The sequence below is a fragment of the Arthrobacter sp. Soil764 genome, assembly GCF_001428075.1.
Taxonomy (GTDB): Bacteria; Actinomycetota; Actinomycetes; order Actinomycetales; family Micrococcaceae; genus Arthrobacter.
The window spans coordinates 1-56389 of record NZ_LMSI01000004.1; the positions used below are offsets into that span (position 1 = coordinate 1).

The following is a 56389-nucleotide window of genomic DNA, read 5'->3' on the forward strand; positions in this document are numbered from 1 at the left end:
AACGACACCGACCACCTCACCGCCTGGGAACACGCCGGCACCACCGGCACCAACAACCTGGCACAACTCTGCCCAAAACATCACCGCCTCAAACACGCACGGCCATGGATCCCCGACCCCGCCACCCACAACGGACCGCCCGGCTGGACCTCACCCACCGGCCGCCACTACAAACCCGAACACCCAGACCGGGAGCCAACCCATTGGCCGCGGGGGCTACTACCCGGGCAACGAAGCCTGCTGGAGGAAGCACTTCTGAAACGTCTCGCGCTTTAACCCTGCAATTTAGGGCTGGCCTGAAGCAGGAATTTCATAAACCCGCTGTGCTGTGCAAGGTCTCGGGGGCTTGTTCACAGGTCCAGATGGCTAAACGGCCTCGGGTGCTCCCCCGATGCGCCGACGAAGCGGGAGCCGTTGAGCTCGCTCTCCGGCAGCCAGAGCCCGTAGCCGGGGCACAACCCCCATGGCCAGCGGCGGCCCATGGCCGGGCGCCAGCAACCGTGGGCGCAGCTCCGCCAGGCGCGCAGCCGAGTCCTTTGACAGCTTCCAGTTCCACGTGGTGTACCGGGGCGGTCCGGACAGATCCGGCACCCCGAACAGGATTCCGCCGATCGAATTCAGGTTGACGGTCACAACAGCATCGCCGGTGATCATGACGCCGTCGCCGGGGCGCCAATAAGCTACATGCCCGGCGGTGTGGCCAGGGGTGGGGACGGCAGCCCACCCGGGCAGGCCAGGCACTTTCGCGTCCAGGGGAAGGCTCTGCACCACGTCGGTAATGTCGCCTGCCGCTTCGATCCGCCGGCGTGCCCGGGCCCGGAGGGACCACAGGAGCGGGGCGATGAACCACCGGTCAAGCGGCATTGAGAACTCAGGGATGTACCGCCCGGCAGCCATCGGCAGTTCGGCCTGGTGGACGAACACCGGGATATCCCACAGCCGCGCCAGGGTTCCGGCTGCGCCGGAGTGGTCCGGGTGGATGTGCGTCAGGAAGATGGCTGCGGGGCCGTGGCCGGATCCGAGGATTTTTTCCACAGCGGCGCGCACCGGTTCCGCGCTGCCCGCCCATCCGCAATCAACCATCACCCACGCGGGACCGGACCTCACCAAGTAGAGATTTGAGGCCATCGGCCCGGAACCTGTGGTCATGAGGATCACTCCGGAGGCAATCTCCCGTGGTTCTGAAATCCGCATCATTGCCCTCTCACACCACCGGGTGGCGAACCAGGGTGCGCAGCTTTTCCGGTGCACTGCGCCGGGGATCACCCAGGTAAATTTCGTGGTGGCGCCCCCGGACCTTTAATCCGGCTTCCGTGATGGCAGCGTCCAGTCGGGCAATTGTGGGACCTTCGTCGGCGTAGGGACCGATATGGAGCACTTGGGCACATCGGCCTTCTTCCCAACGTTCGAAGCGGACCAACGCCAAGCCCGGAAGGCCTTTGGAACGGGAGTCTTCCAAGGCCCGTTCCAGAAGGGCTTCGTCGATAGGTTCCGGCTGGAGCATCATGGCCTGCCACCGCCAGGACTCCCGTGGAATGCCTGAGAGTCCCGTAAAGCCAGCGGCCACACCTTCCAGACTTTCCGCATGATTCGGGTCCTCAAACCACCACAAGGCTTCCAGGGGCATCACTTTTGTCCCCTCGCCGGACTGCTTCTTGAGTCCGAAGTGCGCCGCGTAGCTGACGGTAAACAGCGCCTGGACCGCCTCCGCGAATGCCGGTCCGTCAGGATCCCCCTGACCCTGGACAAGGGCGAAGAGCAGCGGAGGGACGTCCACGAAGTCGACAGACCCCTTGCGTGTTTTATACAGAGCCGCAACGTCCTGCCGAACGTCACTCACCGTACACACTCCCTCCGGCTGCTTTGCAGGGAGCAGAATGGAACGCCCAACCGCGGGAATCCAACGCGGCCCTGCCAGCGCATTTGTGGCGCTGGCAGTCTCACTCCAATGGCCCTCGCCATGAAGTTAGTTTTCCCCGGCCCTGGAGCAGCCAGTAGGGCCGAATGTCCTTCTCTAGCCGTCTGCCCCGGGCAGGCACACTTCCACGAGTTCCCCGCTGACGCGGGTCTCGAAAACCGGCTGCCGGGAGGTGGCGGGACCGGCCTTCACTTCCCCCGTGCGCAGCGCGAAAGTGCTCCGGTGCCAGGGGCAAACAACGCAGGCCTCCCCGGCCACGTCCTTGATCTTGCCTTCATGCAGTGGCCCGGACAGGTGGCTGCAGACATCGGACAGCACGTTGACGGTGCCGCCTTCACGGTGGACCAGCAATGGAATCCCCGCCACCTCGCGCTTGTGGAGGCCGCCCTCCGGCAGCTCGGTCAGCGGTGCCAGCGGATGCCAGCCGGACGGAAAACGGTGCGGGATTTCCTCGCTGTGGTTGACGCCGGCGGCCTGCCGGTATGTGAGGTGTCCACCGAGGAAGCCACCGGCACTCACCGTTGCGAGCCCCAGATACGCCAGCACCTTGCCGCCGCCCTGGCCGCCCCGGGCCCGCTGGACCAGTGAGGCAATGTAGAGCCCGGTTGCCGTGACATTGGCCGCCGCATGCACCAGGCCCACCCTCTGCTGCTGCGGATGCAGCTGCGTCCAGTCGGTGAGTCCGGCCAGCGCAGAGGGAATAACACTTGCGGTACCCACACCGATCAACAGCCTGGCAGCTTTCTCGCCACCTGGAACGGCATCAAGGACGCCGGCTGACAGCCAGGCGCCGATGGGGACCTGCACTGCAAGGGGGTGCACCGGGTGGCCGATGGGAACGCCATGCAGGAGGTCACGGGCCCACTGTGGCTTGATGACCTTCTTGACGGCCTTGCGGACGCTTTTGGCCAGGGGGTCCAGCCATTCAGCTTCCTCAAGACGGGTGACAAGCTCAAGTGCAGGCAGCGGCTTCATGTGTGTCCCCTTACCCCGTTTCCAGATATCCAGTCGATGCCCGAGAGCATAGCCCTGGATCAGAAGGGGGAACAGTACTGGGCCGGAAGTCAGCAGGCCCCAGTTAGCGCAGGGGTGACCCCAGAACCGTGAACCGGTGGCCTCCCATCTCCCCGGACAGCAGCGGCATCGCCTCGGCGATCGCGGCCCTGGTGCTGTCCAGTTCCAGCGATGCCCGGTGGGCCTCCGCCGATTCCCACAGTTCGGAAACGAAAACGGTGTCCGGTATGTCATCGTTGATGCCAACCTCATAGAGGAGGCAGCCCGCTTCCTTCATTCCGGTCTTGGGTCGCAGCAGGATGGCCACGAGGGCGTCGCGCTGGCCAGGCTTGGTTCCAAGTATTCCCACATTGGCAAATGTCATAGGGACAGTCTGCAGTACCACTCGGACAACGGTACGGCGGGCAGCTGTACCTTCGCGGGCTCTTGAAATCAGTGCGCAAGTAGGGTAGGCCACCCCCTAGCGCAGCTTTGGACACGGGCGGAGGATTAAACGACCGGACCACCCCACAGCGAAGCGGAAGGGTCCGTAGTCGAAGCCGCCCGCATTTCCGGGCTGGCCGTTAAATGGGGCGGGCAGTGCCGCCATGCTGTATCAGTGAAAATGCTTATTATGTGACGGCTTCAGGCTGCCCGCAAAGGTGAATCGCACCCTTGAGGAGCAACAAAGAAAATGTCCAAATCTTCAGTAAACCGCTCAACCCGGGCAAAGGTCGCCCTGGTACCGGTTGTTTCAATGGGCCTGTTTGGGGCGTCTGTGGCAATGGCCGCACCGGCACAGGCAGAAACGAGCAGTTACGGCTGTACGGTCGACCCGCTTGATCCAGAGGACCTCCGCGGCGACAAAGTCGACTTCAGTATTAAGGTCGATTGCAACGGCGAAAAGACCGTCGAGATCCGCCAGTGGATCTATGAGGACGAACGAGGTCATCACCACGACGACCGCCTGGCGGAAAGGACGGTCAGCGTGGACTTTGACCGCCATGACGACGCAACGACTATTCACTGCTACGTGGATTTCGGCGACGACCATGGACGCCATGACTACGCGATGAATAAGCACGACGACTGTGAAGATCTCGAAATGGATGACCGCAAACATGACCGCAAGGTTGAAGAGGTCTACCAACTCGTCTCCTTCCGTGTTCAGAACCACGGCGGACACTGGTCCGACTGGACTGATTGGGAGAAGAGCGCCGTAGTGGAAGTAGACCATAACGGTAAGTAGGCCTTTTACGGTCCGCTCAATCCGCATAACCACTGGGGAGCCAGGGGCCGGAGCCCCTGGCCCCTTACTGGTCTTGCCGCGTCACTCCGCCGCGCCCAGGCTTCCAGCATGCACGACGGCGCCACTCGCCGTCGTGTCCTCCTTCAGCATCCAGCCCACGCGCTTGACCGTCCGCAGCATCACCGCGCTCTCCACGATCTCAATGCCGGGAACCTTCTGCTGCAGCGCCAGCTCCGCGGACATGACATCGGCCAGCGTGTGCAGCCACATGATGATCACGAAGTTGGTGGGCCCGGTGGTGGAGGCGCTGAGCCGGACATTGCTGATGGTGCGGATCCCGGCGGCAGCTGCCTCATGCTGCCCCGCCGGAACGTTGACGAACCACTGGCACGTCACCGGGAAGGACGAATACCGCTGGGCGATTTCGCAGCGGAACGACAGGATGCCGCTGGCCAGCACCCGGTTCAGCTGGCGCTGCACGGTTGCCGGATGACGGCCAAGGGCGCGGGCGATGTCGGCAGCCGTCGCGCGGCCGTCCCTGGCAAGGAACGGCAGCAGGTCGAGATGGCTTTGCGGAAGTTGCGCCGGCTGAACGGAGGCCGGACCAGCCGGGGCGGCAAGAGTCCGGAGCGTGGCCAGCTGGGAGCGGTTCAGGACATTCAGCCGCCAGTCGTCACCGCTGCTGTGCAGCCGGGTGCACAGGGCCACCTGGTATTTCGTGAGTCCCTCAACAGCCTTGAGCCTGGTGATGACCTTGTCGCTGAACTCCTCCAGCGACCGCGTGATGACTGTCAGCATCAGGTCGCGGTTGCTGGCCGCCTCCTCCACGGTGATGATCTCCGGAACAGCGGCCAGTTCCGCCGTGACACTGTCCCGCCGGTTCATCTCGCAGTCCACCGCCACGTATGCCAGGAGCATCTGCTTCGGGTCACCCGCAAGGTGTGCCGTCACCCACGCGGCGCCGCTGGCGGCAAGCCGCTCCCAGCGGGCCGCCAGCGTGGTGGCATGCACATCCAGCACCTTGGCAGCATCCGCCCATCCCAGGCGCGGCGCGGCCTGCAGGACCTGGATCAGGGCAAGATCGTCCTCGCTGAGCTCCATCAAACTTCCTTTGCTCATGCGTAGATCCTGCCGAAAGGCGGTCCCCAGTAAATAATTACTGCGCTTTCACAACATGTGAACTACGCCACTTCAGAATAGTCCACAAGCCCTGATGCCCATTTCCAAGGAGTGACACGTGCCCATAACCGACGACGCCAAGGACCTGCAGGAAGACCTCGCCAGGCTCCGCCATGACCTGCACCGGCAGCCCGAAATCGGCCTTCACCTCCCCCGCACCCAGGAGCGGGTCCTTCAGGCACTGGACGGGCTTCCTTACGAGATCACCCTGGGCAAGGACACGACGTCGGTCACTGCGGTCCTGCGCGGCGGGCACCCGGGTGCCGGAGAACAAAGGGATGCCGGCAGCAGCACGGCCCGCCCGGCCGTCCTGCTCCGCGCCGACATGGACGGGCTCCCCGTCCAGGAAAAAACCGGCGTGGACTTCACCTCCCAGGCTGACGGCGCCATGCACGCCTGCGGCCACGACCTGCACACCTCCATGCTCGCCGGCGCCGCCACCCTCCTGGCCGAGAAGAGGCACCTGCTGCACGGCGACGTCGTCCTTATGTTCCAGCCGGGCGAGGAAGGCTTCGACGGCGCAAGCTACATGCTGCGCGAGGGCGTCCTGGACGCCGCCGGTACCCGGGTCCAGGCAGCCTACGGCATGCACGTGTTCTCCTCGCTCGAGCCGCACGGCACCTTCTGCACCAAGTCCGGCGTCATGCTCAGCGCCTCCGACGGCCTGGAAGTCACGGTGCTTGGCGCCGGCGGCCACGGTTCGGCCCCGCACTCGGCGAAGGATCCCGTAACGGTGGCCGCGGAAATGGTGACGGCCCTGCAGGTGATGGTCACCCGGCAGTTCAACATGTTCGATCCCGTGGTCCTGTCCGTGGGTGTCCTCCACGCCGGCACCAAGCGGAACGTCATTCCGGAGTCGGCCCGCATCGAGGCCACCATCCGGACGTTCTCGGAAGCATCTCGCCTGAAGATGATGGAGGCCGTACCGCGGCTGCTCAAGGGAATCGCGGCCGCGCACGGGGTGGAGGTCGCCGTCGACTACCTGCAGGAATACCCCCTCACCATCACCAACGAGGACGAAACCCACACCGCCGAAAAGGTGATCACCGAGCTCTTCGGCGAGCGCCGCCTCTCGCGCTGGGCCACTCCCCTCAGCGGCTCGGAAGACTTCTCCCGGGTCCTCGAGGAGGTGCCCGGCACGTTTGTTGGGCTCAGCGCCGTCGCCCCGGGCGGAGATCCGGCAACCTCGCCGTTCAACCACTCACCGTACGCAACGTTCGACGACGGTGTGCTGGCTGACGGGGCCGCCCTCTATGCGGAACTCGCCATGTCCCGGCTGGCCGCACTTTCGCAGGCCTCCTAAGGCCTGCACCAGTTCCACCGGCATTCCCCCAGACCCAACCGACCAGGAAGAAAACCATGTCCGTTGCAGCAACCAAGGCACAGACTGGACGCATGTCCACCGCCAAGACCGTCATCGGTACCGGCATCGGCAACGCCGTTGAGTGGTACGACTGGGCAATCTACGCCACATTCACCCCCTTCATCGCCAGCCAGCTGTTCAGCAAGGCGGACCCCGCGTCAGCCGTCCTGTCCACCCTGGCGATCTTCGCCGTCGGCTTCGTGGCCCGGCCGTTTGGCGGGTTCCTCTTCGGTTGGATCGGCGACCGGGTGGGCCGGAAGACGTCGATGACCCTCGCCGTCGGCCTCGCCTCACTGGGCAGCCTGATGATCGGCGTCGCCCCCACCTTTGCCAGCGTCGGGGCGTTCGCTTCCCTGATGCTGCTGGTGGCCCGGCTGGTACAGGGCCTGGCGCACGGCGGTGAGCTGCCGTCGTCGCAAACGTACCTGTCCGAGATGGCTCCCAAGGAGCACCGCGGCTTCTGGGCGACCCTGATCTACACGTCAGGGACGGTGGGCATCCTCTTCGGCACCCTGCTGGGCGCCATCCTGAACATGAGCCTGAGCACCGAGGCAATGAACGCATGGGGCTGGCGGATCCCGTTCCTGATCGGCGCCGCCATGGGCCTGTATGCACTCATCATGCGCTCGCGGCTGCATGAAACCGAGGCCTTTGAAGGTGAAGCCACCTCCGAGCGGCGCGCCCCGATCTGGCCCCAGATCGTCCGCTACCGCAAGCAGGCGCTGCAGGTCATCGGCCTGACGGTGGGCCTCACGGTGATCTACTACATCTGGGGCGTGGTGGCACCGAGCTACGCCACCACTGCCCTGAAGATCGACCGCGGCGAGGCACTGTGGGCCGGCGTCGTAGCCAACATCGTGTTCATCGCCGCCCTGCCGGTGTGGGGCAAGCTCTCGGACCGGATCGGCCGCAAAAAGGTTCTCTGGGCCGGCGCCATCGGCTCCGCCGTCATGCACTTCCCCATGACGTGGCTGCTGAAGGATTCCGCCTGGCAGCTGGCGGTCAGCATGTCAGTGATGCTCGTGTTCATTGCCGCGAGCGCCGCCATCGTGCCGGCCGTATACGCCGAGCTGTTCCCGACGTCGATCCGCACCGTGGGCGTGGGTGTCCCGTACTCCATCTGCGTGGCCGTGTTCGGCGGTACCGCGCCCTACCTGCAGCAGTGGCTCGGGTCCTCGCTGGGCGCGCCGCAGGTGTTCAACATCTACGCCGTGCTGTTGCTGGCGGTCAGTGCGGCGTTCGTCTTCACTATCCCGGAGACCAAGGGCAAGGACCTGACACTCTAGCCGCCCCACTGGCAGAAGGTCCCCGGCGCAATTGAGCGCGCCGGGGACCTTTTGCGTTTATTACCGGGGGCTGCCACCGTCAGTGCGCGCCAATCTTCAGCGCCTGGCGAACAGCCGCTTCCGCCCCCTGCTTCCAGGGCTCGCCGTGGCCCGGCAGCAGCGTGGTGGCCCCCGTGGCGGCAATGGCCTCCAGCGATGCCAGCGCCTGCTTGGTGTCCTTGGTGGCGGCGGAGGCCACGATCTGCGGTCCGGCCTCACCCGTATAGGGATCCAGGGTCACCAGCGCGTCGCCGGTGAGGAGGACGCCCCGGTCCGGGAGATGGAGGACGCAGTGCCCATCGGTGTGACCGGGGGTATGGACGACGGCGGGACGGCCTGTCAGCGCGTCCGCCACCCCGGTGCCCAGCGGCCGCGTGTCGGAGATGCCTTTGACGGCCAGGGCACCTGCCACCGCCATGCTGCCGAGCCGCGGGAGGGATTTGGGATGCGTAAACGGGTACAGGAAGCGGTTGCGCTGCGGCTTGTAGCGGTAGGGGTGCGCTGCCAGCCTGGCGTCGCCTTGATGCACCAGCACCGGGATTCCCCACTGCCGGTGGGCCCGCAGCGCGAATCCCACGTGGTCGAAATGGCCGTGCGTGAGGACCAGGGCCTTGATGTCCTGCGGGCGCCGGTTCCGTTCCTCCTGGAGTTGCGTGAGCATGGACCACATGGTGGGCAGGCCGGCATCCACCAGGGTTACTCCGTGGCTGTCCTCGATCACGTAGCAGTTGACGTTGGCGTGGGTAATCAGGTGAACGCCGTCTGCGACGCTGGGGATGATCATGCCGGGGCTCCTTCAGGTGGGCGGCTGTTTGGTCACTGTCCCCCTGAAAGTACCCAGCAACAGGCAGACTGAAGCCGCGCGGGCGGACACCTGTCCTGACCCCTGTGCCCCACCCCGTGGTGCCGAGGGCTAGTTCCGGGGAGGCCCGATGGAATCGCGGCACACCAGCGGGCAGCGCAGAATGGTCGGGCGAACCGCCGTTTGGGGCAGGTCGGATTTTCCCTCGATGGCATCAATCAGATGCTCTGTGGCCCAGGCTCCCATGGCGTAGTGCGGCAGGGCTACGGTGGACAGGCCCGGATGGAGATTGGCGGCGATCAGTTCCTGGTCATCGAAACCGACGACTGAAAGGTCGGCGGGGATCTGGAGCCCCAACTCCGCGGCAGCGCGGTAAGCTCCCATCGCCATCCGGTCGTTGTAGCAGAACAGGCCGGTGGGCGGCTCCTCCCCCGCGAGGATCCGCAGCGCGGCCTCATAGCCGCCCTGCGCATCGGAGGCTGCGGACTCGACAGGTGCCGCGTCGCCGTCGAGCCCTGCTTCAGTCAGGGTGGCGCGGAAGGCCTGAAGCCGCAGGCGGGTTGAGGGCACCTCCGTGGTGTTGTTGATGAAACCGATCCGGGTGTGGCCGGCCTCAAGGAGCGCGCGCACGGCAACGCGGGCACCCCCAGCTTCGTCCGGGATGACGGCGATGATGTCACCGTCGGCCGCTACGGAGTCGACCAGGATGGAGGGCACGCTGCCGAGGTTTGGCGGCAGCTCAACGCTGCGGTGGTACATGGTGGCGTAGAGGATTCCGTCCACGCGGCGTTCCAGGAGGGCCTCGACGTCGGCCCGCCGGGATTCCAGGCTGGCCGAGCCGGAGGTGTTGATGACCATGAGGTTGTACCCGCGCGCCCTGGCGGCTTCATCCGCGCCGAGGATGATCCTGCCGGCGTGGGGTGTGGTGGCGATGTCCTCACTGAGCAGGCCCAGCACCCCTGTCCTCTGGGTGCGGAGGGCCTGGGCCAGGCGGTTGGGCCCATAACCCAACTGCTCCGCGGCGGACCGCACCTTGTTCCGGGTTTCCTGGCTGACCCTGGCGTAGGACACCTCGTTGAGGACGTGAGAAACGGTGGTGGCGGACACGCCGGCGGCCACGGCTACGTCCTTGATGCCAATATTCCTGTTGCTCATCTGTCTCGGACGTCCTTATGTTTTGGTGCTGCCGCAGGGGTTATCAGTAGGCTACTCGTTCCTGGTCCAGCCTTTGGCGCCGCCGGGCGCCACGCCGGGCACGATCCGGCAGCCGCAGAAACAGATTTCCCCGGTTGACGAGGCCTGGCGGGCCCGGCAGGTTCAGGCGGCGACCGGCAGCACCAGGAGGTACCCTGCGGGCAGGCTGCTGCTCCAGCGGCGCGGCTCGCGGACCACGAACTGCGTGGCCAGCTCCTCCGGCGTCAACAGGCTGTTGGGGACAGGCGACGGTCCCCCATTGTCCACTGCCGTACGGGTACAGCGGGTCCAGGACGTGGACGCCGGTCACGGCGAAGTCAGGGAACTGCCGGGGGTCGCCGAGGGATTCGAATCCGCTCATCACCCAGGCGTGCCGCCCGCTCCACATGACCAGCCCTACCGGCCGGCCCGTATCAGTGATGGCACGGGCAGCCGTCCGAACCGCCTCGCCATAGTCGGCAATGCTCACCACGCGGTAAGGCCCCATCCCCGATTCCGTCAACACCTGCGCCCAGCCGAACGGGTTTGCGCCGTTGAACGAATCAGAGGAGCGGGCGCGGGCCATCTCCCACAATTGACCCTGCTGGGTAGAGTCAGCCCAAGCGCCTCCGCCTGTGTCGTCGATGAGGTTGTGGGCCATCTGGATGCTCGCCGCCACGCACCAGTCGAAGGTGTACTGCGGAACGAAGTCCCCCTCCCGAAACAGGTTCAGGGCGAACGGCTGCGGCGCTGGGGCAGGGGCCGGGGCAGCAACAGGCGGAGGCGCCTGGGCAGGGGCCGGTGCCGGGGTTGGCGTAGTGGATTCGACGGGAGCCGCGGGCGCAGCCAGGACAGTACCCCCGGACGCGTCTTCAGGCGAACCAGCGGCAACCGATGCGGTGCTGGAAGCGGAGGCAGCCGGAGAGGTCGCGGCCTCCTGCAACCCTGCCACCGGAACGCAGGCGGTGAGGAATCCGGCCAGGGCGACGAGCCAGGCTACAAGACGCAGACGGGCACCGGTCATGATCGCTCGAGTCCATTCCTGTTGAGCTGGCTTACCTCATACCAGTCTCCTGCCCAGGGCTCCCCTTGACTACCCCACCCCGCGTTCCCTACACTTTTCATAAAGCAGAATCTAAATTCCACAAAGCGGAAACGGTGAGGAAGCCGGAAGCAAGGGAAGATAGATCAAAGCCCCTCCTCGGAAGGACCTACGATGACGTACACAGTGAACTGCTCCATCCTCCTCACGGAGCTTCCCCTGCTCGAGCGCCCCGCTGCCGCAAAGGCAGCAGGCTTTGACGCCGTCGAGTTCTGGTGGCCCTTCGAGACCTCGGTCCCGGCAGACAGCGAGATCACCAAGTTCGAGAACGCCATCACGGACGCCGGCGTGCAGCTCACGGGCCTGAACTTCAACGCCGGCAACATGCCCGGCGGCGACAGGGGCCTGGTCTCTTGGAAGGGCCGCTGCTCCGAGTTCAAGGACAACATCGACGTGGTGGCCGGCATCGGCGAGCGCCTGGGCTGCAAGGCCTTCAATGCCCTCTACGGCAACCGGCAGGACGAATTTACCCCCGAAGAGCAGGACGAACTGGCCGTCAAGAACCTGGCGGCGGCGGCAGAAGGCGTCGCCCGCATTGGCGGCACCGTCCTCCTGGAACCGGTCAGCGGCGCACCTAAGTACCCGCTCCTCACCGCCGACGACGCACTCAAGGTCATCGCCCGCGTCAAGGAGGAGACCGGCGTCGGCAACATCAAGCTCCTCGCCGACTTCTACCACCTGGCAGTCAATGGCGATGACGTCCCCGCCGTGATCGAAAAGCACGCAAGGGAATTCGGCCACATCCAGATCGCCGACAACCCCGGCCGCGGCGCCCCCGGCACCGGCACCCTCCCCCTCGGCGAATGGATCGCCCGCAGCCGCGAACTCGGCTACGAGGGCTACATCGGCCTCGAGTACAAGGAACCGCAGGAGACCGCCTTCAGCTGGGCCATCCGCGAACACGCCGCCCGCTGACCGCAGCAGCAGACCAGCAAGACCACACAGACTTTCAGGAAAGAGAACCATCATGAGCAACGTTGCAGTTATTGGACTCGGAATCATGGGCCTGCCCATGGCCATCAACCTGGTCAAGGCCGGCCACACCGTCACCGGTTTCAACCGCAGCCAGGACAAGATCGACAAGCTCGTCTCCGAAGGCGGTAAGGGCGCCTCGAGCATCGCTGACGCGGTGAAGGACGCCGACGTCGTCATCACCATGGTGCCGGACTCGCCCGATGTTGAGGGCGTGGTCAGCGGCAAGGATGGCGTCTTCGCCAACGCAAAGCAGGGCGCCCTCTGGATCGACGCCTCCAGCATCCGCCCCGACGTCGCTGTCCGCCTGGCGGCAGAGGCCAAGGAAGCAGGCATCCGCCCCCTCGACGCACCGGTCTCGGGTGGCGAACAGGGCGCCATCGACGCCGCCCTCTCCATCATGGTGGGCGGCGACAAGGCAGACTTCGACGCCGCCCAGGACGTCCTGAACGCCGTCGGCAAGACCATCGTCCACGTCGGCCCCTCGGGCTCCGGCCAGACCGTCAAGGCAGCCAACCAGCTGATCGTCGCAGTGAACATCGAGGTCCTCGGCGAGGCCATCGCCTTCCTCGAGGCCTACGGCGTGGACACCGACGCCGCCCTCAAGGTCCTCGGTGGCGGCCTGGCCGGCTCCAAGGTCCTGGACCAGAAGGGCCAGAAGATGCTGGACCGCAACTTCGACCCCGGCTTCCGCCTGGCCCTGCACCACAAGGACCTCGGCATCGTCACCTCCGCCGCCCGCGAAGCCAACGTCGCCATCCCCCTTGGCGCCGTCGTCGCGCAGCTCGTCGCCGCCACCGTCAACCAGGGCGACGGCGCACTGGACCACTCCGGACTCTTCAAGCAGGTCCTCCAGCTCTCCGGCCGCAAGTAACCCGGCAGCAGGCAAACCAGCCCCGCCATAACGGGGCACTTCGACACAGACACGCCGGCCGCCGTCGTCAATTACGACGGCGGCCACCCCCAAAGTGCCCCACGACGGTTCGTGGGGGTACTTCCGCACACCCAAAAACAGACTTTTCAAGCTTTCAAGGAGCACCCCATGAGCAAGATGCGTACCGTTGATGCAGCGGTGGCCATCCTGGAAAAGGAAGGCGCCACCGAGGCGTTCGGCCTGCCAGGCGCCGCCATCAACCCCTTTTACTCCGCAATGCGCGCCCACGGCGGCATCCGCCACACCCTGGCCCGCCACGTTGAAGGCGCCAGCCACATGGCCGACGGCTTCAGCCGCGCCAAGGACGGCAACATCGGCATCTGCATCGGCACCTCCGGGCCCGCCGGCACGGACATGATCACCGGCCTCTACGCGGCCTGGGCCGATTCCATCCCCATGCTCTGCATCACCGGCCAGGCACCCGTGGCCAAGCTGCACAAGGAAGACTTCCAGGCCGTGGACATCGAATCCATCGCCAAGCCGGTCACCAAGATGGCCATGACCATCCTGGAACCCGGCCAGGTTCCCGGCGCCTTCCAGAAGGCTTTCCAGCTGATGCGCTCCGGCCGCCCCGGCCCCGTGCTGCTGGACCTGCCCATCGACGTGCAGATGGCGGAAATCGAGTTCGACATCGACACCTACGAACCCCTGCCCGTCGAAAAGCCCAAGGCCTCCCGCAAGCAGCTGGAAAAGGCCCTGGACATGCTCCTCGCGGCCAAGCACCCGCTGATCGTGGCCGGCGGCGGCATCATCAACGCCGGCGCCTCCGCGCAGCTGGTTGAGCTGGCTGAGACCCTGAACGTTCCGGTGATCCCCACCCTGATGGGCTGGGGCACCATCCCGGACGACCACCAGCTGATGGCCGGCATGGTGGGCCTGCAGACCAGCCACCGCTACGGCAACGAGAACTACCTGCAGAGCGACTTCGTGATCGGCATCGGCAACCGCTGGGCCAACCGCCACACGGGCGGCCTGGAGACCTACACGGCCGGCCGGAAGTTCGTGCACATCGACATCGAGCCCACCCAGATCGGCCGCGTATTCTCACCGGATCTGGGCATCGCGTCCGACGCCGGTGCGGCGCTGGCAGGGCTGGTTGAACTCGCCAGGGAGCGCAAGGCGGCAGGGTCCCTGCCGGACTACAGCGCCTGGGTTGCCGAATGCGCCGACCGCAAGGCCTCCCTGCACCGCAAGACGCACTTCGAGAACATCCCCATCAAGCCGCAGCGCGTGTACGAGGAGATGAACAAGTCCTTCGGCCGCGACACCACCTATGTGTCCACCATCGGCCTGTCCCAGATCGCCGGCGCCCAGATGCTGCACGTGTTCGGTCCGCGCAAGTGGATCAACGCCGGCCAGGCAGGACCCCTGGGCTGGACCGCACCGGCCGCCCTCGGCGTGGCACGTTCCAACCCGGACCAGACCGTGGTGGCCCTCTCCGGTGACTACGACTTCCAGTTCATGATCGAGGAACTGGCCGTGGGCGCGCAGTTCAACCTGCCCTACATCCACGTGGTGGTGAACAACTCCTACCTGGGCCTGATCCGCCAGTCCCAGCGCGGCTTCAACATGGAGCAGAACGTGTCCCTGGCGTTCGAGAACATCAACAGCTCGCACCTGTCCGAGGACACCCGCGGCTATGGCGTGGACCACCTGAAGGTGGCCGAGGGCCTGGGCTGCAAGGCCGTTCGTGTCGAGGATCCCAACGACCTCGCCGCAGCGTTCGACAAGGCCAAGGCGCTGCTGGGCGAGTTCCAGGTCCCCGTGGTGGTGGAAGTGATCCTGGAGAAGGTCACCAACATCTCCATGGGCGTGGAGATCAACGCCGTGAACGAGTTCGAGGAACTGGCAGAGACCGCCGCGGACGCACCCACCGCCATCCTGGCCCTACAGGCGTAACCATGCGCGTGGTTATTGCCCCGGACAAGTTCAAGGGATCGCTCTCCGCCCCGGAGGTGTGCAGCCACTTGGAAAAGGGCCTGCAGCGCGGGGCGGGCGGGAACCTTGAGGTGGTCCGGATTCCGGTGGCCGACGGCGGCGAGGGCACCCTTGACGCCGCCGTCGGCTCCGGCTTCACCCGCCGCACGGCAACGGTCGCCGGCCCCACGGGCCAGCCCGTAGACGCGGACTTCGCCGTCCGTGGACACGAGGCCGTCATCGAGATGGCGACGGCGTCCGGGCTGGCACTGGTCCCGGGCGTGCACAACGGTGGCAGGCCCGGATCGACGGATGCCACGACGGCCACCAGCCTGGGCACCGGACAGCTCATCCGGGCCGCGCTGGACGCCGGCTGCCGCCGGATTATCCTCGGCGTAGGCGGCAGTGCCAATACCGACGGCGGCGCCGGGCTCCTGCAGGGGCTCGGCGCCAGGTTCCTGGACAGCAGGAACAACGAACTCCCACCGGGCGGGGCTGCGCTGGCAAACCTGCACGGCATCGATTTCACCGATTTCGAGCCCCGCCTGGTGGACACACGGTTTGTGCTGGCGTCCGACGTGGACAACCCGCTGCTGGGCGCCCAGGGCGCGGCAGCGGTCTTCGGTCCGCAAAAGGGCGCCGCACAACAGGACGTCGGCATGCTCGACGCCGCCCTGGCCAGGTTTGTCGAAGTCCTGGCCAGGGAAATCGGATTCCGCGCCGTCAAGGCTGCCGAGGCTCCCGGAGCCGGGGCAGCCGGCGGCGTGGGCTACGCCGCCATCGCCGTCCTGGCCGCAACGCGGCGGCCAGGCATCGACGTCGTCCTCGAATTCACGGGGCTGGCGGACCGGCTGGCGGGCGCCGACCTGGTGATCACCGGCGAAGGCAGCCTGGACGAGCAAAGCCTGCTGGGCAAGACCCCCATGGGTGTTGCCCGCGCCGCCGCTGCCCAGGGCGTTCCGGTCATCGCCGTCTGCGGCCGGACCACCCTGGACCACGGCCAGGCAGCAGCCGCCGGATTCGAGGACATTTATGCTTTGACGGCGCTGGAAAGCGATGTAAACAGGTGCATAGCAGAGGCAGGACCCCTGCTGGAGCAGCTGGGCACCCAGATCAGTGCGGAACTCGCGGCCACCGGGCCCGTTACCGCAAGTACCAAGGAGGACCTCCGTGTCTGAAGAACGTTTTGACCTGGTCATCCGGGGCCAGCGCATCCTCACCACCGCCGGCATCGCCCCGCGCGAAGTGGGCGTCCGCAACGGCAGGATCGTGGCCATCGAGCCGCTGGGCAACGGCCTGGCCGGTGCTGAAGTGATCGAGCTCGCCGACGACGAAATCCTGCTGCCCGGCCTGGTGGACACCCACGTCCACGTCAACGAGCCCGGCCGCACCGAGTGGGAAGGCTTCGCCTCCGCCACCCGGGCGGCAGCAGCTGGCGGCGTGACCACCATCATCGACATGCCGCTGAACTCCGTCCCACCCACCACTACCGTGGAAAACCTCAAGCTCAAGCGCGAGGTGGCAGAGGACCAGGCGTTCATCGACGTGGGATTCTGGGGCGGTGCCATTCCCGGCAACAAAGCCGACCTGCGCCCCCTGCACGACGAGGGCGTCTTCGGTTTCAAGTGCTTCCTCCTGCACTCAGGCGTGGACGAGTTCCCGCACCTGGACGCGGACGAGATGGAGGAGGACATGGCCGAGCTGAAGTCCTTCGATTCGCTCATGATCGTCCATGCGGAGGACTCGCACGCCATCGACCGCGCCCCGCACCCCGGCGGCGACCACTACCAGACCTTCCTGGCCTCCCGCCCACGCGGCGCCGAGAACAAGGCGATCGCCGAGGTCATCGAACGGGCCCGCTGGACCGGTGCGCGTGCGCACATCCTGCACCTGTCGTCGTCGGACGCGCTTCCCATGATCGCTTCCGCAAAGCGCGACGGCGTGAAGCTCACCGTGGAAACCTGCCCGCACTACCTCACGCTGATGGCCGAGGAAATCCCCGACGGCGCCACGGCCTACAAGTGCTGCCCTCCCATCCGCGAGGCCTCCAACCGGGAGCTGCTGTGGCAGGGCCTGCAGGACGGCACCATCGACTGCATCGTCTCGGACCACTCCCCCTCCACACTGGACCTGAAGGACCTGGAAAACGGCGACTTCGCCGTGGCCTGGGGCGGAGTCTCCTCGCTGCAGCTGGGCCTGTCCCTGATCTGGACCGAGGCCCGGCACCGCGGGATCCCGCTGGAGCAGGTGGTGTCCTGGATGGCGGAGAAGCCCGCCAACCTGGCCCGCCTCACCACCAAGGGGCAGCTGGCGCTGGGCTACGACGCGGACTTCGCCATTTTCGCGCCGGACGAGGCGTTCGTGGTGGACGTGTCAAAGCTCAAGCACAAGAACCCGATCACCCCGTACGACGGCAAAGCCCTGTCCGGCGTGGTGCGCAAGACCTTCCTCCGCGGTGCCGCAGTGGACGGCCAGACCCCTACGGGCAGGCTGATCCGCCGCGGCGGAATCTAGGGACGCGCCATGGCAGTGGAAGTCCACCATCCAAGGACGGCGTACCGTCCACGGCTGGCCCCGCCCAAAGCTGCCGCCCGCGGACTTGCCGTGTGGGTGGTCCCGGCCGAAGGAACCAGCCCGGAACTCCTGCGTCACGCCGCCCAAATGGTCCTGGCAAGGGCCCTCGAAACTGCTCCGGAGGCGGAAGTCCACTGGCCTGCCGCCGGAGCCCCCACGTCCGCCGCGGAAGGAGACGCAGCCGACTCCTCTCCGTCTCCTTCCGTGGCGGAGGCAGCCGGCCCGGCACTTTCAGAGGACGACGGCGGCACCCGGCTGCCGCCGTCGGCCGGCCCTGTCAGCCGGGTCGCCGTGGACCTCGCCGCCGACACCGTCCTGCTGGACGGCAGGCCGGTGGCCCTGACTGGCGTCGAATACAAAGTGCTGCGTTACCTGGTGACCCACCTGTCCAGGACGGTGGGCCGCGAGGAACTGCAGGAGTTCCTGGAGTCGCTGGATTTTCCCGGCGCCACCGCACGCTCCATCGACGTGTACGTGGGCAGGATCCGCAAAAAACTGGGCAACGCCCGCCATGCCGTGGCCACTGTCCGCGGCGGCGGATACCAGTTTGTGCCGGGCCCTCACGCGGCAGTTCGTGGACCGGCGGAATACTGCATATGACGCGCTGGTTTGTATCACTAAGCGCCAACCCGCTTCACTTGATGTTTGGCCATCACTGACCGAGTCTTACAAAGGAACGCCATGAGCCCCACCCTGACCACCAAGCTTCAGCCCGGCACCCCGGCTCCTGAATTCACCCTCCGGGACGCCCAGGGCCGGGAGACTTCCTTGGCCGATTTCCGCGGCAAGAGCGTCATTGTCTACTTCTACCCGAAGGCCGCCACCCCCGGCTGCACCACCGAGGCCTGCGACTTCCGCGACAGCCTGGCATCGCTCCAGGGCAAGGGCTACGAGGTTATCGGCGTCTCCCCGGACGCCCAGGAAGCCCTGGCCGGCTTCACCGGTGACTTCTCCCTGACCTTCCCGCTGCTCTCCGACCCCGACCACGCTGTTGCCCTGGCCTACGGCGCCTGGGGCGAAAAACTGGTCCACGGCGAAATCCATGAAGGCATTGTCCGCTCCACCGTTGTGGTGGACCCCGAAGGAAAAGTCACCCTGGCCCAGTACCAGGTGCAGGCCGACGGCCACGTCGCCCACCTCAAGGAAGCCCTGGGCGTCTAGGACGCCCCATCACCTTCCGCTCCATTTGACCGGACGCCCTGGCAATTCCTGCCGGGGCGTCCGGCCTTTAACCGGCTGCCTTCGCCTCTGCCGCCACCTGCGCATACGAATCCGATACGCGGCGGTAGACCGGCGTCAGGAAGGCCAGCAGGGCGGCCGCGATCATGATGATGCCGCCCACCAGGAAAACCAGGGCGATTCCCCGTGAGGTGCCCGCGCCCAGCAGCGGAGCCAGCCGTGCGGCGCCGTCCGCGGACCGGGCGTAGGGAATGATCCAAAACTGGGCAATGGGGGCGATCAGGAACGCCGTCACGGGCGCCGCGGCTGACTCGAATGCCATGGCGAAGCCAAATACCCGGCCCTGCCGCTCCAAGGGAACCACCCGCTGGATCACGGTTTGTTCGGCCGCCTCCACGAACGGGACCAGCACCAGGTAAAGCCAGATCCCCAGGATGTAAAGCCACGCCCACTCCCGCAGCGTGAACACCGCACCGATCACGCCCATGGCCGCCACCGCAGCCAGCAGGGTCCGCAGCGGGTTGGCGCCGAGCCCGAACTTGCCGATCAGGGCGCCGCCGATGATGAACCCGGTGGATCCCACCGCGAAGACGGCGCCCCACATCTCCACGGAGAACATTTCCAGCCCGTAGGGATCCATCAGCGCCATGTAGACGCCGCCGATGAAGTTGTTGAATGTGGAAAACAGGATCAGCGCGAACAGCCCCGAGATGGCCAGCACGGCTGCGAGGGAGCCCCGGAGGTCGAACCCGCCGCGTGCGTCGGTTGCAGCGGCCCGCACCTCCTCCGGCATCCTCAGGGTCAGCAGGTGGGCAAAGGCCACCGCCGTGAGCACCAGGGCGGTGGCAATGGTCCAGCCCATGCCCAGCAGGCCCACCGATAACCCGGACAGCAGGGAGGTGACGATGAACATCAGCCCCTGAACCATCCCCACCAGCCCGTTCGCGTTGGCGCGGCGCTCCGGTTCGATGAGGATGGTCACGGTGGTGGAGAGGGCAATGTTCCGCAGGTTCTCCACCACGGCGCCGATCAGGATGACCAGGGTGAAGACCCAGAACCACGGGCCCGCCAGGTCCAGCAGGGCCGTGGCCGGCGTCAGCAGGAACATCACCCCTGACAGCACGAACATCACCAGCGTGAAGCCGGCGGCAAAACGCATCACGGCCAGCTTGCGGTACCGGTCCACGAAGGTGCCGAAGCTGATGCTGGAGAGGGCAATCAGCAGCATGTAGGCGCCGCCCACCACGCCTGTGGCGATCACGTTGCGCGTCTCCAGGTACAGCCAGAACGTCAGGGCGAACCACAGATAGCTGGTGGTGATGTTGGCCAGGGCGGTGTTGACCAGGATGCCGGTGAAGGTCCGGGAGCGTTCGGCTGGACTGCGCAGGGAGGTGCCGCCGGTATCCGGACCCGCAGCAGCCTTCCCCGGTTCCTGCGGGGTCATGCGTCCCAGTGTAGTGAGGCGCCATAATCGCCAACAGGGGCGAAACTAAGCTGATGGGGAGGGCGTTCGCGCCAGCACACAGGGAAGGGACGGGCATGGACCACGGGACGGAAAAAGAGACCCCGGACGACAGAATGGACCCCCGCCTCCTGTTGCTGTTGGACTCGGTCTTTGGGACAGGCCCCGACGCAACCCTGGAACTCACCGTCGTGGTTGACGGTGCCGTCATGTCAGGGTCGGTGGTGTCGGAGCATTCGTGGACCCAGCGGCAGAATGACCAGGTGCGGATCGGCAGCTGGGCCATCGCCGGGGTTCTCGACTCGTGGGATTCCGGGGCGGATGCAGCCGATATCCGCACTGGAGGGCAGCCACGGTACATCCATTTCCTGGGGCCAGTCCTGCTTTCAGGAGGTGTCAGGGTGCCCCTCCAGGCAACCAGGGTTGATGTCCGCAAGGTCGCGGCCTGGTGCATTGGCCGGATGCCGGAAGACTAGGATGGCCGCATGGCCATTGAGGTGCACCCGGCGACAAACTTCGAGGACGTGAAGGCAGTGTTGGGGCCCAAGCGGCCTGATGCCACGGTCTGCTGGTGCCTGAGCTACCGGGTCCCTTCCAAACAGAACGTTGCCCTCCGGGGCGAAGAGCGCGGAGAACTGGTCCGGCAGCTGGTTGGCCAGGACCCACCGCCCGGAGTTTTGGCGTACGACGGCGGCGCACCAGTTGGGTGGGCAGCAGTCCATCCACGTGCGGACACAACCTTCGCCCGCAACAGAAGAATTCCCCATGTGGACGATCAGGACGTGTGGTCCGTGTGGTGCCTTCGCGTCCGCCCCGGCCACCGCGGCAAAGGCATCTCGCACCATCTCCTGGCCGGCGCGGTAGCTATGGCCCGCTCCCACGGGGCACGCGCCATCGAGGGCTATCCCGTGGACAACGCCGGCAGCAAGGTGGACCTCACCATGGCCTACGTGGGCACCCGGAAGCTGTTCGAGGACGCGGGCTTCACCAAGGCGGCGGACACCCAATCGGTGCTGAACGGCTTCCCGCGTGTACTCATGCGGCTGGAGCTGGCATGACCGGGGCCGTTTTGGAGGAGGTCCTCGCTGAGCTGTCCGCACTCGAGAACCCACAGGTGCGCGGGGCCAACCAAAAGCGCGGGGATGACCACGGCGTCAACCTCGCCCGGCTGCGGGAGACCGCCAGGCGTTTGAAGACCCAGCAGGAGCTTGCCCTGGATCTTTGGGCTACCGGCGATACGGCTGCCCGACTGCTGGCAGTGTTGATCTGCCGCCCCAAAGACTTTGGTCCGGACGAACTGGACACCATGCTCCGCGAGTCGGGCGCACCCAAACTGCAGGACTGGCTGGTGAACTATGTGGTCAAAAAGACCCCTCACGCCGAGGCACTGCGGCTCGCTTGGATGGCTGATCCCGACGAACGGGTTGCAAGTGCCGGGTGGGAGCTGACCGCCGACCGGGTAGCCAGGAAACCCGATGGACTGGATCTGCCGGGCCTCCTGGACACCATCGAAGCGCAGATGAAGAACGCTCCGGGCCGGCTGCAGTGGTCAATGAACACCACCCTCGCGCGGATCGGCATTGAACACCCGGATCTCCGGGTCCGGGCCCTGGACATCGGCGAGCGCCTGGGCGTCCTGAAGGACTACCCCACGCCGCCCAATTGCACGTCGCCGTACGCGCCCGCATGGATCAATGAGATGGTCAGCCGGCAGCAGCGGGCCTAGCGGGCAATACACCCAGGCCGGGACGTGATGGGCTGGTGGGAGGCTACTTCCGCCGCCAGTATTTGCCCCAGTCGACTTCCATGGCCCACAGCGCCAGAAGCAGCGCGTCCATGGTCATCAGCCCTGCCAAAAGGTACGCCCAACCCGCCAACAAACCCACCGCAATCTCCTGACTATCCCCAGCCAATCGATTGCTGCTAAGTGTGGCACCTAGAGCGCCGGGACGGAATGCCCTCCACCCGCAGTTTTGAAAAGCACGCCCAACCTGTGGTGTGCCTCGGTCTCCAGCTTGAGCCGGCGGGTCAGTTTCTCCACGTGCCGGGACATCTCCTCCCCCACCGGGAGCCGGTCGCCGGGCCAGCTGGACGCTTCCCGCGATTCCGCGAGCGCGTGCTCAAGTTCCCTGGCCGCTGCCCGTACTTTGCGTGAATGGAAGTAAAGGCGGAGCAATGCCTTGGCCTTGTCCGCGCCGTTCCTTTTCATGTGTTCCATTGGCTTCCCCGCCTTCCGCAAGCCGTGCAGCCCCCAAGCGGCCGCCGTCGTGCCGTCTTTTGTGGAAGCTGCTGCCTTCCTTCGAGTGTGACCGGCGTTCCTCAACGTCCCGGCAAGCAGATGCCAAGATTTCCGCAAGATCTGCTCCAGTGGCGTGCAGTCCTGGCGGAGATGGACAAACACAACGGTGCTGTCAGCGAAGTCACGGAAGCTGTGGAGCGCACGACATGCCCTGTGCGCATTAATACGGTAGAAGTAGAGCTATGGTCTCTCCCCCCGAAATCCGCCGTGCCGTGGTCATTGAAGATGACCCGGACATCCGAGGGCTGCTGGTCCGCGTCCTGGTCAAACAGGGCTTTGACGTCACCCAGGCCGGTGCGGGTTTGCCGGGCGTGGAGGAGGTCCGCCGCATCAAACCGGACCTGGTGACCCTGGACCTGAACCTGCCGGACCTTGACGGGCTCGAGGTGTGCAAGCTCCTGCGGGAATTCTCGGACGCATTCATCGTGATGCTCACCGCCCGTGCGGACGAACTCGACAAGCTGACCGGCCTGGACAACGGCGCGGACGAATACATCAGCAAGCCATTCAGCCCCCGGGAACTGCAGTCCCGCATCAATGCCCTGTTCCGGCGCCGCCCCTCAGCCGCAGCGGAATCCGCGTCCCGGGGCGAACTGGAACGCGCCACCGAAGTGCAGCAAAGCCTCCTGCCCAAGGAAGACATCCGGGTTGACGGTTACGACGTCGCCGGCCTTTTCCGCCCGTCCCGCAGTGTGGGCGGGGACTTCTACGACTGGTACCAGACGCCTGACGGGCTCCACCTCACCTTTGCCGATGCCATGGGCAAGGGCATGGGCGCGGCGCTGATCGCGGCAACAGTCCGGGCAGTGATGCGCTCCACCGGCCTGCGGCAGGACCTGGACTCCGGGTTCGCCGCGGCCAGCAAGGCGATCGCCGCGGACCTGGACTCCTCCAATTCCTTCGTCACCCTGTTCCACGCCCGCCTGAACGCGGCCTCCGGCAAGGTCAGCTATGTCGACGCCGGGCACGGCCTCGCGCTGCACGTCCAGCCAAGCGGCCCGGCAGACCGCCTCCCCTCCGCCGGACCGCCGGTTGGTGCCTGGCCGGGAACACAGTGGCCGCAGGCGGACCTGGAGCTTGCCCCCGGCGACTCGCTGGTGGTGGTCAGCGACGGCGTACTGGATGTTTTTGGGTCCGTGGAGGACTTCGCCGACGCTGTGCAGCAGGCAACCCAGTCCGCAGGTTCGGCGCAGGAAGCCAGCACGTCCATCCTTGCCCTCGCCCCCGCTGAGACCGCCGAAGACGACGTGACGGTGGTTGTGGTCCGGCGGCTGCCCGTGGAGGCAGCGGCGTGACCCGTTTCTGGACCCGGCTGGTGGTTGTCCTCACCGTCCTGACTGGCCTGAATTACATCGCGTGGCGCTGGATGGCGTCCCTGAACTGGGAGGCCTGGTGGATCGCCCTGCCCCTGGTGGTGGCGGAAACCTACAGCCTCATCGACGTCATGCTCTTCGGCATGACCGTGTGGAAACTGAAGATCCGCAAGGGCGCTCCCGCGCCGCCGCATGATGCAACGGTGGACGTCTTCATCACCACGTACAACGAAGACCTCGATATGGTCCTCACCACGGCACTCGCTGCCCAGAAGATCCGGCACCCGCACAGCACCTGGATCCTGGACGATGGCGCCCGGCCCGAGCTCAAGGCCCTGGCTGAACAGCATGGCCTGGGCTACGTGACCCGCAGCGGGGACTGGACCAAGGACCTTCCCCGCCACGCCAAGGCCGGCAACCTGAACAACGCCCTCATGGTCACCCACGGCGAGTTCCTGCTGATCCTGGACGCGGACCAGATCCCGGAGCCGGACATCCTGGAGAAGACACTGGGCTACTTCAACAACCGCCGGGTGGCCCTGGTCCAAACCCCCCAGTACTTCAGCAATGTCCCTGCCGATGATCCGCTCGGCAGCCAGGCGCCGCTGTTCTACGGCCCCATCCAGCAGGGCAAGGACGGCTGGAACGCCGCCTTCTTCTGCGGTTCCAACGCCATCCTGCGCCGCGAAGCCCTGATGCAGCTGGGCCTGGTGGGTTACGTCAAGGAAACCGAGAAGAGCATCCGCCGCGCCCTGGCCGCATCCCGGGCAGCCATCAAGCAGGCCCGCAAGTCAGCGGACATGGACTCGCCGCTGGTGGCGGAAGTCCTGGACGAGGTGGAGGCAGCCACCCGCGAAGCCCAGGAGGAAGTGGACGCCGGCAGGCCGCTCAGCGAGGTCACGTACCGGGTCCGCCGCAGGGTGGATGCCGCCGTGCAGACCCTGGTCCAGGCCGACGTCGCCGCCCTCCAGGCGGACCTCGAAGAGATCGCCGCCATGGAACTGGCCCACGTGGGCGAGTCCGGCGTCCCCGTGGTGGCTGACGACGCCGTCCAGCGTATGGCCGCCCGTGACTGGTCCCCGCTGGGCGCCCTGGAATCCGTCCAGGCCGTCCTCGATGCACTCACGGTGGAGCGAAACGACGAAGCCCAGCCGGTGATGCCGCTGGCCACCATTTCCGTCACCGAGGACATGGCTACCGCCATGCGCATGCACGCCATGGGCTGGGAGAGTGTCTACCACCACGAGATCCTGGCCTACGGCCTGGCGCCCGAGGACATCGCCACCATGCTCACCCAGCGCCTCCGCTGGGCGCAGGGCACCATCCAGGTGCTGCTCCGCGAAAACCCGCTGGTGCAGAAGGGCCTCAAGCTCGGCCAGCGCCTGATGTACTTGGCCACCATGTGGACCTACCTCAGCGGGTTCGCGGCGGTCATCTACTTCGCAGCCCCCATCATCTACCTGCTGCTGGGCATCCTGCCGGTCAGCAGCCTGAGCTGGGACTTCTTCATCCGCTTCATCCCGTTCATGGTGGTCAACCAGCTGCTGTTCGCCGTGGCCGGCCGCGGCATCCCCACCTGGCGCGGGCAGCAGTACAGCCTGGCGCTGTTCCCCACCTGGATCAAGGCATGCACGACGGCGGCCCGGAACGTGTGGTTCGGCCGTCCCCTGGGGTTTGCGGTCACCCCCAAGGCGCGCCAAAGTGGCGGACCCAGCTGGAGCCTCATCCGGCCCCAGATCGTGGTGTCCGTCCTGCTGGCCGTCGCCGCCGTCGTCGGAATCATCCGCCTGGCCACCGGCCTGGCGGAACCGCTGGGCACCCTGGTCAACGTTGTTTGGGTGGTCTTTGACCTGGTGGTCATGAGCATCCTGGTCCGCGCCGTGCTCTATAAGGGGTACGAACCGGCCGCAGAACCTGCAAACAGAGAGGAACTTTGATGGAGTTCAGTTACGAGGTCAAGGATTCGTACGCCGAGGTCAAGGCGGACGGGCGGCTCAACATGGTCTCCGCGCCCAAGCTGCGCGAATTCGTTACGGACGTCATTGCCGGCGGCTCCAACCGGATCGTGGTGAACCTGGAAAACACGGCGTTCATGGACTCCTCCGGGCTGGGCGCGCTGATCGGCTGCCTCAAGGCGGCCCGCCAGGCCGGCGGCGACCTCCGGATCGCCGCGGTGCAGCCCCAGGTGAACATGGTCTTAAAGCTGACCAGCATGGACAAGGTCCTCACGGCCTACGCCACGGCCGAAGAGGCTTTCAGCAATGACTGAGGTCCTGGCTGCGCGCAGCTTCCGGGGACCTGCTGCCGAGGACGCCATCGAGGCGGTCCACAACGGCCTGGACAGCCTCTGGCTGGACGTTCCGTTCGTCACCGACATGGACCAGATGACGTTTACCACCGCGGTCATCGAGTCCGCGTCCAACATCGTCCAGCACGCGCAGCCCGCCGGGGAACGGGAGGTGGAACTTGGAGTGGAAACCACCGTGCAGCCCGCACTGCTGCAGGCGAGGGTGAGCGCCTACTACGCCAAGCCGCCGTTCGGCCCCATGGAGCCGGCCACGCCGGGCGACGACGCCGAATCCGGACGGGGCCTGGCGCTGATCGAGGCGCTGGTCACCACGGTCACCTTCGAGCGCCAGGGCGCCACCAATACCTGGGTGTTGTCCAGGACGTCCTCCCAGGATTAGCACCCTCCTGGCTGGCTGCTGGTGGTTGTTAAGACCGACGTGACTGAAGCTGTCCCCTCACCGCTTGACACAGTCAGGGGGCTGCTCTTGAATATTACGTATGCTGAAATAACAGTTCCATGATGCGGAAGCTTGTTCGTGGAGTTCCATGAACGGGCGCCGGGCTTTCCGGCATCCGCATAGCCGTCACCATGGATGCCAGCATGACCATCGAGGAAGACGCCAGCATGAAGCTTGCCGAATTCAACGCCGCCGATTCCGCCGCGGCCCAAGCCATCCTCCGGCCCTGCATCGACGTCAGCCGCTGGGTTGAGGCGGTGGCAGCAGCACGGCCGTTCACCAGCCGTGACCAGCTGCTGGAGTTCGCCGCCCAGGCAGCAAATCCGTTCAGCCCTGCAGAGGTCGAAGCCGCCATGGCCCACCATCCCAGGATCGGGGAACGTCCGACGGCGGCCAGCACCGAGGCGTCGATGTCCCGTTCAGAGCAGGCGGGGGTGGACCCCGCCGACGCTGCGGCAGCTGACGCCCTGGCCCGGGGGAACCGCGAGTATGAGGAGAAGTTCGGCCGGGTCTTCCTGATCCGGGCCGCCGGACGGACCGCCCCGGAGATCCTGGAGGCCTTGAACCAGCGGCTCACCAACTCCCCCGGCGAAGAAGACACCATCGTGGCCCAGCAGCTGCGCGAAATCGCCGTACTCCGGCTTGAAGGACTGATCAGCGAATGAGCGTTTCCCATGTGACCACCCACATCCTTGACACCGGTGCCGGGCGCCCGGCGGCGGGAGTCGCCGTCGTCCTTTTGAAGAACGATGCCGGCACCTGGCGCGAGCTGGCAACGTCCAGCACGGATGCCGACGGCCGCGCGAAGGACCTGGGGCCGGAGCAGCTGGAACCCGGGCACTACAAGCTGAACTTCGCCACGGGCACCTACTACTCCGGGCTGGGGACGGCAACGTTCTTCCCGGAAGTGGACCTGGTCTTCGAAGTCACCGGCCCGGAGCACTACCACGTGCCCCTGCTCCTGAGCCCGTTCGCCTACTCCACCTACCGCGGCAGCTAGCGGGAATTCCGGGAGCCGCCGCGTCAAGGGCGTTAACCCAATGTCATGGCCGTCACAGTTCCCGGCATAGGATCAGGAAGTATGGCTTCGAATAGAGATCCTGAATCCGATACCGATGCCGAAGGCGGCCAGTCCGGCGGGGTGCAGTCAGTGGAGCGCGCCCTGACCGTCCTGGAAATCCTGGCCCGGGAAGGGCATGCCGGGGTGAGCGAGATCGCCGAGGAGATGGGGATCCACAAATCCACCGTTTCGCGGCTGATGGGGTCGCTGGTAAGCCGGGAGATGGTCCACCAGAACAGCGAGCGCGGAAAGTACCAGCTCGGATTTGGCATCCTGCGCCTGGCCAGCTCCATCCCCGGGCGGCTCAGCCTGGTCCACGAGGCACGGCCAGTCTTGGAAAGCCTCGCGGAGGAATTCAAGGAAACGGTCAACCTTGCCGTCCTGCGCTCCAACTACGCGGTGAACGTGGACCAGGCCATGGGCCCTTCCACGCTGGCCACCTACGACTGGGTGGGAAGCCTGACACCGCTGCACGCAACCTCCAGCGGGAAGGTCCTCCTGGCCGCGCTCAGCGCCGATGAGCGCGACCGCATCCTGAAGGAGACGGGGCTGGCTGCCCGCACAGCGCGCACCATCACCAGCCGCAAAGAACTCGACGCGCAGCTGCTCGAGGTAGCCGCCAAGGGGTACGCAGTGGTGCGCGAGGAGTTCGAGATCGGACTGAATGCCGTGGCCGTGCCCGTCTACAACCACCAAGGCACGGTAATTGGTGCCCTCAGCATCTCAGGCCCGGCCTTCCGATTCGAGCCGGAGCAGCTTCCGGGCCTGCTGGAATCACTCAAGGAAGCCGGGCTCAAAGTCAGCGCCAACATGGGCTACACCCACCGCTGAGACGGACGCCGGCAGCGCTCAAAGGTCCTCGTCGAGCCGGCTGGTGAGGATCCGATTGGCGTTGACCTGGAGGATGCCGAGCGACTCCTGGATCAGGGGTGAGGCGATGCTGCCCCTTCTCACCGCGGCGACAATGCGGCGCGTGGGTTTCGCCTTACCGGTGATGCGTAGCCGAACCACGTTTTCGGCACCATGCAAAGGCGCCAGCCGCGGCAGCAGCCCGACACCCAGCCCCGCACCCACGAATGCGATATGGGTTTCCCATTCAACGGCTTCATGGGCAATCCGCGGCGTCACCCCGACTGCCGTGAACGCCGCGGTGAAGAGGGAATGGTAGGTGGAACCTGCGGCCTCCGTGATCCAGGGTTCGGACGCCAGCTCTTCAAGCGTGGCTGTTTCCCGTGATGCCAGGGGATGGTCAGCGGGAATGATCACGTCCAGTGGATCATCGAGGAGAACTCTCTGCTCGAAACGCGGATCGTCCTCGCCATAGCTGCCGGACTGCATGGCAACAATGACTGCAAGGTCGATTCGTTCCGCAACCAACAAGTCGAAGCAGCGGGCCGGATCAGCCTCAAGAACCTGCACCTCCAGCAGGGGGCGTGTTGAGCGCAGGGTGGCGGCCAGCGGCGCGAGCAAGTGGGCGGCTGCAGAGGAGAACCCGCCGAGGCCAAAGTGGGATTGCACCTGTTCGCCGGCCTCCATGGCTGCGGCGCGAAGGCTCTCCCACTGGGCAATGAGGGGATCCGAGCCCGCCACGAGGAAGCGTCCCGTTGCGGTAAGCCGCACGCCCCGGCCGTCTTTCGTCAGCAGCTGCATTCCAAGCACGCGCTGGAGCTCCCGCAGTTGCGCGGAGACGGCAGAGGGAGAATACCCGGTGAGCTCCGCAGTAGCGCCGATGGTGCCGCACCGGGCGAACACGCGGAGTGTGGTGAGCCTCGCATCGATCATGCACCTATTCTGCATGGTTACCTTCAAAAACTCGCGCTTTTGTTGCAGCTCCTGTGACCCTAATCTCATCACTACAAGTTCTTCGCGATGCCGCGAGCACCCCGCGCCCTTCGTCAACTCGCAACACCCACTACCCATGCCTCCCGGGAGGAAACCCATGACTGCTTCTGTGAACGTGCCCCTCAATTCACGCGGAAAACTCGCGGCCTCATTGCCTGCTGAGCAGCTGGCAGAGATCACGGCCCTGTTTGAGTTCCGGCGCACCGGCTACTCCCTCGATGCCCCCTTCTACACCGATCGCACGATCTTCAATCTCGACATGGAGGCCATTTTCGGCCAGCATTGGATCTTTGCCGCCAGCACTGCCGAACTGCCGGAGCCGGGCGACTACGTCACCGTCGACTACGGGCCCTACTCCCTGATCGTGCTGCGCAATGACGACGGCGCCGTGAACGTCCTGCACAACGTGTGCCGCCACCGCGGCGCCCGCGTTCTTACCGAAGCTGCCGGGTCAACCGGAAACCTTGTCTGCGGCTACCACTCCTGGACCTACTCCCCGGAGGGCAACCTGATCCACGCCTCCGCGCCGGGGGAAACGAAGTTCGACAAGAGCTGCTTCGGCCTCAAGCGCGCCCACGGCCGCGAGGTCGCCGGACTGATCTTCGTCTGCATTGCAGATGAACCGCCAACTGACTTCGACGAAACCGCAAAGATCTTCGAGCCCTACCTGGCACCCCACGATCTCTCGAAGACAAAGATCGCCTACCAGCAGAACATCATCGAAGAGGGCAACTGGAAGCTCGTCATGGAGAACAACCGTGAGTGCTACCACTGCGACGGCCACCCTGAGCTCGCCTGCTCCCTCTTCCCCACTTGGGGCCTGACGGAGGGCCTGATCCCGGCGCACCTTGAGGAGGTGTGGGACCGTAACAAGCAAGCCGAGGCCTCACTCGAGGAGCGTTGCCGCCGCTACGGCCTTCCCTACGAGGTGGTGGAGCAGCTGGACACGCGCATCGCGGGAATCCGCATTTCACGGGAACCACTCGACGGAGAGGGTGAATCCTTCTCTGCCGACGGGCGGAGGCTTTCCAAGAAGCTGCTCGGCGACTTGCCCGACTTCCGCCTTGGCCGGTGCTCGATGCACCTGCAGCCCAACAGCTGGTTCCATTTCCTCGGCGACCATGTCATCACGTTCGGCGTCTTCCCCATCAACGAACACCAGAGCCTGGTACGCACCACGTGGCTGGTGGCTGACGACGCCGTGGAAGGCGTCGACTACGACCTGGAAAAGCTCACCTACACCTGGAAGCAGACGAACCTGCAGGACAAGGCGTTCGTGGAGCTCTGCCAGCAGGGTGCCGGCAGTCCCGCCTACGAGCCCGGGCCCTACATGAAGAGCGAATACCAGGTGGAGGCATTCATCAACTGGTACGTGCAGCGCGTGCAGGAGCACTTGGCATGATTGAACTCGTCACTGAAACGGCAATCCAGGAACCACAGCGAATCCGCGGTCTGGAGATGCCGTGGAACAGGGTGATGGGAAGCACCGAGACACCCGCCCGGGCAGCCCGCGCATTGGGGCCATGGCATCCGCAGGAGTTCATGGCCGAATGCGTCGAGACCGTTCCCGAGGCCGGTGCCATGATGACCTTCGTGTTCCGCCGCTGTGACGGTGCGCCCCTGGCATTCCGTGCGGGCCAGTACGTGAACGTTGCATTTCCGGTCAATGGCGAGGACCAGGAGCCGGTGGACCGCAGCTACTCGCTGTCCAGCTCACCCACCCAGCCCTGGACCTTCAGCATCACAGTCAAGTGCGACCCCACGGGACTGGTCTCGCCTTGGGTGCACGAGAACGTCAGGCCCGGCACCGTCCTTGAAATGCTGGGACCGGTGGGGGCCTTCCACCTGCCCGATGCCGACCGGCGGGCACGGTATCTCCTGCTTGCGGCCGGTGCAGGCATCACTCCCATCATGTCCATGGTGCGGACCATCCACTCCCTGCCCGGACACGCCGATGTTGTGGTGCTCTACCACGGCTCGGATGCCGGCGGCTTTGCCTTCCACCGGGAATTGGCCTATATCGCCTCCGTGGACTCCCGCGTCAAGGTCTACTACTCCCTGGGCGACCGCAGCCTGCCGGAGGGGTGGGAAGGGCTCAGGGGACGGCTGACGGCGGCCATGCTCGAGGAGGTGGCCCCCGATGCCAACGGCCGCCAAGTGTACGCATGTGGTCCCGAGGGCTACCTGAACACGGCCACCGAGCTCCTCGAAAAGGTGGGCGTCGATGACACTTCCATCTACATGGAGTTCTTCTCGGGAGACCGCCAGATGCTCCTTGAATACCAGGCGGAGGTGGCACTCGCAGCCGACGTCGCGGAGGAGATCGCCGAGGAGATCGCCGAGTCCGCCGAGGACTACTTTGAAAGCCAGCCCGCCGCGTTCGGGCTCTACGAGCCCGGTTACGACGCTGACGGGACGCTGCAGGCCTCAGGCATGCCGCTGGAAATCGCAACCTCCGAGGCGCCCGGCTCTGACACCTCCACCGACGGCCCGGCCGGCGAGCCGGAGGCCGGTTCCCCTGACGCGTCGAGCTTCGGAACGGTGGGAACAGGCAGCCTCACTATGTCCTTCATGCGCACCGGCATCAATGTCCGGATAGACCCCGCCGAGCGCATCCTCGAGGTGGCCCAGCGTGCGGGCGTCAGGATTGGCGCGAACTGCAAGGAAGGCATGTGCGGCTCCTGCAAGGTCGTCAAACTTTCAGGGGAGGTCGAGATGAACCACCAGGGCGGGATCCGGGCACGGGAAATCTCTGCAGGCAAGTTCCTGCCCTGCTGCTCCACGGCGCAGACGGACCTGGTGATCGATGCCTAGCCCCTGCTCCGAGCCACTGTCAAGGCGGAGCAGGACAGCCTTGAAATAGGGCTTAAGACTTCAGAAAAACCTTGACACGTGATTGTGGCGCAGGCCACTCTGTTGCTTATAGCGAGACGTGTTGATCTTTACGGAACAACCGACCGTGATGAAAGCACAGCTGGCCTTGCTTAGTGAATGCCAGGAAGCCCAGAACTTCCGCCCGGCTTGGGGACGCCGGAGTACAGCGCAGCCCATGAATTCAAACCAAAGGACTTGACATGGCTTTGAACAGCGACATCCGCCCGGATGCCCAACCCCACCTTGAGCTGGAGGAGCCCAACCTCGTTTCCGCACCGGAGAACTCTCCTTCCTCCCACGAACCACATGATGTGGAGGACACCCAGCAGATCATGCAGGAACTCCGCCAGACCAAGGCCGAACAGGCTGTGGCACAACGGCGGAACCGCAAGCTCACCCTCGACAAGGCCACCTTCGGCATCACAGGCATCCTGGCACTGGCCTTCGTGGCCTGGGGTTTCCTGGGACGGGACAGCCTGGCGGCCACGTCAACAGCCGCCCTCGGGTGGGTGATGGAATACACCGGCTGGCTCTTTATGGTCCTGGCCTCGCTGTTCGTTGTTTTCGTCCTCTGGCTGGCCCTGGGCAAGTGGGGCAACATTCCCCTCGGCAAGGACGGCGAGAAGCCCGAGTTCCGGACCGTGTCATGGATTGCCATGATGTTCGCGGCCGGCATGGGCATCGGCCTGATGTTCTACGGTGTGGCTGAGCCGCTTTACCACTACATTTCCCCGCCGCCGGGAACGGTGGACGGCCGGACGCCGGCAGCCATCCAGACGGCCATGGCAACCTCCATTTTCCACTGGACCCTGCACCCCTGGGCGATGTACGCCGTCGTGGGCATTGCCATGGCCTACGGCACCTACCGCCTGGGCCGCAGGCAGCTGATCTCCGCTGCCTTTACCTCACTCTTCGGGCTCCGGGCAGTGGAAGGCCCCGCCGGAAAGTTCATCAACATCCTTGCCATCTTCGCCACACTCTTCGGCACCGCCGCATCCCTGGGCCTCGGGGCCCTCCAGATCGGCAGCGGCCTGACCTCGAACGGCTGGGTCGGGGAAATCGGCACGCCGGTCCTGGTGGCCATCGTTGCCATCCTGACGGCGTGCTTTGTGGCTTCGGCCGTTTCCGGCATCAGCAAGGGCATCCAATGGCTGTCCAACATCAACATGGTGCTGGCCGTGGTCCTGGCACTCATCGTCTTCATTGCCGGGCCTACCCTGTTCATCCTCAACCTCATCCCTGCCGCCGTGGGGGACTACGCGAGGGACCTCGCGGAAATGTCCTCCCGCACCGAGGCGGTTGGTGACGAGGCCCTGCGCAAATGGATGTCCGGATGGACCATCTTCTACTGGGCCTGGTGGGTCTCCTGGACACCTTTCGTGGGAATGTTCATCGCCCGCATCAGCCGCGGCCGCACCATCCGCCAGTTCGTCACCGGCGTCCTGCTGGTTCCCAGCATCGTCAGCGTCATCTGGTTCGGCATCTTTGGCGGCACGGCCTTCCACATCCAGCAGGAAGCGGACAAGGCGGGAACGCCGGGAATGGTGACCACCACCAACGGGGTCCCGAGCATCGACTTCGACGGGGCACTGTTCGACCTGGTGAAGAACATGTCCATGCCCGCTTGGCTGACCGCGGCCGTCATCGTCCTGGCCATGGTGCTGGTGGCCATCTTCTTCATCACCGGAGCCGACTCCGCGTCGATCATTATGGCCTCCCTGAGCTCCAACGGCGCCGCCGATCCCAAGCGCGGCCTCGTCATCTTCTGGGGGCTCCTCACCGGCGCCGTGGCAGCGGTCATGCTGCTGGCCGGCGGCGACGAACCGTCCGAGGCGCTCTCCGGCCTGCAGCGGATCACCATCGTGGCGGCCCTGCCGTTCGTGCTGGTCATGCTGCTGCTGTGCTTCGCCCTGGTCAAGGACCTCCGCCGCGATCCGCTCTCCCTGCGGCGCCGCCTGGCCGACTCCGTGGTGGAGCGCGCCATCCGCACAGGCGTGGACCAGCACGGCGGCGCCCAGTTCGACCTCGTTACCAAACATCAATGTGATCAGCGCTGTCCCGACGACGGCCGCTGCGCGGCTTCCTCCGCTGACACCCAAGCCCACGCAAAGAACCAGGAGTAGACCATGACCACAGTCCTTGAGGGCCGCCCCACCGCTAACGCGACGGCGGAAGCAGGCGCCGTCGCCGGCGTCCGCAGCACCGACACGGCACAGTACGTCCTCACCCTTGCCTGCCCGGAGCGCCCCGGAATCGTCCGGGCCATCACCGCATTCCTCGCTGACCGCGGCTTCGACATCGTTGAACACCAGCAGTTCGACGACCACATGAGCGGCAAGCTATACCTGCGCACGGCCTTCACCCCAGGAGACAAGGAAGTTTCCCCGGAAGGACTCAGCGCTGAATTCGCCACCGTTGCCGACGAATTCGGCATGGAGTTCACCATCCACGACGGCCGCCCGCAGCGCGTGCTGGTGATGGTTTCAAAGTTCGGCCACTGCCTCAACGACCTGATCTTCCGCTGGCGCGCCGGCAGCCTGGGTGCGGAGATCGCCGTCGTGGTGTCCAACCACGAGGACCTCCGACCTATGGCGGAAGCCGCCGGCCTGCCGTTCATCCACGTCCCCGTCACTGCGGACACCAAGCCGCAGGCCGAGGCGCGCCTGCTGGAACTGGTCGAGGAGTACCAGGCAGACCTAGTGGTCCTGGCCCGCTACATGCAGGTACTCTCGGACGGCCTCAGCAAGACCCTCCGCGGCCGCGCCATCAACATCCACCATTCCTTCCTGCCGGGGTTCAAGGGCGCCAAGCCTTACCACCAGGCCTATGACCGCGGCGTGAAGCTCATCGGAGCCACCGCGCACTACGTCACCGCAGACCTTGACGAGGGCCCGATCATCGAACAGGAAGTGTTCCGGGTGGACCACAGCCTGGACCCGAATGCCCTGGTCACCGTCGGCAGGGACGCCGAATCCCAGGCACTGTCCCGCGCAGTCAAGTGGCACTGCCAGCACCGGGTCCTGCTCAACAACACCCGCACCGTCGTCTTCCGCTAACGCCAACGCCAACGCCAACGCCCGCCAAGCAAAACAGGAGAACAACACCCATGAGCGCATCACCACGCGTTGTCATTATCGGCGCCGGCATTGTCGGAACCAACCTTGCCGACGAACTCGCCACCCGGGGCTGGACCAACATCACGGTGGTGGAACAGGGCCCGCTGGAACTTGCCGGCGGCTCCACGTCGCACGCTCCGGGCCTGGTGTTCCAGAACAACCAGTCACGGACCATGACCGAATTTGCCACCTACACGGTCAACAAGTTCCTCTCCCTGAGCAAGGACGGCGAGTCCTGCTTCAACCAGGTGGGCGGCCTGGAACTGGCCACCACCCCCGAACGACTGGCCGATCTCCACCGCAAGATGGGCGTGATGACCTCCTGGGGAGTCGAAAGCCGGATCGTCGACGCCGACGAATGCGAAAAGATCTACCCCCTCCTGAACACCGGCAAGCTCACCGGCGGCCGCGAGGTCCTGGGCGGCCTGCTCATCCCCACCGACGGCCTGGCCCTGGCCGCCCGTGCGGTGCAGCTGCTGATCGAGCGCTCCAGCCAGGCCGGTGTGACCTACCAGGGCAACACCACCGTCACCGGGATTGCCCAGGAGGGCGGCAAGGTGACGGGTGTGGAAACGTCCGAGGGTTTGATCCCGGCAGACATCGTGGTCTCCTGTGCAGGCTTCTGGGGCCGTGAGCTCGGCAAGATGATTGGCCTGGAAGTACCGCTGCTGCCGCTGGCCCACCAGTACGCCATCAGCACCCCGCTGCCCGAACTTGAGGGCGTCAACGAGCTTCCCAAGGGTGCCAGCAAGCCCATCCTGCGCTACCAGGACAAGGACCTGTACTACCGCGAGTGGGGCGACCGCATCGGCATCGGCAGCTACGCCCACCGCCCCATGCCGGTGGACATGTCCGCCCTGCCGAAGGTCCCCGCAGAGGAAATGTCGGACCACCGCATGCCCTCCCGCCTGGAGTTCACCTTGGAAGACTTCCTCCCCGCCTGGGAGGACAGCCAGGACCTGCTGCCCGCGCTGCGCAGCTCGGAGATCCAGGACGGCTTCAACGGCATCTTCTCCTTCACCCCGGACGGCGGCCCGCTCATGGGTGAGGCACCGGACCTGGAAGGATTCTTCGTGGCCGAAGCCGTGTGGGTCACGCACTCTGCGGGTGTCGCGAAAGCCATGGCCGAGCTCCTCGTGGACGGCCAGCCGCAGACGGACCTGCACGGCTGCGAACTCACCCGCTTCGAGAAGGTCCAGACCTCGGACGCCTACGTCAGCGAGACCTCCCAGCAGAACTTCGTGGAGATCTACGACGTGATGCACCCGCTGCAGCCGCGCGAATCCCCGCGGGACCTGCGGGTGAGCCCGTTCAATGTCCGGCAGAAGGAGCTGGGCGCGTTCTTCCTGGAGTCCGCCGGCTGGGAGCGCCCGCACTGGTTCGAAGCCAACCGCGGCCTGCTTGAGGAGCTGCCGGCCGAGTGGCAGGCGCCGGAACGCGACTCCTGGTCCGCCCTGTTCTCCTCCCCCATTTCCGCAGCCGAGGCGTGGAAGACGCGTACCGCCGTCGGACTTTACGACATGACACCGCTGAAGCGGCTGTCCGTGGTGGGCCCGGGCGCGCAGGCTCTGCTGCACCGGCTCAGCACGGGCAACATTGCCAAGAAGCCCGGTGCCGTGACGTACTGCCTGCTGCTGGAGCACGACGGCGGCATCCGCAGCGACGTGACCGTCGCCCGGCTGGCGGAGGAGGACTTCCAGCTGGGCGTCAACAGCAACGTGGACTTCGACTACCTCCGGGTGGAGGCCCGGAAGCAGTCGGCTGCCGATCCGGCCCAGTGGGTGCACGTCTCCGACATCACGGGCAGCACCTGCTGCATCGGCCTGTGGGGCCCGCTGGCACGCGAAGTCATCGGCAAGCTCAGCTCGGACGATTTGACCAACGACGGCCTGAAGTACTTCCGGACCAAGGAAATCTCGGTTGGCGGCATCCCCGTCACGGCCATGCGGCTGTCCTACGTGGGCGAACTCGGCTGGGAGCTCTACACCACCGCCGAATACGGGCTCAAGCTCTGGGACCTGCTGTTCGAGGCAGGCCGGGAGTACGGCATCGTCGCGGCGGGCCGCGGGGCGTTCAACAGCATGCGCATCGAGAAGGGCTACCGGCTGTGGGGCACGGACATGACGTCCGAGCACCACCCGTACCAGGCCGGACTGGGCTTCTCGGTGGCCAAGGACAAGACCGGGTTCGTGGGGGCGGAAGCCCTGGCGGCCCTTCGGCAACAGCCCGCCGCCAAGACGCTGCGCTGCCTGACGGTCGACGACGGGACGTCCATGGTGCTGGGCAAGGAACCGGTGTACGTGGCCGGGGAAGCCGTGGGCTACGTGACCAGCGCGGCTTACGGCTACACCGTGCGCAAGCCGATCGCCTACGCCTGGCTGCCGTCCGCAGTGTCCGAAGGCGACGGCGTGGAGATCGAGTACTTCGGCAAGCGGGTGGCCGCCACTGTCACGGCCGAACCGCTGTTCGATCCGGCCATGGAGCGCATCCGCGGCTAGACCGGCCCCTGTGGTAAGGGGCAAGGGGTGGTTGGGCCTGCTTGAGACCGGCAGGCCCAACCACCCTTTTTCGTCCCCGCGAGATGGCATTTAGCGGCAGTGCCGCCGCGGAACATTGCCGCTAAATGCCATCTCGCGGAACGGAAAGGCCCCGCCTCCGAGCTGTTTGCAGCAGGGAGGCGGGGCCTTTTCGGCGCAGGTGGTAGTTACCCCGCCGGAGCTGGTTCCAGGGCCGCTGCGGGCTCTGCAGCCACCGCCGCTTCGGCCCGGTGCGGTTCGAAGCGGACGAACATCGCCTTGAAGCCGGGGGTATTGGACACGCGGGCCACGTTTTCCTTGTGGACCAGGGCGTTCGCTTCCGGGAAGTACGCCGCGGCGCAGCCCTTGGCAGTGGGGTAGGCCACCAGGCGGAACTTGTCGGCCCTGCGGTCCACGCCCTGGAAGGTGCTCACCACGTCCACCAGTTCGCGGTCCTGGAAGCCGGATTTCGCGAGGTCCTCGGGGTGGATGAGGATCACGCGGCGGCCGCCGGAGATGCCCCGGTATCGGTCATCCAGGCCATAGAACGTGGTGTTGTACTGGTCGTGGCTGCGGATGGTCTGCAGCACCAGGTGCCCCGGCGGCGGCGTGAGGTACTCCAGCGGGCTCACGGTGAACCGGCCGCGGCCGATGTCCGTCTTGAAGGAGCGTGTGTCGCGGGGCGGGTTGGGCAGCACGAACCCGTTCTTGGTCCGGACCCGCGTGTTGAAGTCCTCGAAGCCGGGCAGGACGCGGGCGATGTGGTCGCGGATCACGTCGTAGTCCTCGGCCATGGCCTTCCAGTCCACGGCGTGGTCCGGGCCGAACGTGGCTTCGGCCATCCGGGCCACGATCACGGGCTCGGCCAGCAGGTGATCGGAGACGGGGGTGAGCCGTCCCTGGGTGGAGTGGACCACGGACATGGAGTCCTCCACGGAGAGGAACTGCGCGCCCGTGGGGTGTTTGTCGTCCTTGTCGGTCCGGCCCAGGGTGGGCAGGATCAGCGAGGTGCGGCCGTGCACGATGTGCGAGCGGTTGGGCTTGGTGCTGATGTGCACGGTCAGCCCTATCCGCTGCATGCCCGCTTCCAGGGCTTCGGTGTCGGAGCAGGCCAGGGAAAAGTTGCCGCCCATCGAGACGAACACGTCCACCTCATCGCGTTCGAACGCCTCCATGGACTCCACCGCGTCGTAGCCGTGGTGCCGCGGCGAGGTGATTCCGAACTCGCTGTCCAGCGCTTCGAGGAGCCATTCCTTGGGCTTTTCCCAGATGCCCATGGTCCGGTCGCCCTGGACATTGGAGTGGCCGCGGACGGGGCAAGCCCCGGCGCCGGGCTTGCCGAAGTTGCCCTGCAGGAGCAGGACATTGACCATTTCCTTGATGGTGTCCACGGAGTGCGGCTGCTGCGTCACGCCCAGTGCCCAGCAGAAAATGCTGGCCTTGGATTTGATGAGCATCCCGGCCACGGCCTCGATCTGCGCACGGGCCAGGCCCGTGGCCTTTTCGGTTTCGTCCCAGTCCAGGGTGCGGCGGGCTTCGCGGTAGGCGTCGAACCCGTCGGTCTGCGCGGCGATGAAGGAATGGTCGACGACGGTCCCCGGGTTGGCTTCCTCGGCCTCCAGGAGCAGGTGGCCGAGGGCCTGGAACAGAGCCAGGTCGCCGCCCACCTTGATCTGCAGGTACTCATCGGCCAGGGGCGTGCCGCCGCCCACCACACCGGAGACGGTCTGCGGGTCCTTGAAGTTGAACAGGCCGGCCTCGGGCAGCGGGTTCACGGCCACCACCTTGCCGCCCTTGTCCTTGCATTCCTTCAACGCCGACAGCATGCGCGGGTGGTTGGTACCGGGGTTCTGCCCCACCACGAAGATCAGTTCGGCATCGTGGATGTCGTCCAGGGACACCGTGCCCTTGCCGATGCCGATGGTGGGGTTCAGGGCCGAACCGGAGGACTCGTGGCACATGTTGGAGCAGTCCGGCAGGTTGTTGGTGCCCAGGGACCGGGCGAACAACTGGTACAGGAACGCGGTCTCATTCGCGGTGCGGCCGGAGGTGTAAAAGACGCAGCGGTCAGGGGTGGTGGCCCGGATGTGTTCGCCGATCAGTTCGAACGCGTCTGCCCAGGAGATCGGCGAGTAGTGGGTCTCCCCCTCGCGGATGACCACCGGCTCGGACAGCCGGCCCTGGTTGCCCAGCCAGTACTCGGTCTTCTCCGACAGTTCCGCAATGGAGTGCTTGGCCCAGAACTCCGCGCCCACGGTCCGCAGGGTGTTCTCCTCGGCCACCGCCTTGGCGCCGTTCTCGCAGAATTCCGCTGTCTTGCGTTTCTTGTCCGATTCCGGCCAGGCGCAGCCCGGGCAGTCGAAGCCGCCGCGCTGGTTCAACCGGAGCAGCGAGTGCGCCGTGCGGGTAACCCCTGCCTGCGCCACCGCGCGTTCCAGGGCCACCATGACGGCCTTGACCCCGGCGGCTTCGGTCTTGGGCTTGTGGACTTCGAGGTTGTCCTCATTGATGTCCGCAACGGGGGCGGGCTGCTTTCCGAACTTCATTGTTCCAACTTCCTTACCGGCTTGCGCTGTTCGACCGCCAGTGAAAGGCGCGCCGGGTGTTCCCGGCGCGCCTTTCGCTGGCACTTCATTGACTTCCCGCTGGCTACTGGGAGACCTTTGCCAGCGTTTCCTGCTCAGCGGCGATGGTGGTGCTGTCACCGTGGCCGGTACGGACCACTGTTTCGGCAGGAAGCGTCAGCAGCCGTTCACGGATGGACTTCAGGATGGTGGGGTAGTCGCTGTAGGACCGGCCGGTGGCACCCGGGCCGCCGTTGAACAAGGTGTCCCCGGTGAAGACCGTCCCCTCGCTCTCCAGATAGAAGCAGGTGGACCCGGGCGAGTGGCCGGGCGTGTGGATGGCGCGCAGGTTCGCCCCGCCCACCTCGAACACGTCTCCATCGGCGTGGTACCGGTCCGGTGTGGCGTCAGGGTAGACCTGCTCCCACAGGACCAGGTCCTCCTGGTTCAGGTAGATCGGGGCGCCCAGCGCCTCTGCCACCTCGCGTGCGGCGCCGATGTGGTCGTTGTGCGCGTGGGTCAGCAGGATGGCCTTGACCTTCCGGCTGCGGACCTGGTTGATGATCGCGGCAGCGTCATGGGGGGCATCGATGATGACGCATTCCTCGTCATTGCCCACAATCCAGACGTTGTTGTCCACGTCCCAGGTGCCGCCGTCGAGCGAAAATGTGCCCGAGGTGACCAGGTTTTCAATGGTGACGCTCATGCTGACGCCCCAACCGGCTGGATCTCGACGACGGACCGCAGCACCTTGCCCTCGTGCATCTTGCCGAAGGCTTCCTCCACCTCGTCGATGCCGATGCGCTCGGACACGAACGCGTCCAGGTCCAGGTTGCCCTGCTTGTAGTGGGACACCAGCATGGGGAAGTCGCGGGACGGCAGGCAGTCGCCGTACCAGGAAGACTTCAGCGACCCGCCGCGGCCAAAGACGTCCAGCAGCGGCAGTTCAAGCGTCATCTCCGGCGTGGGGACGCCCACCAGGACCACGCGGCCGGCCAGGTCACGGGCATAGAAGGCCTGCTTGTAGGTTTCAGGACGGCCGACGGCGTCAATCACCACGTCTGCTCCGTGGCCTCCGGTGAGGGCGCGGATGGCTTCCACGGCGTCCTCCTGGCGGGAGTTCACGCCGTGGGTGGCACCGAGGGACTTGGCCATGTCGATCTTGTTGTCGTCGATGTCCACGGCGATGATCGTCGTCGCACCGGCCAGCCTGGCCCCGGCGATCGCCGCGATGCCCACGCCGCCGCAGCCGATCACTGCCACGGACTCACCACGCTTGACCTCGCCGGTGTTGATGGCGGCGCCGATGCCGGCCATGATGCCGCAGCCCAGCAGGCCCACAGCAGCAGCGTCAACCTCCGGGTCCACCTTGGTGCACTGGCCGGCGGCAACCAGCGTCTTCTCGGCGAACGCACCGATGCCCAGGGCCGGCGAAAGCTCCGTACCGTCCTCCAGGGTCATCTTCTGCGTGGCGTTGTGCGTATTGAAGCAGTACTGCGGCTGGCCTTTTGCACAGGCCCGGCACTCGCCGCAAACTGCCCGCCAGTTCAGGATGACCCGGTCACCGGGCGCCACCGAGGTGACATCGGGGCCAACAGCACTGACCACGCCCGTGGCCTCGTGTCCCAGCAGGTAGGGGAAGTCATCGCCGATGCCGCCCTGCTTGTAATGCAGGTCCGTGTGGCAGACACCGCAGGTGAGGATGTCCACCAGCGCCTCCCCCGGCCCCGGATCCGGCACCACGATGGTTTCCAGCGACACCGGGGCGTTCTTCTCTTTAACGACAACTGCCTGGACTTTGTGGACCATGGTTCTTGTGTTCCTTTCCTGGATCCGGCCGGATCCGGTGAATCGGCACCAAATGCCAATGTAGCTGACGGGCACTCGCGGGGAGCTGCTGTCACGATGCCCTCGCTCCAGATGATTGCGTAATGCACAACACGATGCGCATGGCGCCTACTGCCGAATATGGCAGGGCCCTCAATCCATGTCAATAGATATATCAGTCCCACAGCAGTTGTTGAACAGTTGTCGTCCGAGGTTTTTCGAGACGCTCCATTACTGCCGCCCCGTTGCCGCCACCCTCCCCGCCCGCATTACGTGCAGCAAATTGCGGGCAGTAGGCTGGATGGCATGGCTTTTGAAGACTCTCCCGCCGAGCGGCGCGAAGTGACCGTCCGCCGGGCACCCAAGTACGTTCCCTTCCTGATCCTGGGCGCGCTCGTGGGTGTTGCCGCAGCCGCGGTAGTGGCGTATGCGGTGCCGGGCGACGAGACCTTCGACCCGGGCGCGGTGTTCGGATTCTTCATGGTGATGTTTGCCGCAGGCGGCGCAATTTTGGGCGCCGCACTGGCGCTGGTCCTGGACCGCCGCAGCGTGAAGCGGCAGGAGAGAGCCGTGGTGGAGGCCGTTCCGGATTCCGAACCGGACACGGATCCCCAGGCTTAGCAAGTCACAAACCAGCGGCCGGAAAAGTCGTACCCCATATCGTGAGATAATCGACCAGTGGCACGCGGCGATGGAAAACTTTCCCATGATCTTCTCCCCGGCGAAAAAGGCCCGCAGGACGCTTGCGGCGTCTTCGGCGTCTGGGCCCCAGGCGAAGAAGTAGCAAAACTTACCTATTACGGGCTGTATGCACTGCAGCACCGCGGTCAGGAGTCGGCTGGCATAGCCACCAGCGACGGCAAGCGGATCAACGTCTACAAGGACATGGGCCTCGTGTCCCAGGTCTTCGACGAGACCACGCTGAACACCCTGACCGGGCACCTGGCCGTCGGCCACTGCCGCTACTCCACCACCGGCGCCAGCCACTGGGCCAACGCACAGCCCACCTTGGGCGCCACCGCCACCGGCACGGTCGCCCTGGCCCACAACGGCAACCTGACCAACACCGCCGAGCTCAACGCGATGATCCAGGAACGCAACGGCGGCCAGCTCACCGGCGAAATGAAGCAGGGCAACACCTCGGACACCGCCCTGGTCACCGCCCTGCTGGAGGGCGAGCCGGGCAAGACCCTGGAGGAAACCGCCACAGAGCTGCTGCCCAAGATCAAGGGTGGCTTCTGCTTCGTCTTCATGGATGAAGGAACGCTCTATGCGGCCCGTGACACCTATGGAATCCGCCCGCTGGTCCTGGGCCGGCTGGAGCGCGGCTGGGTTGTTGCTTCCGAGCAGTCGGCCCTGGCCACCGTGGGCGCCAGCTTCATCCGGGAGATCGAGCCGGGCGAGTTCATTGCCATCGACGAGGACGGCGTGCGGTCCAAGCGGTTCGCAGAGCCGACGCCGGCGGGTTGCGTCTTCGAGTACGTCTACCTTGCGCGCCCGGACGCCGCCATTGCAGGCCGCTCGGTCTACGAATCCCGCGTGGAGATGGGCCGCCAGCTGGCCCGCGAGAACACGCAGCAGGCGGACATCGTTATCCCCGTGCCGGAATCCGGCACCCCCGCGGCTGTTGGCTATGCCGAAGAATCCGGCATCCCGTTCGCGCACGGCTTCGTCAAGAACTCCTACGTGGGCCGTACCTTCATCCAGCCCTCGCAGACCCTGCGCCAGCTGGGCATCCGGCTCAAGCTCAACGCCCTTGAATCCGTGATCCGCGGCAAGCGCGTGGTGGTGGTGGATGATTCCATCGTCCGCGGCAACACCCAGCGCGCCATTGTGCGGATGCTCCGCGAAGCGGGCGCCGCGGCAGTGCACGTGAAGATTTCGTCCCCGCCCGTCCAGTGGCCCTGCTTCTATGGCATCGACTTCGCCTCCCGGGCAGAGCTGATTGCCAACGGCGCCACCATCGAGGAGATCTCCCAGGCCATCGGCGCGGACTCGCTGGCATACATCTCCGAGGACGGCATGATCGGTGCCACCCGGCAGCCGCGCGAGCGCCTCTGCACCGCCTGCTTCACCGGCAAGTACCCCATCAAGCTCCCCGATGCGGACAAGCTGGGCAAGAACCTGCTGGAACGCACGGACCTGGGCGGCCTGAAGCCTTCCCCGTCCGCGCTTCCCGGTGAAACCGCCGCCCTGGCCGTTGACGCCACCGAGGACCCCGCGGAGAAGCCCGGGGCCACCGGCTGCGACCCGGGCCCGGACTCCGAATTCGAGAACCTGCTGACCGAAGCCGACCTTGTGCCCGACGTACCCGCCGCCACCAGCGCCGACAAGAAAGAGTCCGTATGACTTCCGCTAGCCCCGCCGCAAAGAACTCCGGCATCACCTACGCTTCCGCAGGCGTTGACGTTGAAGCCGGGGACCGCGCCGTCGAGCTCATGAAGGATGCCGTCAAGGCAACCCACAACTCCTCGGTGATCGGCGGGGTGGGCGGCTTCGCCGGCCTCTACGACGTTTCCCGGCTGCTGACCTACAAGAGGCCGCTGCTGGCCACCTCCACGGACGGCGTGGGCACCAAGGTCGCCATTGCCCAGGCCATGGACATTCACGACACCATCGGATTCGACCTGGTGGGCATGGTGGTGGACGACATCGTGGTGGTGGGCGCCGAGCCGCTGTACATGACTGACTATATTGCCTGCGGCAAGGTGGTCCCGGAGCGCATCGCGGGCATTGTCCGCGGCATTGCCGCCGCCTGCTCCGTTGCCGGCACCGCCCTGGTGGGCGGCGAGACCGCCGAACACCCGGGCCTGCTGGGCGAGCACGAATACGACGTTGCCGGCGCAGCCACCGGCGTCGTCGAGGCCGATGCACTCCTGGGCCCGGACCGTGTCCGGGCCGGGGACGTGGTGATCGGCATGGCCTCATCCGGCCTGCACTCCAACGGCTACTCCCTGGTCCGGCGCGTCATCAACCACGCCGGCTGGGCCCTTGACCGGCAGGTATCCGAACTCGGCCGCACCCTGGGCGAGGAACTCCTCGAGCCCACCCGCGTCTACGCCGCCGACTGCCTTGACCTGGCCCGCACCTTCCCGGTCAGCGCCGGCGCGGCCGTTCACGGCTTCAGCCACGTCACCGGCGGCGGCCTGGCCGCGAACCTGGCCCGCGTCCTCCCCCAGGGCCTCGTGGCTACCGTGGACCGCGCCACCTGGGAACTGCCCGCCATCTTCAAGCTGGTGTCCGAGCTCGGCAACGTGCCCCTGGCGGACCTGGAGCGCACCCTGAACCTCGGCGTCGGAATGGTGGCCATCGTGTCCCCCGAAGCCGCTGACGCCGCAGTTTCCCGCCTGAACGACCGGGGCCTGCCGTCCTGGATCATGGGCACCGTCACCGAGGATTCAGACTCCATCCTCAAGTCCGGCCCGGATTACGTCCAGGGCGCCAAGGGCGTGGACGGCGGCGCAGTCCGCCTGGTCAACGCCTACGCCTAAGACCCTCCATCGAGTGCTCCGCACTTGTCGTTTTCACCCCTGATAACGACAAGTGCGTGGGCCCACGCCAGCAGGGTTCCCTGGCCGAGCTTACGAGGTTAGGGAGCCGGTGGGGAGCACTCGATGTGTTTAAGCCACTTGGATGAGGTTGAGGACTCCACCCTGGGGGTCCTCGATGGTGGCAAGTGATCCTGGAGCCGGGTGGTCATCCGGCTCCACCAGCACTTCGCCGCCTGCTGCCATGGCGGCCGCTGCCGCCGCCGCAATATCGGCCGCGCCAAAGTAGATCTGCCAGTCGGCTTCCTCGTCTTCGTCGGCAGGGACAATGCCTGCCACCTCACTGCCGCCGATGAGCAACGTGCTGTAGCTGCCGCCGTCGTGCTGTGGGTACTCGGTGACACCATGGCCGAAAAGCTGCTGGAAAAAGCCGATGGCGGCCTGCGGCTCGGGCGTGAAGAGCTCCGCCCAGGCCAGGGCGCCGGGCTCGTTGAAAAGATGGCTGCCGTAGTGGGTGCCTGCCTGCCAGATCCCCGTGGTCCCGCCGCCCGGAGGGGCCAGGAAGCCCAACACGCCAGTGTCGCCCACCTTCTCGGGCCCAAACTGTACGGTACCCCCGGAATGGCGGGCTTCATGAAGCAGGTCCGCGGCGTCCGGGACCGCAAAGTAGACGTTCCACTCGGCGGCAGTCCCGGCTTCCAGCTGCAAGGGACTTTGCGGCGCTATGGTGGCCACCAGTTGCCCGCGGACAAAGGCGTGCGCGTAGCTGCGGCCGTCCGGGGTGGGGAAGTCCTGGTAGGTCCAGCCAAAGAGCCGTCCGTAGAAGTCTTTGGCGGCAGCAACATCGGGGGTCTGCAGATCCGCCCAGCAGGGCTCGCCGCTGGCGTATGTGGTCCGAACAGTCATGCGGTCAGGTTACCAACCAATGCCGCAAACAACACGGAAAGCCCGCTGCCGTACCGGAAATCCGGCATGGCAGCGGGCTACGTGATGAAGGCGGTCACCCTATCCGGGTATCACGACTAGCCGATGCGACGGTGGTCTACCTCGTCGTCATCGTCATCCAAATCATCCGCGTACTTATCCACATAAGCCGAATAGTCCGGTTCGACCGGCTCATTCGAGTAACGGCTCGTTGAACGACTATTAGGGCCCGTCAGCTCACGCTGAAGTGCCGAGTAGTCAGTGTTCGGGGAGTAGTACTTAATGTCCCGAGCCTGCTTGGTAGCTTTTGCCTTTTGACGGCCGCGCCCCATGGCGTGACCCCCTTTTGTACTTGGACCGGAGGTGGTCACCTTGGCGATCGGTGAGGCCCCGGAATGTTTGGTCAATTTGTCGTACACCTAGATTACATGCTTTCGGCGGGCCCCGCTTGCCGCCTCGGGGTCCGAACGGCCGGGTGGGGTACCATGACGCACCTCCACCCGCGGGATTCCGGCATTTTTCTTCGGTAGAGTCACTTAAGAACTGCCGGTTTTATCTGGCCTTTGGCGAGCCGCGGAACCAAACACCAGGAGGATGCGCACCCGTGAACCACCAGGACATCCCGCCCAAACCCGCCTCGCCCCCTCAGACCGGAAGCGTGCCAAAGGTCCAGGGCGGTACCGGTCCGGCCCCCGCTCCAGAATCCATCACCTGGTCCCAACCCCGCCACGATCCCGCCCCCGAAAAACACGTCAACAGGAAGCCCGCTTTGTGGAAGGCGCTTCTCGTCGTCGTCATCCTCGCGGTGGCAGGTTCACTGGTATGGCTTGCCGTCTGGCTGAATTCCTCACCGGGCAGCGAGGCGGCAAAGAATGACCCGCTGGGCGTGCTGCAAACCGCCGTCACGCCGCCCGCCACTCCCGAGCCCCTTCCACGCGAGGGCGTTGCTCCCGCCGCCTACGCGGTCGGTGAGTGCTTCAAGGACTTCGATCCACAGGCCCTCACATCCACCGTGGTGCCGTGCGATACCGGCCACTCGGCGCAGCTCGTAGCCACCCTCCACTACCCGGACAGCGCCAAGTATCCAGGGGCCGAGCCGCTCAAGGCCAAAGCCCTGGAAGTCTGCCAGGCGGCAAAGCTCGGGCCGGCCGCCAAGCAGTTCCCGCTCAACTACCAGCGCAGCTTCCCCAGCAGCACCAGCTGGGGATCCGGCGACCGCCGGGTGGATTGCTACGTCGCGGCCGACACCGGCAATGTGATTAACGCAAGCGTGCTGCCCTGACGGTTCACCCGCCAGGGCAGCACGTCCCACATCACCACGCTGGCGGCTAATCCTTCCGCCGGACCGACAATCCGGAGCTGCGGGCGCCCGTCATTGTGTCCACGTTGCCCCCGGCCAGTTCGCCAAAGTCCGGCGCCGTATCGACCAGCACGGTGTCGCCGTCGCTGATCTCACCGGCGAGGATGGCCTTGGCCAGCCGGTCGCCGATCTCGCGCTGCACCAGGCGGCGCAGCGGCCGGGCGCCGTAGGCGGGGTCGTAGCCGGACAGCGCCAGCCACGCCTTGGCGCTGTCGGTGACATCGAGGGTGAGCCTCCGTTCGTGCAGCCGGCGCCCCAGTTCGGCCACATGCAGCTCCACGATGTGGGCCAGTTCCTCCACCGTGAGGGCGTCGAACAGCACCACTTCATCGAGCCGGTTGAGGAACTCCGGCTTGAAGGACGCGTTCACCGTGGCCATGACGGCGTTGCGCTTGGCCTCGGCATCCAGGGACTGGTCCACCAGGAACTGGCTGCCCAGGTTGGAGGTGAGCACCAGGATCACGTTGCGGAAATCCACGGTGCGGCCCTGCCCGTCGGTGAGGCGGCCGTCGTCGAGCACCTGCAGGAGGATGTCGAACACCTCGGGGTGCGCCTTCTCCACTTCGTCCAGCAGCACCACGGAGTAGGGACGACGGCGGACGGCCTCGGTCAGCTGCCCGCCTTCCTCGTAGCCGACGTAGCCCGGAGGTGCCCCCACGAGCCGGGCCACAGAATGCTTCTCGCCGTACTCGGACATGTCGATCCGCACCATGGCGCGTTCGTCGTCGAACAGGAAGTCCGCCAGGGCCTTGGCCAGCTCGGTCTTGCCCACACCGGTGGGGCCCAGGAACAGGAAGGAACCCGTGGGCCGGTTGGGGTCGCTGATGCCGGCCCGGGCACGCCGGACGGCGTCTGACACAGCAGCAACAGCCTTGCTTTGGCCGATGAGCCGCCTGCCGAGCTCCTCCTCCATGTGCAGCAGCTTCTGGCTTTCGCCCTGCAGCATGCGGCCGGCGGGGATGCCGGTCCAAGCGGAGATGACCTCGGCGATGTCCTCCGCCGTCACTTCCTCCGCCACCATCTGCGCGGACTTATCGGTGACGGCGGCTTCGGCTTCAGCCGCAGCGTTCAGCTCCCGTTCCAGCGCCGGGATTTCCCCGTAGAGGATGCGGGAGGCAGCCTCCAGGTCGCCCTCGCGCTGGGCTTTGTCCGCGGCAGAGCGCAGCTCATCCAGCTTGGCCTTCAGGTCACCCACCCGGTTCAGGCCGGCCTTTTCGGCCTCCCACCGGGCATTGAGCGCGGAGAGTTCCTCTTCCTTGTCCGCTTTGTCGGCCCGGAGCGCGGCCAGCCGTTCCACGGAGGCGGCATCGGTCTCGCCCTCCAGCGCGAGCTCTTCCATGGTCAGCCGGTCCACCTGGCGCCGCAGCTGGTCGATCTCCTCCGGGGCGGAGTCGATCTCCATGCGCAGCCGGGACGCGGCCTCGTCCACCAGGTCGATGGCCTTGTCCGGCAGTTGGCGGCCCGAGATGTAGCGGTTGGACAGGGTGGCGGCGGCCACCAGGGCGGAGTCCGCGATGGACACTTTGTGGTGCGCTTCGTAGCGCTCCTTGAGGCCGCGGAGGATGCCGATGGTGTCCTCGACGCTGGGCTCGCCCACGTACACCTGCTGGAAGCGGCGTTCCAGGGCTGCGTCCTTTTCGATGTTCTCGCGGTACTCGTCCAGCGTGGTGGCACCGATCAGGCGCAGCTCGCCGCGGGCCAGCATGGGCTTGAGCATGTTGCCGGCGTCCATGGAGGAGTCGCCGGTGGCGCCCGCCCCCACCACTGTGTGGATCTCATCGATGAAGGTGACGATCTGGCCCTCGGAGCCCTTGATTTCCTCCAGGACCGCCTTCAGCCGCTCTTCGAACTCGCCACGGTACTTGGCGCCGGCCACCATGGACCCAAGGTCCAGGGAGATGAGCGTCTTGCCGCGCAGGCTTTCCGGGACGTCGCCGGCCACCATCCGCTGGGCGAGGCCTTCCACGACTGCGGTCTTGCCCACGCCGGGTTCGCCGATGAGCACCGGATTGTTCTTGGTGCGCCGGGAGAGGACCTGGACCACGCGCCGGATTTCCGAGTCGCGGCCGATCACGGGGTCCAGTTTGCCTGCACGGGCCATGGCGGTGAGGTCGGTGCCGTACTTCTCGAGTGCCTGGAAGGTATTTTCGGGGTCGGGGCTGTCCACCTTACGGTCGCCGCGGACGCCCGGCAGGGCAGCGAGAAGCGCTTCGCGGGAGGCGCCGGCGTCGCGCAGCAGGCGGGCCGCGGCATCGTTGCCGGCCGAGAGACCCACCAGGAGCACTTCGGTGGAGACAAAGGAGTCGCCCAGGCGGTCCGCTTCCTCCTTGGCATGCTGGATGGCCTGCAGGGCGGGCCGGGACAGCTGCGCCTGCTGGCTTGAGCCGCCGGAGGTGGCGGGCAGTGCCTTGATGGCGCTGCTGGCCTGGACGCTGACGGCGTCCGGGTCCGCGCCGGTGGCGCGAAGCAGCGCGACGGCGACGCCCTCACGCTGGTCCATCAGCGCCTTGAGGAGGTGGGCCGGTTCCACCTGCGGGTTCCCGGCCGTCGAGGCGTTCATTGCCGCGGCGGAAAGAGCCTCCTGGCTCTTGGTGGTGAATTTGACGTCCAAAGAGAGCTCCTTTCGGGGGCTTGTTGACTAAGTTGAGTCTACTACGCTCAACTTTGGACGGCGAGGTCCAGTAGCCATGTTTGCCCAAGGCGAAATACCTGTCCAGAGCCGGAGGTCCCGCCGCCCTAGGTTCCGTATACGGAGACGGCAGCGGCCTTGACCACGAAGTGCACCGTCATGCCGGGGGCAAGGCCCAGGTCTGCGGAGGCGGCAGGGGTGATGTCCGCGGCCAGGCCGCCGGCGCGGACGCGGATCTGGTCGCCGTGCGGCTCGAGGTCGCTGATGGTGACGGCGAACGAGTTCCGGGGGCTGCCGTGCGCATCGTCCAGGAACACGGAGACGGCCGACGGCGGAAAGACGGCGACGCCGGGAGCGTCCGGCTTGGGCAGCGGGGCAGGGTCGCCGTCCGGGCCTGCTTCCGGGGTAAAGGATCCGTCATCATGGCCGGTAATTCTGAGTCCCGCACTGGTCCGCACCCCCGGCCCGTCCAGGGTGCCCGGAATGAAGTTCAGTCCTGCGAGCCCGGCGGCGAAAGAGCTGCGCGGGCGTTCCAGTACGGCGCGCGTGGGGCCTTCCTCTACGATCCGGCCGTCCTCCAGGATGACCACGCGGTCCGCGAGCATCAGTGCGTCCAGCACGTCGTGGGTGGCGATGATGGCCTGCCGTCCGGCAAGGACCCGCTTGAACAGGCGGCGCAGCAGCGGGGCGGAGTGGATGTCCAGGGCCGCCAGCGGCTCGTCGAGCAGGAGGAGTGCGGGGTCGGCCGCGAGCGCCCGGGCCACGGCCACCCGCTGGGCCTGGCCTCCGGAGAGCTGCGCGGGACGCCGCGCGGCCAGGTCCCCGGCTTCGACCTCAGCCAGCCACCGCCGGGCCTTCTCCTCCGCCGCCCTTTTGGAAACGCCGGCGCTGCGGGGGCCGAAGGAGACATTGTCCAGGGCTGTGAGGTGGGGGAAGAGCAGGGGTTCCTGGGCGAGCAGGGCGGTCCCGCGGTGGTGCGGCGCTGCCCACGTGCGCTTTCCGTCGTCGAGGTCGAAAAGCGTCCTGCCATTGAGTTCAGCCCGGCCGCTGTCAGGCCGCAACAATCCCGCGATGCCGGTCAGCAGGGTTGACTTGCCGGCGCCATTGGGCCCCATGACCGCCACGGTTTCGCCCGGCCGGACTGTGAGGACCACGTCGAAGCCACGCCGGGCCACCACTGCCTGGAAGGACAACGTCACCGGACGTCCCCTCCTGCCGGGGCCGGCGCCGTCGTCCGTCTTCCTGATCCGGCACGGCCCGCTGGCGGGCGCCGGTACGCAAGCGCAACCACCGCCACGGCCACGGCCACCAGGACCAGGGACAGGGCGACGGCGGCGTCCGGGTCCGTTTCGCGCTGCAGGTAGATTTCCAGCGGCAGGGTCCGGGTCACCCCCTGCAGGCTGCCCGCGAAGGTCAGCGTAGCGCCGAACTCGCCCAGGCTCCGGGCGAAGGACAGGACCGCGCCGGACGCCAGCCCGGGCAGGACCAGCGGAAGGGTGACACGCCGGAACACCGTGCCGGGCCGGGCGCCCAGCGTCGCGGCCACGGCCTCGTACCGTGAGCCTGAGGTCCGCAGTGCCCCCTCAAGGCTCACCACCAGGAACGGCAGCGCAACGAACGTCTGCGCCAGGACCACCGCCGTGGTGGAGAACGCGATCTGCAGGCCGAGCACATTCAGTGTCTGCCCCAGCAGCCCCTGCCGGCCGAACGTATAAAGCAGCGCGATACCGCCCACCACCGGGGGAAGTACCAGCGGCAAAAGCACCAGCGAGCGCAGCAGCCCCTGCAGGCGGAAGGTGTCCCGTGCAAGGACCAGGGCCAGCGGGACGCCCAGCACGATGCACAGCAGGGTGCTCGCCGCCGAGGTCCGCAGGCTCAGCCCCAGCGCCGTCAACGACGACGCGGAGGTCACGAGGGGAAGGAATTGTGCCCAATCCACGCGGAGCACCATAGCCAAAAGCGGAAGCACGACGACGACGGCGGCCAGGACGGCCAGCGCCCGGACCCAGGCGGGGATGCCTGAGTAGGCCGGACTTGGGGTGCGCAGGTGGACCGGCAGCGGGCCGGCTTGCTGGCGGGTCATGTGCCGCTTCCTTGACCGGCACCCGGCGGGCCGAATCCCGCAGCCGCGAGAACCTCTTGCCCTTCCGGGCCGGTCACCAGATCCAGGAAGGCCCCGGCCGTGGCCTTGTTCCGGCTGCCGGCAACCCCGGTGATGGGGTAGGTGTTCACCCCACTTGCCGACTCCGGGAACTGGATGCCGGCCACCTTGGACCCGGCGGCCTTGATGTCCGTGCCGTAGACCAGGCCGGCGTCGGCCTCGCCGGAAGTGACCTTGCCCAGGACGTCGGTGACCGCGTTTTCCTCACTGACGGGACGCAGCGCGACTTCGGCCGCCTCCGCCGCCTTGGCCGTGGCTGCCCCGCAGGGCACCTGCCTGGCACAGGTGACGAGTTTGACGCCTGGCCGGGCCAGGTCCTTCAGCGCGGTGATCCCGGCCGGGTTGCCGGGCGGCACTGCGATGGCAAGGGTATTGGTGGCGAAGTTCCGGGGCGTGCCGTCCGTGAGACCGTCGTCCTGCAGCTTCTGCATGGTGTCCGTGTCCGCTGCGGCGAAGACGTCCGCGGGGGCTCCCTGGCTGATCTGGCTGGCCAGGTCCGAGGACCCGGCGAAGCTCAGGGTAACCGCCGTGCCCGGATTTTCCGCCTCGAAAGTGTGGGCGAGCTGGGTGAAGGTGGCCTTGAGGGAGGCGGCCGCGAAGACGGTGATGGTGCCGCCTGGCTTGGCGCCGGAGCCTGCTCCCGGAGCGCTGCCGGTTGCCGCGCAGCCGGAGAGGACGGCCAGCAGCAGCAGCGCGGCCGCCAGCAGGATGGGCCGCCGGATCATGCGGTGGCCGGTCCCTTCGGGGACTCGATAATGACCGTTGTTGCCTTGACCACGGCGGTGGCCACCGAGCCCGGCTCCAGGCCCAGCTCGCGCACGGCTTCGCTGCTCATCAGCGAGACCACCCGGAACGGCCCGCACTGCAGTTCCACCTGTGCCATGACCTTGTCCATGATGACGTTGGTGACCAGGCCCATGAACCTGTTCCGCGCCGAGCTGCTGCCGCTCCTGGGGTCGTCGGGAAGCTGGGTCAGCTTCTGCGCATGCGTTGCCAGCTCCAGGCCGTCCACGGCGAGCCGTCCGGACTCGTCCCGGAGGGGTGTCAGTGTTCCATGCTCCGTCCAGCGCCGGACGGTATCGTCGCTTACGCCCAGGAAACGGGCAGCTTCGGAAACGCGGATAAGGGCCATACAGTGATTCTAATCCGCAATTGCGGCAATACGCCTAGCTTCAGCAGGTATTTGAGGATTGCGGCTGGCTGCGCCGTTTCCGGCCTGGGCGCCAGAGGCAGCACTAGACTCCTTCCATGGCCATCTACATCGACCCGCCGCTGTGGCCTGCACACGGAACACACTTCTCCCACCTGGTCTCGGACACGTCCCTCGACGAGCTGCATGCATTCGCCGCCGCCTCCGGGATCCCGGAGCGGGCGTTCGACGGCGACCATTACGACGTGCCGGAACGCCGGATCGAGGAGCTGGTGGCGGCAGGCGCGGTTCCAGTGGAGGGCAGGGTGCTGGTCCGCAAACTCATTGCCAGCGGGCTGCGGATCCCTGCACGGCGGCGGAACAAGTCGCTGAAGGTCCCGCTGCTGACCCGGTGGGAAGCCGTCATGCCCGGCCATGACGCCCTGTTCCTGGATCTTCTGGACCGCTGGAGCGAACCGCACCGCCATTACCACGGCTGCACGCACCTGTTATCGGTGCTGGAGGCGCTGGACCTGCTCACCGAACCGGGCGAGGCACCCCGGACAGTGCTGCTGGCGGCGTGGTTCCACGATGCCGTGTACCGCGGCGCTGCCGGCCAGGACGAGGAGGAGTCTGCCCGGCTGGCGGAAAGCCGGCTGGCCGGAACCGGACTGCCGGAAGATGAGGTGGCGGAAGTGGCGCGGCTTGTCCGTCTTACGTCGGACCACCGGCCGGAGCCAGGGGATGACGACGGCGCCCTCCTCTGCGACGCGGACCTTTCGGTCCTGGGCGGCGATCCGGAGGAGTACGCCCGCTACCTCGCCGCCGTCCGGAAAGACTACGCGCACATCGGTGACGCCGACTTCTCAGCCGGCAGGGCCGCCGTCGTGCGCCATCTGCTGGAACTGGACCCGCTCTTCCACCACCCGCGGGCCCGGGAACTGTGGCAGGACGCCGCGAACCGAAACCTGGAAGGCGAACTGGCGTGAACGCAACCGGCTCCAGCACACGGCACACGCACTCCGCCAATGCCGTGCACCGGCAGCTCCCTTTCACGGTCAGGCTGGACTGGGGGCTGGAGGGAGCCAGGACCGTGGCATCAGGCGCCGACATGGCGGTGGTGGTGGACGTCCTTTCCTTCGGCACCTGCGTCAGCGTGGCGCTGGACCGGGGCGCTGAAGTCTTCCCCTATCCCTGGCGGGACACCGGCGCCGAAGGCTTCGCCGCCCATCACCAGGCGCAGCTGGCCGGCCCCCGCGGCGGCGGCGGCCTGAGCCTCTCCCCCGCCAGCTTCCGCGCTGCAGAGTCACTGGAAAGAGTGGTCCTGCCCTCCCCCAATGGATCGGAACTGTGCCACGCGCTCGGCGCGGACGTGCCGCTGGTGGCCGCCGTGTGCCTTCGGAACGCAGCAGCCACTGCCGACTGGGTGGCGGCGAACCTTCCGGCGGACGCGGTGCTGGCGGTGGTTGCCGCCGGTGAACGCTGGCCGGACGGCACATTGCGCCCTGCCGTGGAGGACCAGATCGGCGCGGGGGCTTTCATTGCCGGACTGGCGGCCGCCGGCAGGGGCGGTTACGAAGCTGAGGATGGCAGGCACGGCTACGCGCCGGAGGCCGTGGCCGCCATGGCGGTGTTTGAATCCGCGGAACCGCGGCTGCGCGAAATGCTGCAGCAGTGTTCCAGCGGCCGTGAACTGTCCGGCGCCGGCTATGCAGAGGATGTGGACATTGCCGCTGAACTGGACCAAAGCGATTCGGTGGCCATCCTGCGGAACGGGGCGTTCCGGCCGCTTTGAGGGCGGCACCCCTGCACGGGTTTACGGATTGCGGAACCGGATGCAAAACTGCACGGATGAGCCTGCGCATCCAAGCCCTCGCCATTGATTCCACCGACCCCCGGGTTCCTGCAGCCTTCTGGGAAAAGGCGCTCGGCTGGCGCCGCACCCATGAGGAGGACGACGAGATTGTGCTGGAACCGCCGGCAGGCAGCGCCGAAGACGGGGTGCTGCCCGACCTGCTGTTCCTCAAAGTCCCGGAGCGGAAGGAACTGAAGAACCGCCTTCACCTGGACCTCCGCCCCGAAGACCAGGACGCCGAGGTGGCCCGGCTGGAAGAACTGGGCGCCAGCCAGGTTTCAGTGGGACAGGGCGCAGCGGCAACCTGGGTTGTCATGGCTGACCCTGACGGCAACGAGTTCTGTGTGCTGCGCGCCCTCCGGCCGGACGAATCTGCCTAGCGGTAGCTGCTGACCGGGTAGTTGCTCACGAACGGCGTATTGGTGGGCACGATCTGCTTGCCCAGCGGCATGAGGGACACCGGGATGAGCTTCAGGTTGGCGATGGCCAGCGGGATCCCGATGATGGTCACGGCCATGGCGAACGCGGTGACCACGTGTCCGA

Annotated in this window: 54 protein-coding genes and 1 pseudogene (1 of these 55 cut by a window edge); 33 read left to right on the forward strand and 22 right to left on the reverse strand. The window is 66.3% G+C overall.

What is annotated here, in order from left to right; translation table 11 throughout:
- A partial coding sequence (locus tag ASG86_RS20920) for an HNH endonuclease signature motif containing protein (protein WP_235565092.1) occupies positions 1–276 on the forward strand: 276 nt, incomplete at its 5' end.
- Positions 277–366: 90 nt separating this feature from the next.
- Here the strand turns inward: ASG86_RS20920 and ASG86_RS04220 are convergent.
- The 4 genes from ASG86_RS04220 to ASG86_RS04235 all read right to left on the reverse strand — a co-directional run bounded on the left by ASG86_RS04220 (position 367) and on the right by ASG86_RS04235 (position 3296).
- Positions 367–1149 carry an MBL fold metallo-hydrolase gene (locus tag ASG86_RS04220; RefSeq protein WP_235565093.1) on the reverse strand — a complete coding sequence of 261 codons (783 nt, stop codon included), beginning with the start codon at positions 1147–1149 and terminating at the stop codon, positions 367–369.
- A gap of 55 nt (positions 1150–1204) precedes the next feature.
- Complete coding sequence (locus tag ASG86_RS04225; RefSeq protein ID WP_056330723.1) at positions 1205–1840, reverse strand: GyrI-like domain-containing protein; 636 nt, start codon at positions 1838–1840, stop codon at positions 1205–1207.
- Between the two features lie 174 nt (positions 1841–2014).
- On the reverse strand, positions 2015–2893 hold the full coding sequence (locus tag ASG86_RS04230) for a Rieske 2Fe-2S domain-containing protein (RefSeq protein ID WP_056330726.1): 879 nt from the start codon (positions 2891–2893) through the stop codon (positions 2015–2017).
- Between the two features lie 103 nt (positions 2894–2996).
- The gene (locus tag ASG86_RS04235) at positions 2997–3296 is read right to left on the reverse strand and encodes a putative quinol monooxygenase (RefSeq protein ID WP_056330729.1); all 300 of its coding nucleotides are present in this window, start codon (positions 3294–3296) and stop codon (positions 2997–2999) included.
- 309 nt (positions 3297–3605) lie between these two features.
- Here ASG86_RS04235 and ASG86_RS20440 point away from each other — a divergent pair, with 309 nt between their 5' ends.
- Complete coding sequence (locus ASG86_RS20440; RefSeq protein WP_156386120.1) at positions 3606–4160, forward strand: hypothetical protein; 555 nt, start codon at positions 3606–3608, stop codon at positions 4158–4160.
- 81 nt (positions 4161–4241) lie between these two features.
- On the opposite strand, the gene ASG86_RS04245 is transcribed toward ASG86_RS20440, so the two are convergent.
- Positions 4242–5261, reverse strand: coding sequence for an Lrp/AsnC family transcriptional regulator (locus ASG86_RS04245; RefSeq protein ID WP_082566666.1), 1020 nt, complete (start codon positions 5259–5261; stop codon positions 4242–4244).
- 136 nt (positions 5262–5397) lie between these two features.
- On the opposite strand from ASG86_RS04245, the gene ASG86_RS04250 reads away from it, so the two are divergent.
- Both ASG86_RS04250 and ASG86_RS04255 read left to right on the forward strand, forming a co-directional pair.
- Positions 5398–6642 (forward strand): M20 metallopeptidase family protein, encoded by a 1245-nt coding sequence (locus ASG86_RS04250; RefSeq protein WP_056330736.1) that lies wholly within the window; start codon positions 5398–5400, stop codon positions 6640–6642.
- Between the two features lie 56 nt (positions 6643–6698).
- On the forward strand, positions 6699–7988 hold the full coding sequence (locus ASG86_RS04255) for an MFS transporter (protein ID WP_056330738.1): 1290 nt from the start codon (positions 6699–6701) through the stop codon (positions 7986–7988).
- 79 nt (positions 7989–8067) lie between these two features.
- Here ASG86_RS04255 and ASG86_RS04260 read toward each other — a convergent pair whose 3' ends face one another.
- The 3 genes from ASG86_RS04260 to ASG86_RS04270 form a co-directional block, all read right to left on the reverse strand.
- A complete protein-coding gene (locus ASG86_RS04260) occupies positions 8068–8811 on the reverse strand; it encodes an MBL fold metallo-hydrolase (protein ID WP_056330741.1) in 744 nt (247 codons plus the stop codon).
- Between the two features lie 129 nt (positions 8812–8940).
- Complete coding sequence (locus tag ASG86_RS04265; protein ID WP_056330742.1) at positions 8941–9984, reverse strand: LacI family DNA-binding transcriptional regulator; 1044 nt, start codon at positions 9982–9984, stop codon at positions 8941–8943.
- Positions 9985–10027: 43 nt separating this feature from the next.
- Positions 10028–11026, reverse strand: a complete 999-nt coding sequence (locus ASG86_RS04270; protein WP_327019812.1) for a hypothetical protein — start codon at positions 11024–11026, stop codon at positions 10028–10030.
- A 192-nt stretch (positions 11027–11218) separates the two neighbouring features.
- Between ASG86_RS04270 and ASG86_RS04275 the strand changes: the two genes are divergently transcribed.
- From ASG86_RS04275 to bcp, 7 genes and pseudogenes are all read left to right on the forward strand, one after another.
- Positions 11219–12019 (forward strand): hydroxypyruvate isomerase family protein, encoded by an 801-nt coding sequence (locus ASG86_RS04275; RefSeq protein ID WP_056330745.1) that lies wholly within the window; start codon positions 11219–11221, stop codon positions 12017–12019.
- Positions 12020–12050: 31 nt separating this feature from the next.
- Positions 12051–12950: pseudogene (locus tag ASG86_RS04280) on the forward strand (2-hydroxy-3-oxopropionate reductase); the annotation flags it as partial.
- 168 nt (positions 12951–13118) lie between these two features.
- Positions 13119–14909, forward strand: coding sequence for a glyoxylate carboligase (gcl, locus tag ASG86_RS04285; protein WP_056330750.1), 1791 nt, complete (start codon positions 13119–13121; stop codon positions 14907–14909).
- A gap of 2 nt (positions 14910–14911) precedes the next feature.
- The gene (locus tag ASG86_RS04290) at positions 14912–16105 is read left to right on the forward strand and encodes a glycerate kinase (RefSeq protein WP_056330753.1); all 1194 of its coding nucleotides are present in this window, start codon (positions 14912–14914) and stop codon (positions 16103–16105) included.
- Positions 16098–17441 carry an allantoinase AllB gene (gene allB / locus ASG86_RS04295; RefSeq protein WP_056330758.1) on the forward strand — a complete coding sequence of 448 codons (1344 nt, stop codon included), beginning with the start codon at positions 16098–16100 and terminating at the stop codon, positions 17439–17441. The genes ASG86_RS04290 and allB overlap by 8 nt, the downstream gene beginning before the upstream one ends.
- A 9-nt stretch (positions 17442–17450) precedes the next feature.
- Positions 17451–18101, forward strand: coding sequence for a winged helix-turn-helix domain-containing protein (locus ASG86_RS04300; protein WP_056330761.1), 651 nt, complete (start codon positions 17451–17453; stop codon positions 18099–18101).
- Positions 18102–18182: 81 nt separating this feature from the next.
- Positions 18183–18662, forward strand: a complete 480-nt coding sequence (gene bcp, locus ASG86_RS04305) for a thioredoxin-dependent thiol peroxidase (protein ID WP_056330764.1) — start codon at positions 18183–18185, stop codon at positions 18660–18662.
- 67 nt (positions 18663–18729) lie between these two features.
- Here bcp and ASG86_RS04310 read toward each other — a convergent pair whose 3' ends face one another.
- The gene (locus ASG86_RS04310) at positions 18730–20124 is read right to left on the reverse strand and encodes an MFS transporter (protein ID WP_056330766.1); all 1395 of its coding nucleotides are present in this window, start codon (positions 20122–20124) and stop codon (positions 18730–18732) included.
- Between the two features lie 95 nt (positions 20125–20219).
- Here ASG86_RS04310 and ASG86_RS04315 point away from each other — a divergent pair, with 95 nt between their 5' ends.
- Genes ASG86_RS04315 through ASG86_RS04325 form a run of 3 tightly spaced genes read left to right on the forward strand, consistent with a single transcriptional unit; the run spans position 20220 to position 21868 of the window.
- Entirely contained in the window at positions 20220–20618 is a 399-nt protein-coding gene (locus ASG86_RS04315) for a hypothetical protein (protein WP_056330769.1), read from the forward strand.
- A gap of 9 nt (positions 20619–20627) precedes the next feature.
- Positions 20628–21200 carry a GNAT family N-acetyltransferase gene (locus ASG86_RS04320; RefSeq protein ID WP_056330771.1) on the forward strand — a complete coding sequence of 191 codons (573 nt, stop codon included), beginning with the start codon at positions 20628–20630 and terminating at the stop codon, positions 21198–21200.
- On the forward strand, positions 21197–21868 hold the full coding sequence (locus tag ASG86_RS04325) for a DNA alkylation repair protein (protein WP_056330774.1): 672 nt from the start codon (positions 21197–21199) through the stop codon (positions 21866–21868). Before ASG86_RS04320 ends, ASG86_RS04325 begins: the two co-directional genes overlap by 4 nt.
- Before the next feature lie 210 nt (positions 21869–22078).
- Here the strand turns inward: ASG86_RS04325 and ASG86_RS04330 are convergent, their stop codons facing one another.
- Positions 22079–22360 (reverse strand): hypothetical protein, encoded by a 282-nt coding sequence (locus tag ASG86_RS04330; protein ID WP_235565094.1) that lies wholly within the window; start codon positions 22358–22360, stop codon positions 22079–22081.
- Between the two features lie 263 nt (positions 22361–22623).
- Between ASG86_RS04330 and ASG86_RS04335 the strand changes: the two genes are divergently transcribed.
- The 7 genes from ASG86_RS04335 (at position 22624) to ASG86_RS04365 (ending at position 28392) form a co-directional block, all read left to right on the forward strand.
- Positions 22624–23736, forward strand: coding sequence for a PP2C family protein-serine/threonine phosphatase (locus tag ASG86_RS04335; RefSeq protein ID WP_056330780.1), 1113 nt, complete (start codon positions 22624–22626; stop codon positions 23734–23736).
- The gene (locus tag ASG86_RS04340) at positions 23733–25691 is read left to right on the forward strand and encodes a glycosyltransferase family 2 protein (RefSeq protein ID WP_056330783.1); all 1959 of its coding nucleotides are present in this window, start codon (positions 23733–23735) and stop codon (positions 25689–25691) included. Before ASG86_RS04335 ends, ASG86_RS04340 begins: the two co-directional genes overlap by 4 nt.
- Positions 25691–26023 carry an STAS domain-containing protein gene (locus ASG86_RS04345; RefSeq protein WP_056330786.1) on the forward strand — a complete coding sequence of 111 codons (333 nt, stop codon included), beginning with the start codon at positions 25691–25693 and terminating at the stop codon, positions 26021–26023. The genes ASG86_RS04340 and ASG86_RS04345 overlap by 1 nt, the downstream gene beginning before the upstream one ends.
- Complete coding sequence (locus ASG86_RS04350; protein ID WP_056330788.1) at positions 26016–26441, forward strand: ATP-binding protein; 426 nt, start codon at positions 26016–26018, stop codon at positions 26439–26441. Before ASG86_RS04345 ends, ASG86_RS04350 begins: the two co-directional genes overlap by 8 nt.
- Positions 26442–26668: 227 nt before the next feature.
- Entirely contained in the window at positions 26669–27166 is a 498-nt protein-coding gene (gene uraD, locus ASG86_RS04355) for a 2-oxo-4-hydroxy-4-carboxy-5-ureidoimidazoline decarboxylase (RefSeq protein ID WP_056331045.1), read from the forward strand.
- A complete protein-coding gene (uraH, locus tag ASG86_RS04360) occupies positions 27163–27501 on the forward strand; it encodes a hydroxyisourate hydrolase (protein ID WP_056330791.1) in 339 nt (112 codons plus the stop codon). The genes uraD and uraH overlap by 4 nt, the downstream gene beginning before the upstream one ends.
- A gap of 81 nt (positions 27502–27582) precedes the next feature.
- On the forward strand, positions 27583–28392 hold the full coding sequence (locus tag ASG86_RS04365) for an IclR family transcriptional regulator (RefSeq protein WP_056330794.1): 810 nt from the start codon (positions 27583–27585) through the stop codon (positions 28390–28392).
- Positions 28393–28410: 18 nt separating this feature from the next.
- Here the strand turns inward: ASG86_RS04365 and ASG86_RS04370 are convergent, their stop codons facing one another.
- Positions 28411–29343 (reverse strand): LysR family transcriptional regulator, encoded by a 933-nt coding sequence (locus tag ASG86_RS04370; RefSeq protein ID WP_056330796.1) that lies wholly within the window; start codon positions 29341–29343, stop codon positions 28411–28413.
- Positions 29344–29500: 157 nt separating this feature from the next.
- Between ASG86_RS04370 and ASG86_RS04375 the strand changes: the two genes are divergently transcribed.
- From ASG86_RS04375 to ASG86_RS04395, 5 genes are all read left to right on the forward strand, one after another.
- On the forward strand, positions 29501–30805 hold the full coding sequence (locus tag ASG86_RS04375; protein WP_056330799.1) for an aromatic ring-hydroxylating oxygenase subunit alpha: 1305 nt from the start codon (positions 29501–29503) through the stop codon (positions 30803–30805).
- A complete protein-coding gene (locus tag ASG86_RS04380) occupies positions 30802–32217 on the forward strand; it encodes a ferredoxin reductase (protein ID WP_056330802.1) in 1416 nt (471 codons plus the stop codon). The genes ASG86_RS04375 and ASG86_RS04380 overlap by 4 nt, the downstream gene beginning before the upstream one ends.
- Positions 32218–32477: 260 nt before the next feature.
- Complete coding sequence (locus ASG86_RS04385; RefSeq protein WP_056330805.1) at positions 32478–34400, forward strand: BCCT family transporter; 1923 nt, start codon at positions 32478–32480, stop codon at positions 34398–34400.
- A 3-nt stretch (positions 34401–34403) separates the two neighbouring features.
- Positions 34404–35333, forward strand: a complete 930-nt coding sequence (gene purU / locus ASG86_RS04390) for a formyltetrahydrofolate deformylase (RefSeq protein ID WP_082566667.1) — start codon at positions 34404–34406, stop codon at positions 35331–35333.
- Between the two features lie 50 nt (positions 35334–35383).
- Complete coding sequence (locus ASG86_RS04395; protein ID WP_056330808.1) at positions 35384–37891, forward strand: GcvT family protein; 2508 nt, start codon at positions 35384–35386, stop codon at positions 37889–37891.
- 206 nt (positions 37892–38097) lie between these two features.
- Here ASG86_RS04395 and ASG86_RS04400 read toward each other — a convergent pair whose 3' ends face one another.
- The 3 genes from ASG86_RS04400 to ASG86_RS04410 form a co-directional block, all read right to left on the reverse strand.
- The gene (locus ASG86_RS04400) at positions 38098–40455 is read right to left on the reverse strand and encodes an FdhF/YdeP family oxidoreductase (RefSeq protein WP_056330811.1); all 2358 of its coding nucleotides are present in this window, start codon (positions 40453–40455) and stop codon (positions 38098–38100) included.
- Positions 40456–40558: 103 nt separating this feature from the next.
- Positions 40559–41179, reverse strand: a complete 621-nt coding sequence (locus ASG86_RS04405) for an MBL fold metallo-hydrolase (RefSeq protein ID WP_056330813.1) — start codon at positions 41177–41179, stop codon at positions 40559–40561.
- Positions 41176–42282, reverse strand: coding sequence for an S-(hydroxymethyl)mycothiol dehydrogenase (locus ASG86_RS04410; protein ID WP_056330815.1), 1107 nt, complete (start codon positions 42280–42282; stop codon positions 41176–41178). The genes ASG86_RS04405 and ASG86_RS04410 overlap by 4 nt, the downstream gene beginning before the upstream one ends.
- 324 nt (positions 42283–42606) lie before the next feature.
- Between ASG86_RS04410 and ASG86_RS04415 the strand changes: the two genes are divergently transcribed.
- The 3 genes from ASG86_RS04415 to purM are packed head-to-tail and all read left to right on the forward strand — an operon-like array spanning position 42607 to position 45791.
- Positions 42607–42921: a hypothetical protein gene (locus ASG86_RS04415; protein ID WP_056330816.1), complete on the forward strand. Its 315-nt coding sequence runs from the start codon at positions 42607–42609 to the stop codon at positions 42919–42921.
- Positions 42922–42978: 57 nt separating this feature from the next.
- Positions 42979–44649 carry an amidophosphoribosyltransferase gene (gene purF, locus ASG86_RS04420; protein ID WP_056330821.1) on the forward strand — a complete coding sequence of 557 codons (1671 nt, stop codon included), beginning with the start codon at positions 42979–42981 and terminating at the stop codon, positions 44647–44649.
- Positions 44646–45791, forward strand: coding sequence for a phosphoribosylformylglycinamidine cyclo-ligase (gene purM, locus ASG86_RS04425; RefSeq protein ID WP_056330824.1), 1146 nt, complete (start codon positions 44646–44648; stop codon positions 45789–45791). The genes purF and purM overlap by 4 nt, the downstream gene beginning before the upstream one ends.
- 129 nt (positions 45792–45920) lie before the next feature.
- Here the strand turns inward: purM and ASG86_RS04430 are convergent, their stop codons facing one another.
- Positions 45921–46694 carry a VOC family protein gene (locus tag ASG86_RS04430; protein ID WP_056330827.1) on the reverse strand — a complete coding sequence of 258 codons (774 nt, stop codon included), beginning with the start codon at positions 46692–46694 and terminating at the stop codon, positions 45921–45923.
- 116 nt (positions 46695–46810) lie between these two features.
- The gene (locus ASG86_RS20065) at positions 46811–47044 is read right to left on the reverse strand and encodes a DUF3073 domain-containing protein (RefSeq protein WP_082566668.1); all 234 of its coding nucleotides are present in this window, start codon (positions 47042–47044) and stop codon (positions 46811–46813) included.
- 272 nt (positions 47045–47316) lie between these two features.
- Here ASG86_RS20065 and ASG86_RS04435 point away from each other — a divergent pair, with 272 nt between their 5' ends.
- The gene (locus ASG86_RS04435) at positions 47317–47994 is read left to right on the forward strand and encodes a septum formation family protein (protein ID WP_056330830.1); all 678 of its coding nucleotides are present in this window, start codon (positions 47317–47319) and stop codon (positions 47992–47994) included.
- 46 nt (positions 47995–48040) lie between these two features.
- On the opposite strand, the gene clpB is transcribed toward ASG86_RS04435, so the two are convergent.
- From clpB to ASG86_RS04460, 5 genes are all read right to left on the reverse strand, one after another.
- The gene (gene clpB, locus ASG86_RS04440; RefSeq protein ID WP_056330833.1) at positions 48041–50683 is read right to left on the reverse strand and encodes an ATP-dependent chaperone ClpB; all 2643 of its coding nucleotides are present in this window, start codon (positions 50681–50683) and stop codon (positions 48041–48043) included.
- A 125-nt stretch (positions 50684–50808) separates the two neighbouring features.
- The gene (locus tag ASG86_RS04445) at positions 50809–51900 is read right to left on the reverse strand and encodes a sulfate/molybdate ABC transporter ATP-binding protein (protein WP_056330836.1); all 1092 of its coding nucleotides are present in this window, start codon (positions 51898–51900) and stop codon (positions 50809–50811) included.
- On the reverse strand, positions 51897–52784 hold the full coding sequence (locus tag ASG86_RS04450; RefSeq protein WP_056330839.1) for an ABC transporter permease: 888 nt from the start codon (positions 52782–52784) through the stop codon (positions 51897–51899). Before ASG86_RS04450 ends, ASG86_RS04445 begins: the two co-directional genes overlap by 4 nt.
- A complete protein-coding gene (gene modA / locus ASG86_RS04455) occupies positions 52781–53587 on the reverse strand; it encodes a molybdate ABC transporter substrate-binding protein (RefSeq protein ID WP_056330842.1) in 807 nt (268 codons plus the stop codon). Before modA ends, ASG86_RS04450 begins: the two co-directional genes overlap by 4 nt.
- Positions 53584–53994, reverse strand: a complete 411-nt coding sequence (locus ASG86_RS04460; RefSeq protein WP_056330845.1) for a TOBE domain-containing protein — start codon at positions 53992–53994, stop codon at positions 53584–53586. The genes modA and ASG86_RS04460 overlap by 4 nt, the downstream gene beginning before the upstream one ends.
- 116 nt (positions 53995–54110) lie before the next feature.
- Here ASG86_RS04460 and ASG86_RS04465 point away from each other — a divergent pair, with 116 nt between their 5' ends.
- The 3 genes from ASG86_RS04465 to ASG86_RS04475 are packed head-to-tail and all read left to right on the forward strand — an operon-like array spanning position 54111 to position 56226.
- Positions 54111–54980, forward strand: coding sequence for a DUF4031 domain-containing protein (locus ASG86_RS04465; RefSeq protein WP_056330847.1), 870 nt, complete (start codon positions 54111–54113; stop codon positions 54978–54980).
- Positions 54977–55786, forward strand: coding sequence for a 2-phosphosulfolactate phosphatase (locus ASG86_RS04470; protein ID WP_056330851.1), 810 nt, complete (start codon positions 54977–54979; stop codon positions 55784–55786). Before ASG86_RS04465 ends, ASG86_RS04470 begins: the two co-directional genes overlap by 4 nt.
- A gap of 56 nt (positions 55787–55842) precedes the next feature.
- Positions 55843–56226 carry a VOC family protein gene (locus ASG86_RS04475; protein WP_056330853.1) on the forward strand — a complete coding sequence of 128 codons (384 nt, stop codon included), beginning with the start codon at positions 55843–55845 and terminating at the stop codon, positions 56224–56226.
- Here ASG86_RS04475 and ASG86_RS04480 read toward each other — a convergent pair.
- A protein-coding gene (locus ASG86_RS04480) for a YccF domain-containing protein (RefSeq protein WP_056330856.1) crosses the window boundary here: on the reverse strand, positions 56223–56389 show its 3' portion. 250 nt of this gene lie beyond the right edge of the window; only the last 167 of its 417 coding nucleotides appear in the window; the start codon falls outside the window, past its right edge — the gene reads right to left on this strand; the stop codon is at positions 56223–56225. The genes ASG86_RS04475 and ASG86_RS04480 overlap by 4 nt on opposite strands.

Coding starts and splice junctions, on each gene's coding strand:
- ASG86_RS04385 (WP_056330805.1), top strand. CDS start 32,478: ATGGCTTTGAACAGCGACATCCGCCCGGATGCCCAACCCCACCTTGAG.
- ASG86_RS04255 (WP_056330738.1), top strand. CDS start 6,699: ATGTCCGTTGCAGCAACCAAGGCACAGACTGGACGCATGTCCACCGCC.
- ASG86_RS04410 (WP_056330815.1), bottom strand. CDS start 42,282: ATGGTCCACAAAGTCCAGGCAGTTGTCGTTAAAGAGAAGAACGCCCCG.
- ASG86_RS04405 (WP_056330813.1), bottom strand. CDS start 41,179: ATGAGCGTCACCATTGAAAACCTGGTCACCTCGGGCACATTTTCGCTC.
- ASG86_RS04325 (WP_056330774.1), top strand. CDS start 21,197: ATGACCGGGGCCGTTTTGGAGGAGGTCCTCGCTGAGCTGTCCGCACTC.
- ASG86_RS20440 (WP_156386120.1), top strand. CDS start 3,606: ATGTCCAAATCTTCAGTAAACCGCTCAACCCGGGCAAAGGTCGCCCTG.
- ASG86_RS04465 (WP_056330847.1), top strand. CDS start 54,111: ATGGCCATCTACATCGACCCGCCGCTGTGGCCTGCACACGGAACACAC.
- ASG86_RS04350 (WP_056330788.1), top strand. CDS start 26,016: ATGACTGAGGTCCTGGCTGCGCGCAGCTTCCGGGGACCTGCTGCCGAG.
- ASG86_RS04230 (WP_056330726.1), bottom strand. CDS start 2,893: ATGAAGCCGCTGCCTGCACTTGAGCTTGTCACCCGTCTTGAGGAAGCT.
- ASG86_RS04300 (WP_056330761.1), top strand. CDS start 17,451: ATGGCAGTGGAAGTCCACCATCCAAGGACGGCGTACCGTCCACGGCTG.
- bcp (WP_056330764.1), top strand. CDS start 18,183: ATGAGCCCCACCCTGACCACCAAGCTTCAGCCCGGCACCCCGGCTCCT.
- uraH (WP_056330791.1), top strand. CDS start 27,163: ATGAGCGTTTCCCATGTGACCACCCACATCCTTGACACCGGTGCCGGG.
- purU (WP_082566667.1), top strand. CDS start 34,404: ATGACCACAGTCCTTGAGGGCCGCCCCACCGCTAACGCGACGGCGGAA.
- ASG86_RS04310 (WP_056330766.1), bottom strand. CDS start 20,124: ATGACCCCGCAGGAACCGGGGAAGGCTGCTGCGGGTCCGGATACCGGC.
- ASG86_RS04365 (WP_056330794.1), top strand. CDS start 27,583: ATGGCTTCGAATAGAGATCCTGAATCCGATACCGATGCCGAAGGCGGC.
- ASG86_RS04315 (WP_056330769.1), top strand. CDS start 20,220: ATGGACCACGGGACGGAAAAAGAGACCCCGGACGACAGAATGGACCCC.
- ASG86_RS04270 (WP_327019812.1), bottom strand. CDS start 11,026: ATGACCGGTGCCCGTCTGCGTCTTGTAGCCTGGCTCGTCGCCCTGGCC.
- ASG86_RS04335 (WP_056330780.1), top strand. CDS start 22,624: ATGGTCTCTCCCCCCGAAATCCGCCGTGCCGTGGTCATTGAAGATGAC.
- ASG86_RS04345 (WP_056330786.1), top strand. CDS start 25,691: ATGGAGTTCAGTTACGAGGTCAAGGATTCGTACGCCGAGGTCAAGGCG.
- ASG86_RS04320 (WP_056330771.1), top strand. CDS start 20,628: ATGGCCATTGAGGTGCACCCGGCGACAAACTTCGAGGACGTGAAGGCA.
- ASG86_RS04475 (WP_056330853.1), top strand. CDS start 55,843: ATGAGCCTGCGCATCCAAGCCCTCGCCATTGATTCCACCGACCCCCGG.
- ASG86_RS04380 (WP_056330802.1), top strand. CDS start 30,802: ATGATTGAACTCGTCACTGAAACGGCAATCCAGGAACCACAGCGAATC.
- ASG86_RS04460 (WP_056330845.1), bottom strand. CDS start 53,994: ATGGCCCTTATCCGCGTTTCCGAAGCTGCCCGTTTCCTGGGCGTAAGC.
- gcl (WP_056330750.1), top strand. CDS start 13,119: ATGAGCAAGATGCGTACCGTTGATGCAGCGGTGGCCATCCTGGAAAAG.
- ASG86_RS04275 (WP_056330745.1), top strand. CDS start 11,219: ATGACGTACACAGTGAACTGCTCCATCCTCCTCACGGAGCTTCCCCTG.
- ASG86_RS04265 (WP_056330742.1), bottom strand. CDS start 9,984: ATGAGCAACAGGAATATTGGCATCAAGGACGTAGCCGTGGCCGCCGGC.
- ASG86_RS04290 (WP_056330753.1), top strand. CDS start 14,912: ATGCGCGTGGTTATTGCCCCGGACAAGTTCAAGGGATCGCTCTCCGCC.
- ASG86_RS04375 (WP_056330799.1), top strand. CDS start 29,501: ATGACTGCTTCTGTGAACGTGCCCCTCAATTCACGCGGAAAACTCGCG.
- purM (WP_056330824.1), top strand. CDS start 44,646: ATGACTTCCGCTAGCCCCGCCGCAAAGAACTCCGGCATCACCTACGCT.
- ASG86_RS04330 (WP_235565094.1), bottom strand. CDS start 22,360: ATGGAACACATGAAAAGGAACGGCGCGGACAAGGCCAAGGCATTGCTC.
- ASG86_RS04395 (WP_056330808.1), top strand. CDS start 35,384: ATGAGCGCATCACCACGCGTTGTCATTATCGGCGCCGGCATTGTCGGA.
- ASG86_RS04400 (WP_056330811.1), bottom strand. CDS start 40,455: ATGAAGTTCGGAAAGCAGCCCGCCCCCGTTGCGGACATCAATGAGGAC.
- uraD (WP_056331045.1), top strand. CDS start 26,669: ATGAAGCTTGCCGAATTCAACGCCGCCGATTCCGCCGCGGCCCAAGCC.
- ASG86_RS20065 (WP_082566668.1), bottom strand. CDS start 47,044: ATGGGGCGCGGCCGTCAAAAGGCAAAAGCTACCAAGCAGGCTCGGGAC.
- ASG86_RS04245 (WP_082566666.1), bottom strand. CDS start 5,261: ATGGAGCTCAGCGAGGACGATCTTGCCCTGATCCAGGTCCTGCAGGCC.
- modA (WP_056330842.1), bottom strand. CDS start 53,587: ATGATCCGGCGGCCCATCCTGCTGGCGGCCGCGCTGCTGCTGCTGGCC.
- ASG86_RS04450 (WP_056330839.1), bottom strand. CDS start 52,784: ATGACCCGCCAGCAAGCCGGCCCGCTGCCGGTCCACCTGCGCACCCCA.
- ASG86_RS04235 (WP_056330729.1), bottom strand. CDS start 3,296: ATGACATTTGCCAATGTGGGAATACTTGGAACCAAGCCTGGCCAGCGC.
- ASG86_RS04220 (WP_235565093.1), bottom strand. CDS start 1,149: ATGACCACAGGTTCCGGGCCGATGGCCTCAAATCTCTACTTGGTGAGG.
- ASG86_RS04370 (WP_056330796.1), bottom strand. CDS start 29,343: ATGATCGATGCGAGGCTCACCACACTCCGCGTGTTCGCCCGGTGCGGC.
- ASG86_RS04260 (WP_056330741.1), bottom strand. CDS start 8,811: ATGATCATCCCCAGCGTCGCAGACGGCGTTCACCTGATTACCCACGCC.
- ASG86_RS04430 (WP_056330827.1), bottom strand. CDS start 46,694: ATGACTGTTCGGACCACATACGCCAGCGGCGAGCCCTGCTGGGCGGAT.
- ASG86_RS04415 (WP_056330816.1), top strand. CDS start 42,607: ATGGCTTTTGAAGACTCTCCCGCCGAGCGGCGCGAAGTGACCGTCCGC.